The 55,677-nt window shown below is 68.2% G+C and carries 53 protein-coding genes, 2 tRNA genes and 1 riboswitch (1 of these 56 only partly in view); of the genes, 28 read left to right on the top strand and 27 right to left on the bottom strand.

Annotated elements, in window-relative coordinates; genetic code table 11:
- Positions 1-932, top strand: partial view of a cell wall hydrolase gene (locus tag H2037_RS10260; RefSeq protein WP_292121210.1) — the 3' portion only. It extends 223 nt beyond the left edge of the window; the window shows 932 of its 1,155 coding nt (coding positions 224-1,155); its start codon lies beyond the left edge, outside the window; it ends in the stop codon at positions 930-932.
- Between the two features lie 22 nt (positions 933-954).
- Here the strand turns inward: H2037_RS10260 and H2037_RS10255 are convergent, their stop codons facing one another.
- Both H2037_RS10255 and H2037_RS10250 read right to left on the bottom strand, forming a co-directional pair.
- Positions 955-1,866: a WecB/TagA/CpsF family glycosyltransferase gene (locus H2037_RS10255; protein ID WP_292121208.1), complete on the bottom strand. Its 912-nt coding sequence runs from the start codon at positions 1,864-1,866 to the stop codon at positions 955-957.
- A gap of 47 nt (positions 1,867-1,913) precedes the next feature.
- Positions 1,914-2,270: a hypothetical protein gene (locus H2037_RS10250; protein ID WP_292121206.1), complete on the bottom strand. Its 357-nt coding sequence runs from the start codon at positions 2,268-2,270 to the stop codon at positions 1,914-1,916.
- A 207-nt stretch (positions 2,271-2,477) separates the two neighbouring features.
- On the opposite strand from H2037_RS10250, the gene H2037_RS10245 reads away from it, so the two are divergent.
- The 8 genes from H2037_RS10245 (at position 2,478) to ptsN (ending at position 8,238) form a co-directional block, all read left to right on the top strand.
- Positions 2,478-2,564: transfer RNA gene (locus H2037_RS10245), tRNA-Leu, on the top strand.
- Positions 2,565-2,722: 158 nt separating this feature from the next.
- On the top strand, positions 2,723-3,337 hold the full coding sequence (locus H2037_RS10240) for a ribonuclease D (protein WP_292121204.1): 615 nt from the start codon (positions 2,723-2,725) through the stop codon (positions 3,335-3,337).
- A 7-nt stretch (positions 3,338-3,344) separates the two neighbouring features.
- A complete protein-coding gene (lptC, locus tag H2037_RS10235) occupies positions 3,345-4,004 on the top strand; it encodes an LPS export ABC transporter periplasmic protein LptC (RefSeq protein ID WP_292121202.1) in 660 nt (219 codons plus the stop codon).
- 5 nt (positions 4,005-4,009) lie between these two features.
- Entirely contained in the window at positions 4,010-4,534 is a 525-nt protein-coding gene (locus H2037_RS10230) for an LptA/OstA family protein (protein ID WP_292121199.1), read from the top strand.
- A 35-nt stretch (positions 4,535-4,569) separates the two neighbouring features.
- A complete protein-coding gene (lptB, locus tag H2037_RS10225; RefSeq protein ID WP_292121197.1) occupies positions 4,570-5,364 on the top strand; it encodes an LPS export ABC transporter ATP-binding protein in 795 nt (264 codons plus the stop codon).
- Positions 5,365-5,478: 114 nt separating this feature from the next.
- Complete coding sequence (gene rpoN, locus H2037_RS10220) at positions 5,479-6,981, top strand: RNA polymerase factor sigma-54 (protein WP_292121195.1); 1,503 nt, start codon at positions 5,479-5,481, stop codon at positions 6,979-6,981.
- Positions 6,982-7,045: 64 nt separating this feature from the next.
- Positions 7,046-7,684: a ribosome-associated translation inhibitor RaiA gene (raiA, locus tag H2037_RS10215; RefSeq protein WP_292121192.1), complete on the top strand. Its 639-nt coding sequence runs from the start codon at positions 7,046-7,048 to the stop codon at positions 7,682-7,684.
- An 86-nt stretch (positions 7,685-7,770) separates the two neighbouring features.
- Entirely contained in the window at positions 7,771-8,238 is a 468-nt protein-coding gene (ptsN, locus tag H2037_RS10210; RefSeq protein WP_292121189.1) for a PTS IIA-like nitrogen regulatory protein PtsN, read from the top strand.
- 42 nt (positions 8,239-8,280) lie between these two features.
- Here the strand turns inward: ptsN and H2037_RS10205 are convergent, their stop codons facing one another.
- The 5 genes from H2037_RS10205 to H2037_RS10185 form a co-directional block, all read right to left on the bottom strand.
- Positions 8,281-8,532: a DUF1150 domain-containing protein gene (locus H2037_RS10205; RefSeq protein WP_292121186.1), complete on the bottom strand. Its 252-nt coding sequence runs from the start codon at positions 8,530-8,532 to the stop codon at positions 8,281-8,283.
- Between the two features lie 62 nt (positions 8,533-8,594).
- Positions 8,595-9,017 (bottom strand): Hsp20 family protein, encoded by a 423-nt coding sequence (locus tag H2037_RS10200; protein WP_292121183.1) that lies wholly within the window; start codon positions 9,015-9,017, stop codon positions 8,595-8,597.
- A 123-nt stretch (positions 9,018-9,140) separates the two neighbouring features.
- Positions 9,141-10,451: an ammonium transporter gene (locus H2037_RS10195; protein WP_292121180.1), complete on the bottom strand. Its 1,311-nt coding sequence runs from the start codon at positions 10,449-10,451 to the stop codon at positions 9,141-9,143.
- A gap of 47 nt (positions 10,452-10,498) precedes the next feature.
- The gene (gene gltB / locus H2037_RS10190) at positions 10,499-15,010 is read right to left on the bottom strand and encodes a glutamate synthase large subunit (protein WP_292121178.1); all 4,512 of its coding nucleotides are present in this window, start codon (positions 15,008-15,010) and stop codon (positions 10,499-10,501) included.
- Positions 15,007-16,434, bottom strand: coding sequence for an NAD(P)-dependent oxidoreductase (locus H2037_RS10185; RefSeq protein ID WP_292121175.1), 1,428 nt, complete (start codon positions 16,432-16,434; stop codon positions 15,007-15,009). The genes gltB and H2037_RS10185 overlap by 4 nt, the downstream gene beginning before the upstream one ends.
- Positions 16,435-16,660: 226 nt before the next feature.
- Here H2037_RS10185 and H2037_RS10180 point away from each other — a divergent pair, with 226 nt between their 5' ends.
- Positions 16,661-19,093, top strand: coding sequence for a membrane-bound PQQ-dependent dehydrogenase, glucose/quinate/shikimate family (locus H2037_RS10180; RefSeq protein ID WP_292121174.1), 2,433 nt, complete (start codon positions 16,661-16,663; stop codon positions 19,091-19,093).
- Positions 19,094-19,151: 58 nt separating this feature from the next.
- Here H2037_RS10180 and H2037_RS10175 read toward each other — a convergent pair whose 3' ends face one another.
- Genes H2037_RS10175 through proB form a run of 4 tightly spaced genes read right to left on the bottom strand, consistent with a single transcriptional unit; the run spans position 19,152 to position 22,168 of the window.
- On the bottom strand, positions 19,152-19,487 hold the full coding sequence (locus H2037_RS10175) for a type II toxin-antitoxin system PemK/MazF family toxin (protein ID WP_292121171.1): 336 nt from the start codon (positions 19,485-19,487) through the stop codon (positions 19,152-19,154).
- Entirely contained in the window at positions 19,474-19,689 is a 216-nt protein-coding gene (locus tag H2037_RS10170) for a type II toxin-antitoxin system PrlF family antitoxin (RefSeq protein WP_292121168.1), read from the bottom strand. The genes H2037_RS10175 and H2037_RS10170 overlap by 14 nt, the downstream gene beginning before the upstream one ends.
- Positions 19,690-19,736: 47 nt before the next feature.
- Entirely contained in the window at positions 19,737-21,014 is a 1,278-nt protein-coding gene (locus tag H2037_RS10165) for a glutamate-5-semialdehyde dehydrogenase (RefSeq protein ID WP_292121166.1), read from the bottom strand.
- Positions 21,011-22,168 carry a glutamate 5-kinase gene (gene proB, locus H2037_RS10160; RefSeq protein ID WP_292121163.1) on the bottom strand — a complete coding sequence of 386 codons (1,158 nt, stop codon included), beginning with the start codon at positions 22,166-22,168 and terminating at the stop codon, positions 21,011-21,013. Before proB ends, H2037_RS10165 begins: the two co-directional genes overlap by 4 nt.
- Positions 22,169-22,232: 64 nt before the next feature.
- Here proB and H2037_RS10155 point away from each other — a divergent pair, with 64 nt between their 5' ends.
- The 4 genes from H2037_RS10155 (at position 22,233) to H2037_RS10140 (ending at position 27,728) form a co-directional block, all read left to right on the top strand.
- Positions 22,233-23,015, top strand: coding sequence for a ZIP family metal transporter (locus tag H2037_RS10155; protein WP_292121161.1), 783 nt, complete (start codon positions 22,233-22,235; stop codon positions 23,013-23,015).
- Between the two features lie 233 nt (positions 23,016-23,248).
- On the top strand, positions 23,249-25,486 hold the full coding sequence (locus H2037_RS10150; protein WP_292121159.1) for a glycoside hydrolase family 3 N-terminal domain-containing protein: 2,238 nt from the start codon (positions 23,249-23,251) through the stop codon (positions 25,484-25,486).
- A gap of 132 nt (positions 25,487-25,618) precedes the next feature.
- Positions 25,619-26,779, top strand: coding sequence for a glutamine-hydrolyzing carbamoyl-phosphate synthase small subunit (gene carA, locus H2037_RS10145; protein WP_292121156.1), 1,161 nt, complete (start codon positions 25,619-25,621; stop codon positions 26,777-26,779).
- A gap of 4 nt (positions 26,780-26,783) precedes the next feature.
- Positions 26,784-27,728: a hypothetical protein gene (locus H2037_RS10140; RefSeq protein WP_292121153.1), complete on the top strand. Its 945-nt coding sequence runs from the start codon at positions 26,784-26,786 to the stop codon at positions 27,726-27,728.
- Here the strand turns inward: H2037_RS10140 and H2037_RS10135 are convergent.
- The 4 genes from H2037_RS10135 to H2037_RS10120 all read right to left on the bottom strand — a co-directional run bounded on the left by H2037_RS10135 (position 27,725) and on the right by H2037_RS10120 (position 30,585).
- A complete protein-coding gene (locus H2037_RS10135; RefSeq protein WP_292121151.1) occupies positions 27,725-27,991 on the bottom strand; it encodes a hypothetical protein in 267 nt (88 codons plus the stop codon). The genes H2037_RS10140 and H2037_RS10135 overlap by 4 nt on opposite strands.
- Before the next feature lie 194 nt (positions 27,992-28,185).
- Positions 28,186-28,260 (bottom strand) — tRNA-Glu (locus tag H2037_RS10130).
- 64 nt (positions 28,261-28,324) lie between these two features.
- Entirely contained in the window at positions 28,325-29,521 is a 1,197-nt protein-coding gene (gene metB, locus H2037_RS10125; protein WP_292121148.1) for a cystathionine gamma-synthase, read from the bottom strand.
- The gene (locus tag H2037_RS10120; RefSeq protein WP_292121146.1) at positions 29,518-30,585 is read right to left on the bottom strand and encodes a homoserine O-succinyltransferase; all 1,068 of its coding nucleotides are present in this window, start codon (positions 30,583-30,585) and stop codon (positions 29,518-29,520) included. The genes metB and H2037_RS10120 overlap by 4 nt, the downstream gene beginning before the upstream one ends.
- 80 nt (positions 30,586-30,665) lie before the next feature.
- Positions 30,666-30,782: riboswitch (SAM riboswitch) on the bottom strand.
- A gap of 419 nt (positions 30,783-31,201) precedes the next feature.
- On the opposite strand from H2037_RS10120, the gene H2037_RS10115 reads away from it, so the two are divergent.
- The 5 genes from H2037_RS10115 to H2037_RS10095 all read left to right on the top strand — a co-directional run bounded on the left by H2037_RS10115 (position 31,202) and on the right by H2037_RS10095 (position 35,835).
- The gene (locus H2037_RS10115; RefSeq protein WP_292121144.1) at positions 31,202-32,953 is read left to right on the top strand and encodes a homoserine dehydrogenase; all 1,752 of its coding nucleotides are present in this window, start codon (positions 31,202-31,204) and stop codon (positions 32,951-32,953) included.
- Positions 32,954-32,956: 3 nt separating this feature from the next.
- Complete coding sequence (thrB, locus tag H2037_RS10110; RefSeq protein WP_292121141.1) at positions 32,957-33,913, top strand: homoserine kinase; 957 nt, start codon at positions 32,957-32,959, stop codon at positions 33,911-33,913.
- A 430-nt stretch (positions 33,914-34,343) separates the two neighbouring features.
- On the top strand, positions 34,344-34,652 hold the full coding sequence (locus H2037_RS10105) for a hypothetical protein (protein WP_292121137.1): 309 nt from the start codon (positions 34,344-34,346) through the stop codon (positions 34,650-34,652).
- A gap of 156 nt (positions 34,653-34,808) precedes the next feature.
- Entirely contained in the window at positions 34,809-35,123 is a 315-nt protein-coding gene (locus H2037_RS10100; RefSeq protein ID WP_292121135.1) for a CsbD family protein, read from the top strand.
- 73 nt (positions 35,124-35,196) lie between these two features.
- Positions 35,197-35,835, top strand: a complete 639-nt coding sequence (locus H2037_RS10095) for a hypothetical protein (protein WP_292121132.1) — start codon at positions 35,197-35,199, stop codon at positions 35,833-35,835.
- On the opposite strand, the gene thrC is transcribed toward H2037_RS10095, so the two are convergent.
- On the bottom strand, positions 35,832-37,223 hold the full coding sequence (gene thrC / locus H2037_RS10090) for a threonine synthase (protein ID WP_292121129.1): 1,392 nt from the start codon (positions 37,221-37,223) through the stop codon (positions 35,832-35,834). The genes H2037_RS10095 and thrC overlap by 4 nt on opposite strands.
- 269 nt (positions 37,224-37,492) lie before the next feature.
- Between thrC and H2037_RS10085 the strand changes: the two genes are divergently transcribed.
- Complete coding sequence (locus H2037_RS10085; RefSeq protein ID WP_292121126.1) at positions 37,493-38,440, top strand: retropepsin-like aspartic protease; 948 nt, start codon at positions 37,493-37,495, stop codon at positions 38,438-38,440.
- A gap of 174 nt (positions 38,441-38,614) precedes the next feature.
- On the opposite strand, the gene H2037_RS10080 is transcribed toward H2037_RS10085, so the two are convergent.
- On the bottom strand, positions 38,615-39,361 hold the full coding sequence (locus H2037_RS10080) for an SDR family NAD(P)-dependent oxidoreductase (RefSeq protein ID WP_292121123.1): 747 nt from the start codon (positions 39,359-39,361) through the stop codon (positions 38,615-38,617).
- Between the two features lie 111 nt (positions 39,362-39,472).
- On the opposite strand from H2037_RS10080, the gene H2037_RS10075 reads away from it, so the two are divergent.
- The 3 genes from H2037_RS10075 (at position 39,473) to H2037_RS10065 (ending at position 41,017) form a co-directional block, all read left to right on the top strand.
- Positions 39,473-39,877: a helix-turn-helix domain-containing protein gene (locus tag H2037_RS10075; protein WP_292121120.1), complete on the top strand. Its 405-nt coding sequence runs from the start codon at positions 39,473-39,475 to the stop codon at positions 39,875-39,877.
- A 110-nt stretch (positions 39,878-39,987) separates the two neighbouring features.
- Entirely contained in the window at positions 39,988-40,335 is a 348-nt protein-coding gene (locus tag H2037_RS10070; RefSeq protein WP_292121117.1) for a hypothetical protein, read from the top strand.
- 43 nt (positions 40,336-40,378) lie between these two features.
- Positions 40,379-41,017 (top strand): hypothetical protein, encoded by a 639-nt coding sequence (locus H2037_RS10065; protein ID WP_292121114.1) that lies wholly within the window; start codon positions 40,379-40,381, stop codon positions 41,015-41,017.
- A gap of 1,429 nt (positions 41,018-42,446) precedes the next feature.
- Here H2037_RS10065 and H2037_RS10060 read toward each other — a convergent pair.
- The 3 genes from H2037_RS10060 to H2037_RS10050 form a co-directional block, all read right to left on the bottom strand.
- The gene (locus H2037_RS10060) at positions 42,447-42,992 is read right to left on the bottom strand and encodes a hypothetical protein (protein ID WP_292121112.1); all 546 of its coding nucleotides are present in this window, start codon (positions 42,990-42,992) and stop codon (positions 42,447-42,449) included.
- 71 nt (positions 42,993-43,063) lie between these two features.
- Positions 43,064-43,306, bottom strand: a complete 243-nt coding sequence (locus tag H2037_RS10055) for a hypothetical protein (protein ID WP_292121110.1) — start codon at positions 43,304-43,306, stop codon at positions 43,064-43,066.
- Positions 43,307-43,702: 396 nt separating this feature from the next.
- Complete coding sequence (locus H2037_RS10050) at positions 43,703-44,032, bottom strand: DUF1491 family protein (protein ID WP_292121107.1); 330 nt, start codon at positions 44,030-44,032, stop codon at positions 43,703-43,705.
- A gap of 56 nt (positions 44,033-44,088) precedes the next feature.
- On the opposite strand from H2037_RS10050, the gene H2037_RS10045 reads away from it, so the two are divergent.
- Positions 44,089-44,961, top strand: a complete 873-nt coding sequence (locus H2037_RS10045; protein WP_292121103.1) for a hypothetical protein — start codon at positions 44,089-44,091, stop codon at positions 44,959-44,961.
- Here the strand turns inward: H2037_RS10045 and H2037_RS10040 are convergent.
- Complete coding sequence (locus H2037_RS10040) at positions 44,958-46,676, bottom strand: HAMP domain-containing sensor histidine kinase (protein ID WP_292121101.1); 1,719 nt, start codon at positions 46,674-46,676, stop codon at positions 44,958-44,960. The two genes, H2037_RS10045 and H2037_RS10040, sit on opposite strands and share 4 nt — an antisense overlap.
- Positions 46,677-46,837: 161 nt before the next feature.
- Here H2037_RS10040 and H2037_RS10035 point away from each other — a divergent pair, with 161 nt between their 5' ends.
- The gene (locus H2037_RS10035) at positions 46,838-47,290 is read left to right on the top strand and encodes a SufE family protein (RefSeq protein WP_292121098.1); all 453 of its coding nucleotides are present in this window, start codon (positions 46,838-46,840) and stop codon (positions 47,288-47,290) included.
- Here the strand turns inward: H2037_RS10035 and H2037_RS10030 are convergent.
- Positions 47,287-49,362 carry a TonB-dependent siderophore receptor gene (locus H2037_RS10030; protein ID WP_292121095.1) on the bottom strand — a complete coding sequence of 692 codons (2,076 nt, stop codon included), beginning with the start codon at positions 49,360-49,362 and terminating at the stop codon, positions 47,287-47,289. The two genes, H2037_RS10035 and H2037_RS10030, sit on opposite strands and share 4 nt — an antisense overlap.
- Positions 49,363-49,430: 68 nt before the next feature.
- Here H2037_RS10030 and H2037_RS10025 point away from each other — a divergent pair, with 68 nt between their 5' ends.
- Complete coding sequence (locus tag H2037_RS10025; protein ID WP_292121092.1) at positions 49,431-50,615, top strand: DUF1624 domain-containing protein; 1,185 nt, start codon at positions 49,431-49,433, stop codon at positions 50,613-50,615.
- A gap of 4 nt (positions 50,616-50,619) precedes the next feature.
- Here the strand turns inward: H2037_RS10025 and H2037_RS10020 are convergent, their stop codons facing one another.
- Positions 50,620-51,330, bottom strand: coding sequence for a DUF6456 domain-containing protein (locus H2037_RS10020; protein ID WP_292121088.1), 711 nt, complete (start codon positions 51,328-51,330; stop codon positions 50,620-50,622).
- The gene (locus H2037_RS10015) at positions 51,327-51,683 is read right to left on the bottom strand and encodes a helix-turn-helix domain-containing protein (protein ID WP_292121085.1); all 357 of its coding nucleotides are present in this window, start codon (positions 51,681-51,683) and stop codon (positions 51,327-51,329) included. The genes H2037_RS10020 and H2037_RS10015 overlap by 4 nt, the downstream gene beginning before the upstream one ends.
- 358 nt (positions 51,684-52,041) lie before the next feature.
- Between H2037_RS10015 and ctrA the strand changes: the two genes are divergently transcribed.
- The gene (gene ctrA / locus H2037_RS10010; protein ID WP_292121082.1) at positions 52,042-52,743 is read left to right on the top strand and encodes a response regulator transcription factor CtrA; all 702 of its coding nucleotides are present in this window, start codon (positions 52,042-52,044) and stop codon (positions 52,741-52,743) included.
- 109 nt (positions 52,744-52,852) lie between these two features.
- On the top strand, positions 52,853-52,987 hold the full coding sequence (locus tag H2037_RS10005; RefSeq protein WP_292121079.1) for a hypothetical protein: 135 nt from the start codon (positions 52,853-52,855) through the stop codon (positions 52,985-52,987).
- A gap of 6 nt (positions 52,988-52,993) precedes the next feature.
- On the opposite strand, the gene H2037_RS10000 is transcribed toward H2037_RS10005, so the two are convergent.
- The 3 genes from H2037_RS10000 to H2037_RS09990 all read right to left on the bottom strand — a co-directional run.
- The gene (locus H2037_RS10000) at positions 52,994-54,070 is read right to left on the bottom strand and encodes an endo-1,4-beta-xylanase (RefSeq protein WP_292121076.1); all 1,077 of its coding nucleotides are present in this window, start codon (positions 54,068-54,070) and stop codon (positions 52,994-52,996) included.
- Between the two features lie 182 nt (positions 54,071-54,252).
- A complete protein-coding gene (locus tag H2037_RS09995; protein WP_292121074.1) occupies positions 54,253-54,663 on the bottom strand; it encodes a flagellar export protein FliJ in 411 nt (136 codons plus the stop codon).
- A 7-nt stretch (positions 54,664-54,670) separates the two neighbouring features.
- The coding region (locus H2037_RS09990) for a FliI/YscN family ATPase (protein WP_292121071.1) at positions 54,671-55,677 on the bottom strand (1,007 nt) is incomplete at its 5' end.

Below are 55,677 nucleotides of genomic sequence, written 5' to 3'. Positions count from 1 at the left end.
AGGCGACAGGTCTCGTCCAGCCGGCGCAGGCCGGGATGCAGCAGATGCTGGACACCACCCTGGCCCCCGACGAGATCCGCCCGATCACCCCCGACGAGGCGCGGGTCCTCAACGCGGCTATTCCATTCTCCGGCCTGCCGATCCTGCCGGCCAAACCCTTCATCATGCCCGCCGACAGGCTTGAGGATTACGCCCGCGCGCTCGATTGCCTGACGGCGGCGGTCTATTACGAGGCCGCCGGCGAAACGGCCGCGGGTCAGGCGGCGGTCGCTCAGGTGGTGATCAACCGGATGCGGCATCCGGCCTATCCGAAGACCGTCTGCGGCGTCATCTTCCAGGGCTCAGAGCGCAAGACCGGCTGTCAGTTCAGCTTCTCCTGCGACGGGGCCATGGCTCGCAAGCCCTCGGTCGATGGCTGGGCTCGCGCCCGTCTGACCGCGACCGGGGCGCTGAACGGCTTCGTCGCCTCCAGCGTCGGCATGGCCACCCATTATCACACCGACTGGGTCGCCCCCTATTGGGCCGAACGGCTGGTCAAGATGCGCCAGATCGGAACCCATATCTTCTACCGTTGGGGCGGCGCCTGGGGCCTGCCGCCCGCCTTCACCGGTCGTCACGCCGACGTGGAGCCGGTGGTGGAGAAGATGGCGCTGGTCGCCACGCCGCTGGAGCCGCTGGAACTGGACGATCCCGCCCTGCTGCTCCCGCCCGCGCCTCCGCCCGTGCTGGTCACCGTCGCGCCGTTGTCGCCCTTGCCGTCGACGCCGGTGGTTCAGCCTCCGGCCGACCAGCGTTCAGCTGCGACGGCGGCCTCCAGCCCGACCGCCGCGTCGCCCGCCCCAGTCGCGCGTCCGACCGTGGAAAATCCTCTGGTCACCGGACCCGCCGAGGCTCAACCGCGTCGCCGGTCGCGGATCGCCGCCCCGTCCTAGAGGGGGAGCCATCCGGCCCTGATCAAGTCTTTCGGGGGAGGTCGGAGACCGGTGGGGCCCCGAAATCCTCGACCCGTCGGGCCTTCTTGCCGATCATGCGACGACGGGCCGCCCGCAGGTCGCGAATGGCCAGGGGCGCCAGGGTCCAGGGCTCGATGCAATACCGGCGAAACAGTCGACGCGGATCCTGCACCAGGCGATAGGCCCATTCGACCCCGGCGCGGCCCATCCAGCGCGGGGCCGGCGTCTGGGTTCCGGCCTCGTAGTCGAAGGCGGCGCCGACCGAGAAGATCACGCAGTCGGGCAGGGCGTCCAGGACGGCCAAGGTCCACAGCTCCTGGCGCGGCATGCCCATGCCGACGAACAGGATGTGCGGTTGGAAGGCCTGGATTTCGGCGACGATCTCGGCGTTGTCGGCCGACCCCGCGCGGGCGTCGAAGAAGCCGTGGCGGGTGCGGATCTCGGCCCTGGGATAGCGTTCGCCCAGGCGGCGGGCGGCCTCTTCGCCCACGCCGGGCTCGCCGCCGACGGACATGACGCGCCAGCCCTTGCGGTCGGCGACGCTCCAGAAATGATCGCGCCAGTCCAGATAGGTGCAGCGGTGAAAGCCCCGGCTGTGCAGGCCCAGGGCGCGCGAGAACCAGATCATCGGCGTCGAATCGACCTCGATCATCTCGGCCTTTTCATAGAAGGCGAGCATCTCCGGATGTTTCTGGATCAGATAGAGACTGTGCAGATTATGGTTGGCGACAAGGGTTTTCCGCCCCTCGGCCACGGCGTCCTGAACGTGGTGCAACACCTCTTCCGGCTTAACCAGATCGACCAGCTGCCCGAACATGTGGACACGTTCGCGCCGCCGCCGGCGCTTGCGATAGGCCGTCCGCGGCGTCGTGCGACGCTCGGAGCTGTCGGAAGAGAGGGGCTGTTGCGCCATTTCCTCAAAATAGGAGGGCGCTCTCAAAGCGGGGTAAGCGAACAGGCTTAACGGGCGAGAAACAGATCCGGTCTCCACCGCTCGGCGGTCACCCGCGCCAGGGACGCCAGGCCGATCCCGACACAGTCCGCGGCCAGGTCGAACGGATTGGCCGAACGGCCCGTCATTCCCTGGACCAGTTCGACCCCGGTCCCGAGCGCCAGGGCCAGCGCGGCCGCGCGCCACACGCCCAGGCTTGGTGCGATCAGGGCCAGACAGACCGTAATGATGAAGAAGCCGATGGCGTGCGCCGGCTTGTCGCTCAGACCAAAGCCTTCCTCGGCGCCCTGAAAGGGGCCGAGCATGGCGACGAACAGGACCAGCAGCGCCAGCAGGGCGCCGCCGCGAAGGACGATCAGGATCATGGACGCACCGATCAAGGGGAGGAGAAGGCGCGGAAATACGGTCCGACCATACCCGTCGGCCCGTGAAATGGCCACCCGTCCGGGCCCGTTGTCCCGCTTGGGAAATAAAACCGACCGCCGACGAAAAATCTCTGTTGACCCCGCCCGGACGCTCCCTTAGAGGTCCGCGCCTTCCCGATGGAAACGCCGCAAGGCGCTACCGACGGGGCCCAGATGGCGGAATTGGTAGACGCGCTGGCTTCAGGTGCCAGTGGCTTAACGGCCGTGGAGGTTCGAGTCCTCTTCTGGGCACCATATTATGAACGGCGTCGTGTTTTCGGACACGGCGCCGTTTGCTTTTTTAGCCTGCCGCATCGCGCGCGGCGCTCTGCTGCTTGAGGCCGGACAACGCGCGGCGCCTTCCTGCGTGAGGCCGCTTTCGACCTTTGCCCTGCGCGTGTAAGAACCTGCCCATGACTGTTTACCTGCACGAGGGCGACCTGCCCGACGACCTGGACCTGGGGTCGGACGTCGCCATCGATTCCGAGACCATGGGCCTGCGCTTCCGCCGCGACCCCTTGTGCGTCGTCCAACTGTCGTCGGGCGACGGGAACGCCCATGTCGTGCGGCTGAACCGTCCCGCCTACGACTGCCCCAATCTGAAGCGACTTCTGACCGATCCGGCGGTGACAAAGATCTTCCATTTCGGCCGGTTCGACATCGGCATGTTCCTGTTGCACCTCGGGGTCGAGACGCGGCCGGTCTATTGCACCAAGATCGCCTCCAAACTGGCCCGCACCTATACCGACCGCCACGGGCTGAAGGACGTGGTGCGCGAGACGGTCGGGGTCGATCTGTCCAAGGCGCAGCAGTCGTCCGACTGGGGCGCGGCCGAACTGACCCAGGCCCAGCTGGACTACGCCGCCTCGGACGTCCTCTATCTGCACGCCGCCAAGGCCAGGCTGGACCTGATGCTGGCGCGCGAGGGCCGCGCCGAGCTGGCGGCCCGGTGTTTCGACTTCCTGCCGACCCGTTCGGCGCTCGATCTCGCCGGCTGGGACGAGATCGACATCTTCGCCCACAGCTGAGGCGCGCTTGACCGAACCCGGCGAACAGACCCGCATCGAGGCGGACGAGGCTCGGGTGGCCCTGGCCGGCGCCCGCTGGCGCGCGCGGTCTCGTCGCGTGAAACTGTATCGCCGCGTCCTGCCGATCATCATTCTGGTGCTGGCGGGCGGCGTCCTGACCTGGACCGTATTCCGCACCGTGATGTCGGGCGTGGAGCGCAACGCCAGCCAGGGTCAGGAGGTCCGGCTCGACAAGCCGCTGTTCCACGGCCAGGACGCGCAGGGACGCGCCTTCACCGTCGGCGCCCAAGGCGCCGTCCGTGACCCCGCCACCGGCCGTTTCCGCCTGGTTGGCCCGGCGCTGAAGCTGAATCTGGGGGGGCGCAAGGTCACGGAAATGACCGCCGACGGCGGGACCTATGACGAACAGGCCCGCACCGTGACCATCGGTCCGAACGTGCGGATTTCCGACGGCGGATCAGGCTTTGTCCTGACGACGCCCGAGGCGGTGGTCGATACGAACACCGGAATCGTCACCGGTTCAAAGGGCGTTCAGGGAGCCGGCCCTATTGGAACCATCAACGCTTCGTCCTATGCGATCTATGATCAGGGCGAGCGCGTGGTGTTCAAGGGCTCTGGCGACACCAAGATAAGCGGGACGATCAATCCCTCGGGATCAGGCGAATGACGGCGATGACATCGAAACTTCTCGGCGCCAGGGCTTTCGGCTCCAAGGCCGCGGCGGCGCTGGCGGCCCTGACCGTACTGGCTCTACCGGCCGTGGGCGACGCTCAGAGCGCCAATGGAACCTCCCGCCAGCCGATCGCCTTCGGCGCCGACGACGGCGAACAGACATCCGACCGGATCAGTCTTCGGGGGCGGGCGGAAATCACCCAGGGACAGAATCGTCTGCGGGCAGAGGCGATCACCGCCTTCCGCGACGCCCAGGGCGACTTCAGCCGGATCGAGGCTACGGGGACCGTCTATTTCGTCACCCCGACCCAGTCGATGCGGGGCGACCGCGCCGTCTATACGATCTCGACCGGCGAACTGGTCGTGACCGGAAACGTCATTCTCAATCAGGGCAAGAACGTCCTGACCGGCGGGCGACTGACCTATAACGTCAACACCGACGCGGCGACCATGTCCGGCGCCCCGCGCGGCGAGGGCGCCGGCAGCCGCATCCAGGGCGTCTTCTATCCCAACGGGACGAACTGAGGCCGCTCAGGCCTGTCAGAACGGATTTCAAGCATTTGGCGCGTAAGGAACTCTCCGCCCTGAACCTGGACGACCGGTCGGCGGCGACGCCGGAACCGGACGTCTCGGCGTCCGAAAAGGGTCTGCGGGTGCGCAATATCGCCCGGTCCTTCGGTCAGCGGCAGGTGGTGCGCGACGTCTCCCTGACCGTCCAGCGCGGCGAGGTGGCGGGGCTGCTGGGGCCGAACGGCGCCGGCAAGACCACCTGTTTCTACATGATCACCGGCCTGATCCCGCCCGATTCCGGCTCGATCTGGCTGGACGGCGAGGACATCACCGGCCAACCCATGTACCAGCGCAGCCGCATGGGCCTGGGCTATCTGGCCCAGGAGGCCTCGATCTTCCGCGGCATGACGGTCGAGCAGAACATCAGGGCGGTGGTCGAACTCAACTATCCCCGCGCCCAGATAGAGACCGAAACCGTGCGGTTGCTGAACGAACTGCACATCGATCATCTGCGTCACGCCCCCGCCACCGGCCTGTCGGGCGGCGAGCGGCGACGGGTCGAGATCGCGCGCGCCCTGGCGGGCCGACCCTCCTTCATCCTGCTGGACGAACCCTTCGCCGGCATCGACCCCCTGGCCATCGCCGACATCCGTTCGGTCATCCGCTATCTGGCCGACGAGGGCATCGGGGTGCTGATCACGGATCACAATGTCCGCGAGACCCTGGACATCACCGACCGGGTCTCGATCATCTCGGGCGGCGCGGTCCTGTTCGAAGGCACGGCCGACGAAGCGGTGGCCGATCCTGAGGTTCGCCGGGTCTATCTGGGCGAAAACTACGCCTGACGCCCGCCCGGCTCCGCGCTCGCGCGCGGCCGTTCGTCGGGCGTTAACCAATGCAGCGACATTCTGTCCCCAGCAAGTTCCGGGCCACTCGGCGCGGCGACAGGATTTTCGAACGTGATCGGGCAAAGGTTAGAGGTCAGGCAGGGGCAGGGGCTGGTCATCACGCCCCAGCTGCAGCAGGCGATCAAGCTGCTGCAATTGTCGAACCTCGAGCTCGAGGACTTCGTCGAGGCCGAGCTGGAACGCAATCCGCTGCTGCAGCGTGACGAGCCCGAAGGCGAGGGCCCGGATGCGCCCGAGACAGTCGCCCAGGCGGCGCCCGACGGCGAGATGTCCTTCGGCGACGGCGTGGGCCAGGATTCCGTGGCGTCCATGGACGCCGGCTCCGACGACGTCTATGGCGACGCCGCACCCGGAGAACGCACCAGCGACCGCATGACCGACGAGGCCCAGCCCGGCCTTTCCGACTGGTCCAGCGCCGGCAAGGGCGGGTCGGTGTTCGAAGGCGAGGGCGAACGCCCCGACGCCCATGAGCTGACCCTGTGGGAACATCTGCAGGCCCAGGCCTCCTCGGCCGGCTTCTCGCCCGCCGATCATGGCATCGCCCTGACCCTGATCGACGCCACCGACGAGGGCGGCTATCTGCGCGGCGAAATGGCCGAGTTCGCCGACCGGATGGGCGTCACCCTGGAGCGGATCGAAGCCGTCGTCGCCGTCTGTCATGGGTTCGAGCCGACCGGGATCATGGCGCGTTCGGTCCCGGAATGCCTGAAGCTGCAACTGATCGACCGCAACCGGTTCGACCCGGCCATGGCCGCCCTGCTCGACAATCTGGACCTGCTGGCCCGCCGCGATCTTGCGGGCCTGAAGAAAGTCTGCGGCGTCGACGGCGAGGATCTGGCCGAGATGATCGCGGAGCTGAAAGGCCTGACGCCCCGCCCCGGCGCCGGCTTCGGCGGCGAACCGGCCCAGACCGTGGTCCCCGACGTCCATGTCCGGCCCGATCCGGCCGGCGGCTGGCGCGTCGAGCTGAACGCCGACACCCTGCCGCGTCTGCTGGTGGACAAGCGTTATCACGGTCTGGTCCAGGCCGGCGCCCGGTCCGAGACCGAAAAGACCTTCGTCGCCGAATGCGCCGCCCAGGCCAGCTGGCTGGTCAAGTCGCTGGATCAGCGCGCCAAGACCATTCTGAAAGTCTCATCCGAGATCGTGCGCCAGCAGGACGCCTTCCTCGCTTTCGGCGTCGAATTCCTGCGGCCGTTGAATCTGAAGACGGTGGCCGACGCCATCGGCATGCATGAATCGACCGTCAGCCGCGTCACCTCCAACAAATATGTCTCGACTCCGCGCGGAGTGTTCGAGCTGAAATTCTTCTTCACCGCCTCCATCCAGTCGGTCGACGGCGCCTCGACTCATTCCGCCGAGGCGGTCCGTCATCGGATAAAAACCATGATCGACGGCGAGGGCCTGGGGGGGGACGTTTTGTCCGACGACCGGATCGTCGAAATCCTGAAGGAAGCCGGCATAGACATCGCCCGTCGAACCGTGGCCAAGTATCGGGAAGCCTTGAGGATTCCGTCGTCCGTCGAACGTCGCCGGATGATGCGCACCGCCTGAACAGCTTGACCACAAATCGGTGATCCTGATTGACACCAAAAGCGAGTGGGAGCGTTCTATCCGCATGCAAGTCCAAGTCAGCGGCAAGCAAGTGGATGTCGGCGAAGCGTTAGGCTCGCGCATCTCCCAGGAACTCGAAGACGGGGTCGGAAAATACTTCGCCCGCGGCGGTGACGACGCCGAGGTCGTGGTGTCCAAGGACGGCCACAACTTCAAGGTGGACTGTTGGGTCCGCCTCGCGTCGGGTCAGACGCTGGTGACGACCGGGTTCGGCGGCGACGCCCATTCGGCCTTCACCGAAGCGCTGGACCGCCTCGAAACCCGCGTCCGCCGCTACAAGCGTCGGCTCAAGGATCACCACATAGGGCCCAAGGGCCTGTCGCCCGAAAAGACCGAAAACGCCGCCCGCGAAGTCGCTCGCAGCATCGTGCTGCGGGATCCCGACAGCGTTGAGGACGACGTCTTCGGCGATGCGAGCGACAACGACGGCCCCCCGCCCGTGGGCATGGTCATCGCCGAAACCGAGCATGAAATCCGCACCATCACGGTCGGACGGGCGGTCCTGGAACTCGACATGACCGGCTATCCTGTCGTGCTGTTCCGCAACGCCGCGCACGGCGGTCTGGCGGTCGTCTATCGCCGTCCAGACGGCAATGTCGGCTGGATCGACCCGGAGCGGACACGCAAGACGAACGGTCACTAAAGACCACGGCTCAGTTTGACTTTGCCGCGGGAGCCTCTAAACGGGCGCCCGCGGCCGCCAGTCGCTTGTCTGGAGTTGGGTTGCCTATGGATATCGCGGATTTGCTCGCCCCCGACGGCGTGGTTCTGCGCGGCGGCGCGTCGTCCAAGCGTCAGGCGCTTCATGCTGTCGCCGAGGCCGCGTCCCAAGCGCTGGGCATCGACCAGGGCCGGATCTTCGAGGCCCTGCTGGAGCGCGAGGCCCTGGGATCGACAGGCCTGGGGTCCGGGGTCGCCGTTCCCCATGCCCGGTTGAAGGAAATCGACCGGGTCACGGCCGTCTTCGTTCGGCTGGATACGCCTGTGGCCTATGATGCGGTGGACGACCGTCCGGTCGATCTGCTGTTCGCCCTATTCGCCCCGCCCAAGGACGGCGCCGAACATCTGCGGGCGCTGGCTGCGGTGTCGCGGGCTCTGCGATCGCCGGAACTGCGCGACCAGTTGCGTCAGGCCGGGGCGGTGGACGCGATCAAGGCGCTGTTCGTCAAGGACAAGACCCCGGCCCCGGCGGCCTGATCCATACCGGTTGATCCCGGCGGCGAACCAAGCCGCCCTGAATCAGTGAACCGAAACCGGCTCCAGCTCGTGCGCCACGGCGGCGGCGAAGGCGGTGTCGCGATCCAGCATCACGGCCAGACGTTCGCCGTCGGCGCTGTGGACCGCGTACAGCGACTGATCGGGGTCGAAGGCGATATCCTTCATCTCGACCGCCTCTTCCAGCAGATCGGACGCCTTGACCTCGCGCACATAGACGAGGTCGGGCGCGCCCAGGCCGGCGAAATCTTCCTTGGTCATCATCAACGGCGTCATAGGACCGCCTCCTTTGGTTTGACAACGCCCGGATCGCCGGGCGGTTCGAACAGCCGCGCTTTTCAGCCGGCTGTGATGGGAATACGTCGCACCTGGCGCTCGGCCTCGGGACGCAGCAGATCGACGTGCAAGAGGCCGTGCTCCAGCCGCGCGCCCTGAACCTCAAGCCCGTCCGCCAGGACGAAGCTGCGCACGAAGCCGCGCGCCGCGATCCCGCGATGGAGGAAGGCCTGTTCGCCCTTTCCGGCGTCGTCGCGCTTTCCGCCTATGGTCAGCTGGCGGCCTTCCAGGGTGATCGCCAGCTCTTCGGGGGCGAACCCCGCCACCGCCAGACTGATGCGCACCCCGGCGTCGCCGATCTGTTCGACATTGTACGGGGGATAGCTCTCGGCCGCGGCCTTGGCGGCGCGGTCGATCAGGGCGCGGGTGTGGTCGAAGCCCAGCAGAAACGGGCTGTCGAACAGGATGGTGCGGGTCGTCGTCATCTGGGTCCTCGAAAAGCGACCGACCGTGGGCCTCCCGCAATCGGCAAGGCTCCCGGTCACAGATGAAGATGGGGGCGGACGGGGACGGGATCAACCGCCCCGGCCCCCGACGCTGTGGGGCGCTCAGTGGATGGCTTCGCCGTGCTGGGTATAGTCCAGCCCCTCGACCTCTTCGTCCTTGGTGACGCGCAGGCCGGTGGTGAACTTGCAGATCATCAGGACGGCGAAGGTGCCGACCGCGCTCCAGGCGATGGCGCCGCCCAGGCCGATGGCCTGTTTCCACACGGTCGCGCCTTCGGACAGGGCGTTGACGCTGGTGGTGGCGAACAGGCCGGTCAGCAGGGCGCCGACGATCCCGCCGATCCCGTGCACCCCGAAGGCGTCCAGGCTGTCGTCGTATTTCAGCGCGTGCTTCAGCCAGACGGCGCCCGCGTAGCAGGCGGGACCGGCGATCAGGCCGATGAAGAAGGCGCCCTTGGGATCGACGAAGCCGGCGGCCGGGGTGATGGCGACCAGGCCGCCGACGACGCCGGACAACAGGCCCAGCAGGGTCGGACGCTTGCGGTCGAACCACTCGACCGCCATCCAGCCCAGGGCGGCGGCCGCGGCGGCCAGTATGGTGTTGAAGGCGGCGGTGGCGGCCAGGGCGTCGGCCGCGCCGGCCGACCCGGCGTTGAAGCCGATCCAGCCGACCAGCAGCAGGCCGGTGCCGATGGCGCTGTAGACCAGATTGGCGGGGGCCATATTGTCGCGTCCGAAGCCGTGGCGCGGCCCCAGAACCAGGGCGCAGACCAAACCGGCGACGCCTGCGTTGACGTGAACCACCGCCCCGCCCGCGAAGTCGAGCACGCCCAGGCTTCCCAGGTATCCGCCGCCCCAGACCTGGTGGCAGATGGGCGCATAGACGATCAGGTGCCACAGGGCGAAGAACAGCAGGCTGGCCGAGAACTTCATCCGCTCGGCGAAGGCGCCGGCGATCAGGGCCGGGGTGATGATGGCGAAGGTCATCTGGAAACTGACGAACAGCAGTTCCGGCAGGCCCGGCAGCAGACTGTGCGCCGTCTCCATCGTCACCCCGTTCAGGAAGGCCGCCTGGACCCCGCCGACCAGGCCGTTGACCGCATCCGGGCCGGCGCCGAACGACAGGGAATAGCCGACCAGGAACCACAGGACCGAGACGATGGCGAAGGCCGCCGCCGACTGGGCGATGACGCTGATGATGTTCTTCTTACGCACCATGCCGCCGTAGAACAGGGCCAGACCCGGCAGGGTCATCAGCAGCACCAGGGCGGTGGAGGTCAGGATCCAGGCCGTCGCCGCATTGTCGATGACCAGGGGCGCCTGATGCGCCAGCAGGGGCGCGGCGAAGGCCGGGGAGGCGAGCGACGCCGCCCCGGCGACGGCGACTGCGAAAAGGGCGGCGGTTCGGGTCATTTCAGGCGTCTCGGGGAGGAGAGGAAGGAACGGCTCAGGCCTAGGTCTCAGGCAGAAGTCTTAAGCCGTTCCTCCGTCCTGACAATGTCCGTGAGCGGCGTGATGCGAACGAAACGGTCAAGCGTGTTGTCCCAGTCGCCCAACAGCCGGCGCGCCAGGGGCGAACCGGTCGCCGCCAGATGCGCCTCGACCAGGTCGCGCAGCCGTTCGGCGGCCGCCACGTCGAGCGGGGCGATCCCGGCCAGGTCGCCGTTCAGGGCCCGTTGGGCGAAGCCGGGCTGGTCCAGCACGAACAGCTCGCCGCCGCTCATGCCCGCCGCCAGGTTCCAGCCGACCGAGCCCAGCACCACGACCCGGCCGCCGGTCATATATTCGCAGCCGTGGGCGCCCAGGCCCTCGACCACCGCTTCCGCGCCCGAGTTGCGCACCGCGAACCGTTCGCCCGCCGCGCCGGCGACGAACAGCCGGCCCGAGGTGGCGCCGTACAGGGTGGTGTTGCCGCAGATCAGCTGGTCCTCGCGCCATTCGGGCGTGCGGATCGAGATTTCCGCGCCCGACAGACCCTTGCCGACATAGTCGTTGGCCTCGCCGGTCAGGTGCAGCTCCAGCCCCTTGGCGGCGAAGGCGCCGAAGCTCTGGCCCGCGATCCCTTCCAGCCGCAGCTTCAGCCGCCCGGCCGGACCCTGGGCCCCGAAGCGTCGCACGATGGCGGAGGATACGGCGGCGCCGACGGTCCGCTGTGTGTTGTTCAGCGGATAGGACAGTTCCAGCGTCTGGCCGCGATCCAGGAACCGCACCGCGTCCTTCAACACCCGGGCGTCCAGGCTGTCGGCGATGGGCTTGCGGGTCTTGTCGGCCCATTTGCCGGCCGCACCCTCGTCCACCTGAACCAGCAGGGGGTTCAGGTCCAGGTCGTCCAGGTGCGAGCCGCCGCGCCGCACCTGACGCAGCAGGTCGGTGCGGCCGATGATCTCGTCCATCGTCCGGGCGCCGATCGAGGCCAGGATTTCGCGCGTCTCTTCGGCAATGAAGGTGAACAGGTTGACCACCTTGTCCGGGGTGCCGGTGAACTTCTCGCGCAGCCGGTCGTCCTGGGAACAAACGCCGACGGGGCAGGTGTTCGAATGGCACTGGCGCACCATCAGACAGCCCATGGCGATCAGGGCGGCGGTGCCGACGCCGTATTCCTCGGCCCCCAGCATGGCGGCGATGACCACGTCGCGGCCGGTGCGGACCCCGCCGTCAGTGCGCAGGGTCACCGAGCCGCGCAGATTGTTCAGCGTCAGCACCTGGTGGGCCTCGGCCAGGCCGATTTCCCACGGCAGGCCGGCATGCTTGATCGAGGTTTGAGGCGAAGCGCCGGTGCCGCCGTTATGACCGGCGATCAGGATGGCGTCGGCGTTCGCCTTGGCGACACCTGACGCAATGGCGCCGATGCCCGAGGCGGACACCAGTTTCACCGTCACCTTGGCGTCGGGGTTGATGGCCTTCAGATCATAGATCAGCTGGGCCAGGTCCTCGATCGAATAGATGTCGTGGTGCGGCGGCGGGCTGATCAGGGTGGTGCCGGGCACGGCATGGCGCATCCGGGCGATGAACTCGGTCACCTTGAAGCCGGGCAGTTGCCCGCCTTCGCCGGGCTTCGCGCCCTGGGCCACCTTGATCTCGATTTCGCGGCACTGGTTCAGATATTCGGCCGTGACGCCGAACCGACCCGAGGCGACTTGCTTGACCGCCGAGTTGGCGTCGTCGCCGTTGGCGCGCGGGTGATAGCGCTCCGGGTCCTCGCCGCCCTCGCCCGAGACCGAGCGAGCGCCGATGCGGTTCATGGCGATGTTAAGCGTCTCGTGCGCCTCCGGGCCCAGGGCGCCCAGGGACATGGCCTGGGTCAGGAAGCGGCGACGGATGTCCGACACGCTCTCGACCTGATCGACCGGGATGGCGACGCCCTCGCGGAAGTCCAGCAGGTCGCGCAGGGACAGATCGGCCTGGGCGCGGACTGCCTCGGAGAACTGCTTGAACCGGCGATAGTCGCCCCGGTTGCAGGCGTCCTGCAGCAGGTGGATGGTCTTGGCCTCGTGCGCGTGGGCCTCGCCGCCCGAGCGGATCTTGAAAAAGCCGCCGATGGCGGGCGAGGGCAGGGCCTCGCCCCAGGCGACCTTGTGCCGCTTCATCGCCGCCTGCTCCAGACCGGCCAGGCCGATGCCCGAAATGCGCGACGGGGCGCCGGGGAAAAACTCGGCCGTCAGGGCGCGCGACAGGCCCAGCACCTCGAACTCGCAGCCGCCGCGATAGGCGGAGATGACGCTGATCCCCTTGCGGGCCAGGGTCTTGAGCAGGCCCGCCTCGATCCCGTGCTTGTAGTTCAGGCAGGCGTCACGCAGCGTCAGGCCGGGATACAGGCCCCGGTCCAGACGCTCCTGGAACAGGTCCTGGGCCAGCCAGGCGTTGACGGTGGTGGCGCCCACACCGACCAGGACGGCGAACCCGTGCGGGTCGAGAGTCTCGGCCGTGCGCACGACGATCGAGCAATAGGTGCGCAGGCCCGCGCTGGTCAGCCGGCCGTGAACCCCGGCCGTGGCCAGGATCATCGGGGCGGCCAGACGGGTGGCCGAGCCTTCCTGGTCGGTCAGGACGATCAGGGCCGCGCCGTCGCGGGCGGCGGCCTCGGCCTCGTCCATGATCCGATCCAGAGCCGCGCGTAGACCGGCGCCGGGCCGCGACCCCTCGCCGGGCGCGTCGTAGCTGCAGTCGATGATCACGGTCGAACCGGCGCCGACGGTGGCGACCATCCGGTCGTACATGCCGTTGGTCAGGACCGGGCTGTCCAGCACGAAGACGTCTGTCTGGGCCTCTTCCTCGGCCAGGATATTGCCCAGGTTCTTGAACCGGGTCTTCAGGCTCATCGCCCCCGCTTCGCGCAGGGGGTCGATCGGCGGATTGGTCACTTGGCTGAAGTTCTGACGGAAATAGTGCGACAGCGGGCGGGGCAGGGCCGACAGGACGGCGGGCGGGGCGTCGTCGCCCATCGAGCCGACCGCCTCCTTGCCGTCACGCACCAGGGCGTCCAGCAGCAGGTCCAGATCCTCGCGGCTGTAGCCGGCCGCGATCTGGCGGCGGGTCAGGTCCTCGCCCGAGGCCGAGCGGGGCTCCGGGCCGGGGCCGATGATCGGCTCCAGATCGACCATATTGTCCAGCCACTCGGTATAGGGGTGGGCGGCGGCCAGGGCGTCGATGGCCTCGTGCTCGTCGTACAGACGGCCGTGCTTCATATCGACGGCGATCAGCTTGCCGGGGCCGATGTGCAGCCGGCGCTTCACCCGGCTTTCGGGGATAGGCACCAGGCCCGCTTCCGACCCGGCCATCAGCAGGCCGTCGACCGTCTCGACCGCGCGCAGGGGACGCAGGCCGTTGCGGTCCTTGCCCGCCACGATCCAGCGACCGTCGGCGGCGCAGATGGCGGCCGGGCCGTCCCACGGCTCCATGACGGCGTTGCAGTAAGCATAGAAGGCCCGGTGTTCGGCGGGCATGACCACATCGTCCTTGGCCCAGGCCTCGGGGATCAGCAGGGCCTTGGCCATCGGCGCGGGGCGCCCGGCGTGGACCAGCACCTCCATGACATTGTCCAGGGCGGCCGAGTCCGACCCGCCCGGCTGGACGACAGGCTTCACCTCGCGGTCGCGGTCGCCGAAGGCCTGGGCGGCCATGCGGATCTCGTGCGACTTCATCCAGTTCAGATTGCCCTTCAGCGTGTTGATCTCGCCGTTGTGGGCCATCATGCGGAAGGGCTGGGCCAGCTTCCATTCGGGGAAGGTGTTGGTCGAATAGCGCTGGTGGAAGACGGCGTAGGCCGAGACGAAGCGCGGATCCTCCAGGTCGGGGTACAGGTTCCCCAGCAGTTCGGCCCGCACCATGCCCTTGTAGGCGATGGAGCGTGCGGACAGGGTGCAGATATAGACGGCGGCCAGGTTCTCGGTCTTGACCGTCTTCTCGATCCGGCGGCGGCACAGATACAGCTCGCGCTCCAGCGCCTCGCCGTCCAGCGGTTGACCGGCGTCGTCCAGCGGCGGGGCCAGCATGATCTGTTCGATCTCGGGCCGGGTGGCGCCGGCCTTGGTTCCCACGACAGACAGGTCGATGGGGGTCTGGCGCCAGCCGTAGATCCAGAAACCGCCGCGCAGGGCCTCGGTCTCGACGATGGCGCGGGCGCGGTCCTGGGCGCCCAGGTCGGTGCGCGGCAGGAAGACCTGGCCGACGCAGATCGGGCCGGGACGCAGGGACTGACCGATCGAGGCCACCTGGTCGGCGAAGAAGCCCTGGGGCAGTTCGGCCATGATGCCGGCGCCGTCGCCCGACAGGCCGTCGGGATCGACCGCGCCACGGTGGGCCACGGCCTTCAGGCTGCGGATCGCATATTCGACCACGTCGCGGCGCGGGCTGCCGTCGATGGAGCAGACCAGGCCCACGCCGCAGGCGTCGCGCTCGGAGCTGCGATCATAGGCGTGGCCGGCTTCCAGGCGGGCGCGGGTCTCTTCGTACTTGTTCAGCCACTCGGTCATGCCGCGACCTCCTCGGTGCGGGTCTTCAGGTAACGGTCGATCTCGGCGGCGGCGTCCTGGCCTTCGCGGACGGCCCAGACGACCAGCGAGGCGCCGCGCACCGCGTCGCCGGCGGCGAAGACGCCGGGCAGGCTGGTGGCGAAACTGACGGAGCCGACCTTGATCGTGCCGTCGTCGCGCAGACGCAGATCGGGCTCGTGCGCCGCGAAGGGTTCGGGCGAGAAGCCCAGGGCCTCGATGACGATGTCGGCCGGGATGTCGAAGTCGGCGCCGGGAACGGGCACGATGTCGCGCCGCTCGCCAGGGGCCGCCTCGGTCAGTTGCATCCGCGCGGCGCGAACGCCGGTGACGACGTCGCCTTGCGACAGCAGGGCCTTGGGCGCCCCCAGCCATTCGAAGACCACGCCCTCTTCCTCGGCGTTGACCACTTCACGGGCCGAGCCGGGCATGTTCTCGCGGTCGCGGCGATACAGGCAGGTGACGGAGGCCGCCCCCTGGCGCACGGCGGTGCGGACGCAGTCCATGGCCGTGTCGCCGCCGCCGATGACGACGACCCGCTTGCCGCGCGCCTCGTGCCAGCCGTCCTCTTCGGCGTCGCCCAGGTCGCGGCGGTTCTGGTGCGTCAGATAGGACAGGGCCGCGACGGTCGAATCCGGCCCACGGCCGGGCGCCGACAGGATGCGCGGCTGATAGACCCCCATGGCCAGCAGGACCACGTCGTGGCGGTCGCGCAATTCGGTCAGGGTCACATCCTTGCCGACCTCGCAGCCCAGGACGAACTGGACGCCGCCCTCGGCTAAACGATCCACGCGGCGCTGGACGACGTGCTTCTCCAGCTTGAAGCCGGGAATGCCGTAGATCAGCAGGCCGCCGGCCCGGTCGTGCCGGTCATAGACGGTGACCTGATAGCCTTCGGTGCGCAGCCGGTCGGCGGCGGCCAGGCCGGCCGGGCCGGCGCCGACGACGCCCACGCTCTCGCCGCGCTCGGCCTGGGGCCGGATCGGATCGACCCAGCCGTTCGCGAAGGCCTGATCGCCCAGCCAGGCCTCGACCGAGCCGATGGTAACGGCGTCCCAGCCGGACTGGTTCAGGGTGCAGGCCCCTTCGCACAGCCGGTCCTGCGGGCAGATGCGGCCGCAGATTTCGGGCATGGTCGAGGTCAGGGAGGCCACGCGCCACGCCTCGCGCGGCTCGTTCTCAGCCGACAGCCTCAGCCAGTCGGGGATGTTGTTGTGCAGCGGACAGGCGTTCTGACAGAAGGGCACGCCGCAGTCGGTGCAGCGCGACGCCTGTTTCTCGGCCGTCTCGGTCGAGGGTGGAATCGTGATCTCGCCGAAACCGCGGGCGCGCAGTTCGGCGGAGGCCTTCGAGAGGCGGCGTGGTTCGACGACGAAAGTCCCGCCTTGCTTCAGGGTCTTATGCATAACGGGCATATGCCGCAAATGGCATGACTTGCGCAATTACCGTTTGCGTGAGGCTGCAATACCTTGGCAAAAACGCAAAAATAATCCTGATTATGATTGAATGAAATAATTTCATTGCGGATATGACGGCGAACTGCGCATCGCTGATTGGTTCCCTGCTGCGACATTTGGAACCCCTGCCGGGTCGAGGCATTGCCCTTCAATCACACCAGCAAAGGGGGCTTCCATGCCGACATGGACAACGCCAACCGGTCTGGGAGGGTGGCTGACGCTGCTTCTCGGCCTCGTGATCGCCGTCATCGGGTTGATACTCACGGTCGGGGGCGTTCAGCTCGCGGTCCTCGGCGGCTCCTGGTATTATCTGATCGTCGGTCTGGCTCTGATCGCGTCAGGGATTTTGCTGATGTTCCGCGACATCAGAGGCGCCTGGATCTATGGCGCGGCCTTTCTCTTCACCTTGATCTGGGCCCTGTGGGAAAAGGGCCTGGACGGTTGGGCCCTTGTCCCGCGCCTGGTCGGCCCCCTGGTGCTGATGTTCCTGGTCATCGCCACCCTACCGGTGCTGAAGGCGCGAGGCGGCGGCAAGATGGCGGGCGCCGGCGCGGCGGGGCTGGCGGTCCTGACCCTCGTGTTCGGATTTGTCGTGGCCCAGGCCAATCAGGCCCAGGTGGACCGGGTCGTTCCCGGCGTACGCGGCGCCTATAACGACCCCGCCCTGCTGAAGACCGGCGCCGACTGGCCCGCCTGGGGCGGCACCGACAGCGCCCAGCGCTATTCGCCCCTGACCCAGATCAACAAGGACAATGTCGGTCGGCTGGAGCGGGCCTGGACCTTCCGCACCGGCGACCTGCCCGAGGAACGCTGGGGCGCCGAGACCACGCCGCTGAAGATCGGCGACACCGTCTATCTATGCTCGGCCCGCAACAAGCTGTTCGCGCTGGACGCCCGAAACGGCGAGCTGAAATGGGCCTATGACCCGCAGGTCGCCGACGAGAACATCCCCTATACGGCGGCCTGCCGGGGCGTGACCTATCATGCGCGGGCCAATGCCGATCCGGCACAGCCCTGCGCGACGAAGATCATCGAAGGCACGCTGGACGGGCGGATCGTCGCCGTGGACGCCCAGACGGGCCGACCCTGCTCCGGCTTCGGTCAGGACGGCGTCGTCGACATCAAGCGCGGCATGGGCGACCCCTATCCCGGCATGGTGTCCATCACCTCGCCCCCGGTCATCGTGCGCGGCGTGATCGTGACCGGTCACCAGGTGCTGGACGGGCAGAAGCGCTGGAACGCCTCGGGCGTGATCCAGGGCTTCGATGTCGAGACCGGCGAACTGAGCTTCGCCTGGGACATGGTGCGGCCCGACCGCGACGGCCTGCCGCCGGACGGCCAGACCTATACGCTGGGAACCCCCAATATGTGGACGACCGCCACGGGCGACGACGCCCTGGGCCTGGTCTATCTGCCGATGGGCAATTCGTCGGCCGACTACTGGTCCAGCCTGCGCCGGCCCCGGGAAAAGATCTATTCCACGGCCATCGTCGCCCTGGACGTCACCACCGGAAAGCCGCGCTGGCATTTCCAGACGGTCCACAACGACGTCTGGGACTTCGACCTGGGATCCCAGGCGACCCTGATCGACTATCCGACGGCGGGTGGCGTTGTCCCGGCCCTGTTGCTGCCCACCAAACAGGGCGACATGTATGTATTCAACCGCGCCACTGGCCAACTGCTGCACGGCGTGGAGGAACGGCCCGCCCCCACCACCGGCGGCACGGAACAGGGCGAGCGGTCGCCGACCCAGCCCTATTCGCTGTTCGCCACCCTGCGTAAGCCCAACCTGGAAGAACGCGACATGTGGGGCATGTCGCCCATCGACCAGATGATGTGCCGCATCAACTTCAAGAAGGCCGATTACCAGGGCTACTACACCCCGCCGTCGACCAACCACTACATCAACTATCCCGGCTATAACGGCGGTTCGGACTGGGGCGGGGTGGCGGTCGATCCGGTGCGGGGCGTGATCGTCGCCAACTATAACGACATGCCCAACTACAACCGGCTGGTGCCCCGCAAGGAGGCGAACGAGAAGGGCTGGTTCCCACGCGACGACCCCCGCTACCTCACCCAGAAGGAACAGGCGACGGTGCGCGGCGGCAGTCTGTCCAAGGGCGAGGGCGCCGGGGATCCGCAGATCGGCGTGCCCTACGCCATCGACGTCAACGCCGGCTGGCGGGTGAAGTGGACGGGCCTGTTGTGCAAGGAGCCCCCGTACGGCGGCATCACCGCGATCGACATGCGCACCGGCCAGACCCTGTGGGACCGTCCGTTCGGCACGGCGCGCAAGAACGGGCCCTGGGGCATTCCCTCGCACCTGCCGCTGGAGATCGGCACGCCGAACAATGGCGGGTCGGTGGTCACGGCCGGCGGCCTGATCTTCATCGCCGCCGCCACCGACGACCTGATCCGCGCCATCGACATAGAGACCGGCGAGACCATCTGGTCCGACGTCCTGCCGGCCGGCGGACAGGCCAATCCGATGGTCTATGAACAGGACGGCCGCCAGTATCTGGTCATCACCGCCGGGGGCCACCACTTCATGGAAACCCCCAGGGGCGACTATGTGATCGCCTATGCCCTGCCCCAGGGCAGAGCATAGGCATAGTTTTTAGGCCTATCGCGCTTCGCGCTGCTTGAGGCCCGCTCGTCGCCGTCGGTCAGAGTTTGGCGCGCACCGCTTGTATCGTCCGCGCCAGCCGCTCGGCGTCGATGTGGCCCAGCCGCGTGGCCACGGCCGCGTCTATGGTGGCGATCTTGGCGGGTCGAATCAGCGACGGCGCTGGCAGGCCGGCGGCGGCGTAATCGTTGTCCAGCGGCACATCGTCCGCCCATCGGCGATTGTCGGCGCTGGTGATCATCACGACCCACAACAGCCGGTCCGCATCGCCCAGCGGGCCGTTGGAGACGACCAAGGCGGGGCGGTGCTGGCGGGTGTTGCGGTGGGTGTAGGGGAAGGGGACGCGAACGACGTCGCCGCGCTTAAAGCTTGGCATAGGCCTTGCGGTCCGCGTCACTGTCCCACTCGTCGAAGGCGCCGAACGGATCGTCGGCCGGCGCGCGCCACGCCTTGCTCAGGATCACCCGGTCGCCGTCCAGGTCATACTGGATTTCGTCGCCGTCCTGCAGATTCAAGGCGGCGCGCACGGCCTGCGGGATGGTGGTCTGGGCCTTGGATGTCAGGCGGCTCTTGATCATGGCGTTAGAGTAAGGAATTTCCTTACCGCGGGCAAGCTGTCCGGGGCTCAGGGCCGGGTCTGGCCTTTGCCGCGCACCACGTACTTGTAGGTGGTCAGCTGTTCCGCACCGACCGGGCCGCGGGCGTGCAGGCGGGCGGTGGAGATGCCGATCTCGCCGCCGAAGCCGAACTCGCCGCCGTCGGCGAACTGGGTCGAGGCGTTGATCAGGACGATGGCGCTGTCGACCCGCGCCGCGAACCGTTCGGCGGCCTGGGCGTCCGTCGTGATGATCGCCTCAGTGTGGCCCGAGCCGTAGCGGGCGATGTGGGCGGTCGCGCCGTCCAGATCATCGACGATCCGCACCGCCAAGATGGGCGCCAGATATTCGGTCACCCAGTCGGTCTCGTCGGCGGGCTTCATCTGCGGGACCAGGCCTCGCGCCTCGGCGTCGCCGCGCAGTTCGCAGCCGGCGGCGATCAGGTCGGCGGCGACGGCGGGCAGCAGGCGTTCGGCCGCCGCCCGATCGACCAGCAGGGTCTCGGTCGCGCCGCAGACGGAGACGCGCCGCATCTTGGCGTTCAGCACCACGGCGCGGGCGACCTCCAGATCGGCCCCCGCATGCAGATAGGTGTGGTTCAACCCTTCCAGGTGGCTGAGCACCGCCGTCTTCGCCTCGGCCTGGACACGGGCGACTAGGCTCTTGCCGCCGCGCGGGATGATGACGTCGATGGCGCCGTCCAGGCCGGACAGCATCAGGCCCACGGCGGCCCGGTCGGGCGTATCGACCAACTGCACCGCGTCGGCCGGCAGGCCGGCCTCCTCCAGCGCCTCGGCGATCAGGCCGGCGATGGCCAGGGACGACTGCAGACAGTCCGAACCGCAGCGCAGGATCGCCGCATTGCCGGATCGGATGCACAGGGCGGCGGCGTCGGCGGTGACGTTTGGCCGGCTCTCGTAGATCACGCCCAAGACCCCGATGGGGGTGCGGACGCGGGCGATGTCCAGGCCGTTGGCGGGGGTCCAGCGCTCGGTCTCGACGCCCAGGGGGTCGGCCACGGCGGCGATGGTGGCCACGGCGTCCGCCATGCCGGCGACGCGGGCGGGCGTCAGCGACAGCCGGTCGATCAGGGCCTCGGTCATGCCGTTGGCGCGGGCGGCCGCCACGTCGCGGGCGTTGGCGGCCAGTATGGCGGGTTCTGCGGCGGTCAGTTTTTTGGACAGGATTTCCAGCGCGCGGGTGCGGGCGGCGGCCGGGGCGTCGCGCAGATCGGCGGCGGCGGTGCGGGCGCGGCGGCCTCGTTCCAGCATCTGGGTGTCGAGCATTCGGGTCTCAAGATCGGTCATCGGTCGTCCAGAACCATGTCGTCGCGGTGGATCAGGACCGAGGCGCCGCGATAGCCCAGCAGGGCCTCGATCTCGTCGCTGCGGCGGCCCCGGATACGGGCGGCCTCGTCGGCGGCGTAGGCGGCCAGGCCTACCCCGACCGAAGCGCCGTCCGGATCGGTCAGGCGCACGCAGTCGCCCTTTTCGAAGTCGCCGGATACGGCGGTCACCCCGGCCGGCAGCAGCGACTTGCCGGCCTTCAGCGCCGTCACCGCCCCGGCGTCCAGCCGCAGTTCCCCGGCCGGCGACAGACTGCCGGCGATCCATTGCTTGTAGGCGGCCATCGGCCCGTCGGGGGCGGTGATCAGGGTGGCGCGGGCGCCGGCGCGGACGGCCGCCAGCGGCGACAGGGTCTGGCCCGAGGCGATCAGGGTGGCGCATCCGGCCGAACGGGCGATCTGGGCCGCCGCCAGCTTGGTCGCCATCCCGCCCGTGCCGACCCCGGCCTGGGCGTTGGCGCCGCCCCCCATGGCCAGGATGTCCGGCGTCAGGCTCTCGATCAGCGGCAGGTGGGCGGCGGTCGGATCGCGGCGCGGATCGGCGGTGTAGAGGCCGTCCACGTCGGACAGCAGGACCAGCAGATCGGCCCGCGCCAGTTGGGCCGTGCGCGCCGCCAGCCGGTCGTTGTCGCCATAGCGGATCTCTTCGGTCGCGACCGTGTCGTTCTCGTTGACCACCGGAATGACGCCGTGCGCCAGCAGGGCCTCGACCGTGGCGCGGCCGTTCAGCCAGCGTCGGCGCCTTTCGGTGTCGTCGCGGGTCAGCAGCACCTGGCCCACGACCAGGTCGTGCGGCGCCAGGGCGGCGGACCAGGCGGCCATCAGCAGCGACTGGCCCACCGATGCGGCCGCCTGCTTGTCCTCCAGCCGTGATCCCAGCCCCGGCAGACGGCCCCGCCCCAGGGCGATGGAGCCGGACGAGACGACGATGACCTCTCGCCCCTCGCCGCGCAGGCCGGCCAGGTCTCGCGCCATGGCCGCCAGCCAGTCGCGCGTCGGCTGGCGCGTCGCGGCGTCGATCAGCAGCGACGAGCCGATCTTGACGACGATGCGCCGCGCCGAATCCAGGGCGGAGGCGGCGTCCGGGCGCGGGGGAAGGGCGGCGGCCTGGGACATGAAGGTTTCTCTAACGCGGCTGTTCGGGCTTGTCTCTTGCCGTATGGAGCCTCACAGCAGCGGTATGATGGAATCCCTCTCCCCGATCGCGGCCGGCGCCCTGGGCAGTCTGGCGGCGGGCATGATGACGGCGGTCGGCGCCGTGCCGATGCTGTTCCTGAAGAAGCCGAGCCAAAATACCCAGAGCGTGCTGCTGGGTTTCGCCGCCGGGGTCATGCTGGCGGCCTCCTTCTTCTCCCTGATCATTCCCGGCGTGGACGTGCTTCAGGCCGGCGGATCGTCCCAGGCCGGGGCGGCGGGGACCATGGCGGCGGCGGTGCTGATCGGGGCCACGGTGATCGGCCTGCTGAACCGGTTCGCACCCGTCGACATGCTGGCCATAGGCCCGGCCCAGTCGAAACATCTGGCCCGGCGCATCTGGCTGTTCATCATCGCCATCACCCTGCACAACTTCCCCGAGGGCGCGGCCGTCGGCGTCAGTTTCGGCGGCGGCGACATGAATCAGGGGCTGGCGACGGCCTTGGGCATCGGCATCCAGAACATGCCCGAGGGTCTGGCGGTCTCGGCCGCCATGGCGTCGCTGGGCTATGGGCGGGGCGCAGCCTTCCTGGGGGCCCTGGCCTCGGGCCTGGTCGAGCCGGTCGGAGGGCTGATCGGCGCCAGCGTCGTGGGCCTGCTGCCCGGCGCCCTGCCGTGGGGCCTGGGTCTGGCGGCCGGAGCCATGATCTATGTCGTCACCGCTGAGATCATCCCCGAGACCCGCGAACAATCCAAGGGCGACAGTTCGATGATCGGGCTGATGATCGGCCTGGTCGGCATGATGTTCCTGGACATCGCCCTGGGCTGACGCCGATGATCGCGCTGGGTTGAGGCGCATTTACATCATTTACATCCGGCGCGGGTCTGGACGGCGCCCGCCGCCAGAGGTTAGGCCACGATCCTCGCAGACCGGTCCTTGCCGCCTGATCTTCCCCGAAGGAGCGCCCCATTAAGACGCGACCTATAAAGCCTTCGGCTTCCCGTCGAAACTTCTTGTCTGGCCTGGGGCTTCTGGCCCTGATGGGCGCCGGAGTCTTCCCCATGCCTGCTTCCGCCGAAATCTCCCGCACCGTGCAACGCCACCGCCAGCGGATCGAGGATCTGATCGCGGCGATGACGATCGAGGAGAAGGCGGGGCAGTTGAACCTGCTGGCCGATCCGTTCCGCTGGATGCCGACGGCGGTCAATCCGCTGGACGGCACCGGGGATCCCGCGCGCGTCACCGCCATGATCCGCGACGGCAAGGTCGGCTCCCTGTTCAACGGCATCGGCGCCGAGACCGGCCGCCGCATCCAGCAGGTGGCGATGGAGGAGAGCCGGCTGAAGATCCCGCTGCTGTTCGCGGCGGACGTGATCCACGGCCTGTCGACCATCTTCCCCGTGCCCCTGGCCGAGGCCGCGGCCTTCGACACCGAACTGGCGCGCCGCACCGCCCGCGCCGCCGCGATCGAGACGGCCGCCTCGGCCGTGCACCAGACCTACGCCCCCATGGTGGACGTGGCGCGGGATCAGCGCTGGGGCCGCAATGTCGAGGGCGCCGGCGAGGATGTGCTGCTGAACAATCTGCTGGCCGCCGCGCGGGTGCGTGGCTTCCAGGGCGACAAGGGACTGGACGACCGCGACGCCGTCCTGGCCACCGCCAAACACATGGCCGGCTATTCCGCCGCCATCGGCGGGGTCGAATACAACACCACCGACATGAGCGAACAGACGCTGCGCGGCGTCTTCCTGCCGCCGTTCAAGTCCGCGGTGGACGCCGGCGCCCTGTCGATCATGAGCGCCTTCAATGACGTCAACGGCGTGCCCGCCTCGGGCAGCCGCAAGCTGCTGACCGACATCCTGCGCGGCGAATGGGGCTTCGAGGGCTTCGTGGTCTCCGACTACACCTCCGAACAGGAACTGGTCGCCCACGGCTTTGCCGAGGACGGCCGCGACGCCGCCCGCCTGGCCTTCAACGCCGGGGTGGACGTGTCGATGGTGTCGGGCCTCTATCTTGATCACCTGCCGGACTTGGTGCGCAGCGGCGAGGTGTCGATGGCGCGGCTGGACGAGGCCGTGCGCCGCCTGCTGCACACCAAGGCGGCCCTGGGTCTGTTCGACGATCCCTATCGCGGCACGGACGTCGCGCGTGAAAAGGCCGTGGTCGGGTCGCGCGAACATATCGAACTGTCGCGTGAGGCGGGCCGCAGGTCGGTGGTCCTGCTGAAGAACGACAACAACCTTCTGCCGCTGAACAAGGGCCAGAAGATCGCCTTGATCGGCCCGTTCGCCGACGACGTCGAGAACGTCTGGGGGCCCTGGACCATCTGGGGCGCGCCGGAACGCCGGGTCTCGCTGGAGGCCGGCTTCCGCGCCGCCATGACCGATCCGCAACGGCTGACCGTCGCGCGCGGTTCGGGCGTCGAGACGCCGCTGAACGGCGGCATAGCCGAGGCGATCCGCACGGCCCAGGCCGCCGACGTGATCGTGCTGGCCATCGGCGAGAGCCAGAAGATGTCCGGCGAGGCCCAGTCGCGCACCGAGATCGTGGTGCCGGCGCCGCAGATGGCTCTGGTCGACGCCATGGCCGCGCTGAACAAGCCGATGGTCATCCTGCTGCGCAACGGCCGGGCCCTGGCGCTGGAAGGCAATGTGAAGAACGCCCAGGCTATCGTCGTCACCTGGTTCCTGGGCGAGCAGATGGGCAATGCCGTCGCCGACGTGATCTTCGGCGACCACGGCCCCTCGGGCCGTCTGCCGGTCAGCTTCCCGCACAAGTCGGGCCAGCAGCCCTATTCCTATGACCGCAAGACCACCGGCCGTCCGGCGACCCCCGGCCTGGACACCGAGGAATACAAGTCCCGCTATCGCGAGACGACCAATACGGCCCTCTATCCGTTCGGCCATGGTCTGACCTATGGGGCGATCACCTATGGACCAATCCAGATGGAGAGCGATCAACTCCAGTGGACCGGAAGTCTCGACGTCGCCGTGACCGTCAAGAACGACGGGGCGCACGCCGCCGAGGAACTGGTGCAGCTCTATATCCACGACCGGGTCGCCAGCCTGACCCAGCCGGGACGGTTGCTGAAGGACTTCAAGCGGGTCAGCCTGCGTCCGGGCCAGAGCGAGGTCGTGCGTTTCACCCTGACGGCGCGCCAGTTGGGCTTCATCGGCGCCGACGAGACCTATCGGATCGAGCCGGGCCTGTTCGACATCTGGCTGGCGCCCCACGCCCAGGGCGGCGTGACCGCCACCTTCCAGCTGATCGGACCCGCGTCCGTGTCCGACGGGCGCTGACGGGCGCTGACGGGCGCCCAGTCGGCGGCAAGTTGACGGGACAGGCGGCAGGGCTTAACGACCCCGCCGTTTGTTCAGTCTTGCGGTCTCGGGGCCTCGGTTTGGGCAGGATTCGCGTGTAGGAGAGCGCCCATGACGACGAAGATTCTTCCGGGCGCCACTGGCGTCCTCGCGCTCGCCGACGGCACGGTCCTGCAGGGGATCGGCGTCGGCGCTGTTGGTTCGGCCCTGGGCGAGGTGGTCTTCAACACCGCCATGACCGGCTATCAGGAAATCCTGACCGACCCGTCCTACATGAGCCAGATCCTGGCCTTCACCTTCCCGCATGTCGGCAACACCGGCACGAACGTCGAAGACATCGAACAGATCGGCGGCGGTTCGGACACCTCGGCGCGCGGCGCCATCTTCCGCGACGTCCCGACCGATCCGGCCAACTGGCGGTCGGACGCGAGCTTCGACGAATGGATGAAGCGGCGCGGCGTGGTCGGTCTGGCGGGGGTGGACACCCGCGCCCTGACCAAAATCATCCGCGACAAGGGCGCCCCCCACGCGGTCATCGCCCATGATCCCGATGGCAATTTCGACCTCGACGCCCTGGTCGCCCAGGCGCGTGCCTGGACAGGTCTGGTCGGCCTGGACCTGGCCAAGCCCGCCTCGACGCTTCAGGCGTTCGAATGGGATGAGGGCCTGTGGGAATGGCCGGAAGGTCATCCGAAGACTGAAGGCCGCAAGGACGTGGTCGTCATCGACTATGGGGTGAAGCGCAACATCCTGCGGGCCCTGGCCTCGACCGGCGCCAGGATCACCGTGGTCCCGGCGACGACGACGGCGGAAGAGGTTCTGGCCCGCAATCCCGACGGCGTGGTCCTGTCGAACGGTCCGGGCGATCCGGCCGCGACCGGCGAATACGCCGTGCCGGAGATCCAGAAACTGGTCGCCAGCGGCAAGCCGCTGATGGGCATCTGCCTGGGCCACCAGATGCTGGCCCTGGCCCTGGGCGCCAAGACCGTGAAGATGGATCAGGGCCACCACGGCGCCAACCATCCGGTCAAGGACCTGACCACCGGCAAGGTCGAGATCGTGTCGATGAACCACGGCTTCACCGTCGACCGCGACAGCCTGCCGGACGCCGTGACCGAGACCCATGTCAGCCTGTTCGACGGCACCAACTGCGGCATCGCGGTCAAGGACAAGCCGATCTTCAGCGTCCAGCACCACCCGGAGGCCTCGCCCGGCCCGACGGACAGCCTGTATCTGTTCGACCGGTTTGCCGAACTGATGGGCGACCGCTGAGGCCATGAGACAGGGGGCGGTTCGGTCGGACTATCTGGACTGGCTGGCCGAGGCGATCGACGTCCAAAGCCGGATCGAACCGTTGCCCGACGGCGACGCGGTGGTCGGCTATGCCACCGGCTATGACGCCGCCGACATCGCCCCTTTCGTCCTGTCGTTGCGGGCGGTGTTCGACGGGCCGGTCGCCCTGGTCGTCGATGCGGACCCGGACCTGCGCGCCTTCCTGGTCCGGCACGACGTGGCCGCCGTCGACGCTCCGGTCTGGCGCGGCTGGGCGCCCCATCCGGTGATGCAGAGGTTCGTGGCCTTCGCCGGCCTGCTGGGCGAGCGCCCCGGCGCGGCCCTGGCCTGCGACGTGCGCGACATCATCTTCCAGGCCGACCCGTTCTCGCCGGCGCCCGATCGTCTGGAAGCCTTCATCGAGGCCGAGGCGCCGCTGGGCGATCACGCCTTCAACATGAAATATCTGCGCGCCCTATTCGGCGACGGGATCGCGGCGTCTCTGGCCGATCGGGCCTGTCTGTGCGTGGGCACGATCATGGGGCCGCGCGCCGAGGCGACGCGGCTGTCGCGGCTGATCCTGTCGCTGGCGGCGACGCCCCGGTCCGAGATCGGCGGGGCCTTCGGCGCCGACCAGGCGGCCTTCAATCTGGCGATCCATCAGGGGCTGATCGCCGCGCGGATTCAGCCCAACTACGGCCGGGTGGCGACCCTGGGTCTGACGCCGGGCCAGACCCTGGCCTTCGACGACGGCAAGGTGATCAATCCTGACGGCGGCTTCAGCCCCATCGTTCACCAGCACGACCGCCATCCGCATCTCGACACGCCGGTCCACGCCCTGTGGGGCGGGGGGCTGGAGCACCGCAAGCGGGTGCGGCCCAAGTCGACGGCCCAGAGGCTGGACAAGCTGAAGGCGTCGCTGCGGCGCCGGACGCCCGAGCTGCGTTAGGGCAGGCTGAGGAAACTCTTGTCCTCGCGCAGGGCGCTGGCCTTGCGAACGGCGATGGGGGCGGCGTGCAGCCAGTAGTCGGCGTCGTCGGGCCGGTCGGCGCGCCGCCGTTCCAGCCCGCGCAATCGTCTGAGCGCGGCGTTTTCAAGAAGGCGCGCATGAAGCGCGCGGGGCGACAGTTCGGTGATGGCGGGAGAGCCGGGGACGGCGACGGCGTCGGGGCCTTGGGGCTCCACCGCCGGACGGGCGATGGCGATGAACATGAACCACTCGAGAGCAGGAAAGGGAGGGCGCTTCTGCACCGGAGTAACAGTGGGTTAACCACAACCGCTGTGGATAGTTCCTGTATGCGTCCGAAAAAAGTCCGTGAATCGAATGGCTTATCTGCCCCGATCTGGTCCAAATAGTTAGGATTTGGTTAATCCGGGATCGGAGCGATTGCTCGACGATCCGCCGGTGGCAGTCCCTAGGGGAGTCGAACCCCTCTTTTCAGGTTGAAAACCTGACGTCCTAACCGATAGACGAAGGGACCGCGGCCGGGGCGGCGCATTTGCCCCGGATCGGTCCCTCCTGCAAGCGAAAAATCGCGTGGTCGGTCAGGCGGCCACGGCCGTCGCCGGGGCCACGGCGTCCAGCGCCGGGAACAGGTCGGCGATCAGATCCTCGACATGTTCCAGCCCCACCGACAGCCGGACAAGGCCGTCGCCGATGCCGGCGGTGGCGCGCTGTTCTGGCGTCATGGCGGCGTGGGTCATGGTGGCGGGATGGGCGATCAGGCTTTCGACCCCGCCCAGGGATTCCGCCAGGGTGAAGATCTCCAGCGTCTCGACCAGGTCGCGCACGGCGTCTGTGCCGCCTTCCAGTTCGAAGCTCAGCATGGCGCCGGGGCCGGCCTGCTGGCGCTCGACCAGGTCGTGGTTGGGGTGGGACTTCAGGCCCGGATAATGGACGACCTTGACCGCCGGGTGGGCGTTCAGCAGTTCGGCGATCCGGCCGGCCGTGGCCTGCTGGCGCTCGATCCGCGCGAACAGGGTGCGCACGCCGCGCAGGGTCAGATAGGCGTCGAACGGCGAGCCGGTCACGCCGGTGCAGTTGGCCCACCAGGCGAGGGTCTGATGATCCTCCGCGTCGGCCGAGACCACGGCGCCGCCGACCACGTCGGAATGGCCGTTGATGAACTTGGTCGTCGAATGGACCACGAAGTCGGCGCCCAGCTTGATCGGGTTCTGCAGGGCCGGCGACAGGAAGGTGTTGTCGCACACCACCTTGGCCCCGGCCGCATGGGCGCGGGTGCAGATGTCGGCGACGTCGACCAGGCGCAGCAGCGGATTGGACGGGGTCTCGACCAGGACCAGTTTGGGCTTGAGGGCCAGGGCCTGCTCCAGCGCGACGGGATCGCCCTGATCGACCAGCAGCAGCTCGAAATGACCCTTCTTCGCGCGGGCGTTCAGCAGGCGGCAGGTGCCGCCGTAACAGTCGTGCGGGGCGATCAGCAGGTCGCCGGGCTCCAGCAGGGCCAGGGGCAGGTCGACCGCGGCCATGCCGGTGGCGGTGATTACGCAGCCGGCGCCGCCCTCCAGTTCCGCCAGGGTCTCGGCCAGGACGTCGCGGGTCGGATTGCCCGAGCGGCTGTAATCGTATTTCCGCTTCTGCTCGAAACCGGCGAACGAATAGTTCGACGACAGATACAGGGGCGGCATGACTGCGCCGTGGGCCGTGTCCGTGTCCACGCCCGTGCGGGCGGCGATGGTGTGCGGGTCAGCCTGACGCAAAGAGGGGGGGCGGCGGGTCATGGTTTGATGTCCTTGAAAGCGGAGCGGAGGATGTCGCCGACGAAGGCGTCCTCCTTCAGAAAGGCGTCGTGGCCATACAGGGAGGGGGCTTCGACGAAGCGCCACAGGGTCGGCAGGCGCGCGGCCAGTTCGCGCATGTCGTCGATCGGCACCAGCCGGTCCGAGGTGAAACCGATCAGGCTGACCGGCGTGGAGATCGCCTCGGGCGTCACGCTGTGGCGGTCCAGCGAGTCGGACATCGACAGCCAGCGGGCCGGGGTGGTGTGGGTCCGGTAGGCCTGGCCCCGCGCCGTCAGATAGTCGCACACCGGATAGGCGCCGCCGACCGACCGGGGGGCGGTCGTCTCGAAGCGGTCGTTGAATTCCTCGGCCGTGCGATAGGTGGTCATGGCCAGTTCGCGGGCCAGGGCGACGCCTTCTTCCGGGCGGCCGGCGGCGACGGCGAACTGCAGGATGCGGCGCTGGATGCCGCGCCAGGCGGTGGCCTGGGGATGGGCGCGGTGGGCGGCCGAGACCACGATCAGTTGCTCGGCCCAGTCGGGATAGAGCTCGCCGAAGGCCAGGGCGATCATGCCGCCGTAGGAACAGCCGACGAAAGCGGCGACCCGCTCGATCTTCAGATGGTTCAGCACCAGGGCCAGCAGACGGGCCTGGTCGTGGGTGGTGATGGTGACGGGGGCGTCGGAGAAGGCGGCGGCCGCTTCGGCGTTGGGCGCGAAGTCGACGGCCAGGACCTGGAGGCGCGACAGGTCGATCGGGCCGCGCACGGAGACGGCGCCTGACCACCAGCCCAGGCCGTTGGTTTCGGTGCGGTGGACGAAACGGCCGGCCGAGATGCCGCCGGCGACCACGACCACGGGGGCGCCGGCCCGGCCGTGGATGCGGCCGACGATGTTGGGCTGGTTCAGCCGCTCGCCCGAGGCCAGGCGGAAGTCGGCGGGCAGGGGGACGACCACGTCGCGGGCGCCGCCGCGTTCGCGGGTCGGCTCACGCACGATTGGCGCATCGGTCGGCGCGGGCCGACAGAAGGGCTCTTCAAGCAGGGATGTTTCAGCCAGGGTCATCAATCGTCTTCCGCATCGTCTCGCCCTCAACAAGGCTCGATGCGGTGACAGAGTCGTGGAGCGTCGCCTCGTCGATGCTCCACTCATCTCTCGCGACCCCGAAGGACCCCGCAGGAGTTGGCACCGTTTCGGGCGGTAAGACCCGATGGTTGCCCCAGCGTCAAAGGGCCTAATCCCTCGGCTGGTCTTGATGAGTGACTTTACGTTGATCAAACCCACGGCGCCGGTCAAGCGAAAAATTCGACCCTTATGGCGCTGACCCCTGTAAACGCCGGGCGTGAATCGACCTTAAAAGCGACTGTCGTGAAAAAATCATCCAATGCGACTTGACAGTCCGGGGGCGGTCCGATCACCCTAGGCTCAGATTTCAGCCGGACCCGCCCTGTGCAACAGCGCTCGCTCATCGCCGAACTTTCGACCGTCGCAGGCCTCGCCGCGACGGGCTTCGGCATGATTACCACCGGCGGAACCACCACCACCACCATGCCCTCACGGGCGGGACGAGTTTAGCGCGCCGAACCCCGGCAACCGCAGAACCCGAACCCCGCCCGGTCCGCCTGGCGGGGTTTTTCTTTTTCACCCCACGCTCCAATCCACCAGATCCCGAGAAACCCCGATGTCCGCCTCCCTCGCCGTCGTAGAAAAATCCGAGAACCCCGACCCCAGCAGTCGGCCCGCCGCCGCACAGGCCGCCGCCGAGGTGGTGGTGCTGAAGTTCGGCTCGTCCATCCTGCGCAGCCCGGCCGAGGCGCCCCTGGTGGCCTCGGCCGTCTATGGCCATGTGCGGGCGGGGCGAAAGGTGGTGGCGGTGGTCTCGGCCTTCGGCGGGGCGACCGACCGGCTGCTGGGCGAGGCGCGGGGCCTGGGCCTGGCCCATTCCAACGATCTGCTGCCCGGCTATGTGGCCCTGGGCGAGGAGAAGTCGGCGGCCCTGGTGGCCATCGCCTGCGACCGGATCGGCCTGGACGCCTGCGCCCTGTCGGTGCGCGAACTGGGCATCGTCGCCGAGGGCGAGCCCGAGCATTCGCGGCCCTGCGGCCTGCGCCCCGACCACCTGAAGCAGGCGCTGGACCGGCACGAGGTGGTGGTGGTTCCGGGCTTCGGCGCCGTGCGGCCCGACGGCCGGGTGGCCCTGCTGGGCCGGGGCGGATCGGACCTGACGGCGGTCTTCCTGGCGGCCGAACTGGGGCTGAGCCGGGTGCGGCTGGTGAAGGATGTCGACGGCCTGTACGACCATGATCCGAACGACAAGACGGCGCCGGCCCTGCGCTATCGCCGGGCGTCCTGGGACGTGGCGCGCAAGCTGGGCGGAGCCCTGGTCCAGCACGACGCCATCGACCTGGGCGAGAGCCGGGGCGTGGAGATCGAGGTCGCGGCGCTGGACCGGGCCGACGGCACGGTCATCGGCGACAAATCGGCCCCGCCGGGACCGGCGCCCGCCCTGCCGCCGCTGAAGGTGGCGGTCGCCGGCTGCGGCGTCGTCGGCGGCGGGGTGCTTGGCCGGCTGCTCAGCGACCCGCGCTATGACGTCGTCGGGGTGCTGGTGCGCGATCCGAAGAAGGCGCGGGACGTGGCCTGTCCGCGCGAACTGTTCACCGCCGACGCCGCCGACCTCTGGGCCAGGAAGCCCGATATCGTGCTGGAGGCGCTGTCGGAGGGCGAGGCGGGCCATGCGGTGATCCGCGCCGCCCTTGAGGCCGGCTGCGACGTGGCCAGCGCCAACAAACAGGCGGTCAGCCGCGATCCCGGCGGGCTACAGGACCTGGCGAAAGCCAAGGGCCGCCGCCTCTTCTGGTCGGCCTCGGTCGGCGGCGGGGCGCCCATGGTCGAGACGGTGCGCGCGGCCCGCGCCGCCGGCGAGGTGGTCGGGTTCGAGGCGGTTCTGAACGGCACGGTCAACTTCATGCTGGAACGGCTGGGCGACGGCGCGGCCTTCGCCGAGGCCCTGGCCGACGCCCGCGCCGCGGGCTTCGCCGAAGAGGATCCGTCGGCCGACCTGGAGGGGCTGGACGCCGCCGCCAAGGTGCGGCTGCTGTGTCACGAGGCCTTCGGCCGCTCGCCCGACGGCGAGGCGCCGCGCGATCATCTGACGCCCGCTACCCCCGCCGGAGGCGGGGTGCGCCAGATCGGCGCCGCCCATCTGAAGGACGGGGTGCTGACCCCGTCGGTCAAGTTGACGGCCGACCACGGCGACCCGCTGTTCTCCAGCCTGCGCGGCGAGGGCAACGCCCTGAAGGTCTACGGCGCCGACGGCCGGGTGTGGCGCTGCCGGGGCCGAGGCGCCGGCCGCTGGGCGACGACGGAAAGCATCATGGCCGACCTGGCCGAGATCGTCCGCGCCCGTCGCGCCGACGCCGGGCTCAACTAGGCCATGGCCGTCTTCACTCCCGTTTCCCTGGACGAGGCCAGAGGGTTCCTGGCCGGCTACGACCTGGGCGAGGTGGTCGAGCTGACCGCCATCGCCGAGGGGGTGGAGAACACCAACTATCGGCTGGAGACGCAGGCCGGGGAAATCCGGAAGCGGTTCGTCCTGACCCTGTTCGAGGGCCGGACGGACGAGGCCTCCCTGCCGTTCTGCCTGGGGCTGACGGCCCATCTGGCGGGGCGGGGCTTTCCCTGTCCGACCCCGATCGAGGACCGCTCGGGCGGCTGGCTGGGGCGGTTGAACGGCCGGGCGGCGGCGGTGATCGAATGGAAGACCGGCGCCTGGCTGCGGAGCCCGTCGGAGGCGGATCAGGCGGCGGCGGGGGCCGTGCTGGCGCGGCTGCACCAGACGGCCCAGAGCTTCGGCGGGCGGCGTGAGAACCCGGTCGGGCCGGTCCTGTGGCGGCGGCTGGCCGACCGGTGCGCGGCCGGCGCCTCGGGCGAGGACCGGGTGCTGCTGGACCAGGTCGAGGCGGCTCTGGCGCGGCTAGATGATCCGTTTACGGATGATCTTCCGGCCGGGTCGATCCACGCCGACTATTTCCCAGACAACATCCTGTTCGAAGGGGGCGCGGTCTCGGGGGTGATCGACTTCTATTTCGGCTGCACCGGCGCCTTCGCCTACGACCTGGCCGTCGCCCTGTCGGCCTGGGGCTTCGACGCCGAGGGTCGGCCCATGCCCGAGGCCCTGGCCGCCTTCCAGCGTGGCTACGAAGCGGTGCGGCCGCTGAGCGACGCCGAACGCGCGGCCCTGCCGCGCCTCGGCGAGGCGGCGGCCTTGCGGTTCACGGTGACGCGCCTGCACGACCGGATCTTCCACGACCCGTCCAACCTGGTGACGCCCAAGGATCCGGCCGTCTTCCTGCGTCGGATGGACCACTGGCGAGCGGCGGAGACGGTCTGAAGACCGGCTCGGGAAATTGAACTGCACCGTCGAAAATCGGTGCAATATGCAAAAGAGTGCAATTCGCCGGGGTTCGATTGTCAAAGACCGGACGACAGTGTCGCACGGTTTTGACGGGCGCCGGGTTGGTCGTCTTTTCGCGATATCAGGGCGTTGAAAAGGCGCGGGTTTCGCTTGCGGAATTAGGAGGAGAAACGGCTCGTCTCCTCCCCGTTCGCCGCTTGGCGAATGGGGAGGGGGACCGCGAAGCGGTGGAGGGGTTCTTGAAGCTGGCGCCGCGTCTGGGGCGAAGACCCCCTCCGTCACGACGCCGAAGAGGCGCCGCGCCACCTCCCCATCGCTGCGCGACGGGGAGGAGAGGTTCACGAGTTCGTTTGGGTGGGGACCTTCGGTCGCTTAATGTTGCGTTCCCACGTAAGGAACGACAGCGATGGATTTCACCTACTACGTGGCGTTTGTTCTCTCCGTGGTCGTCGGATTCGTAGCCGCGCTAATTTTCATCGCTTTGAAAGGTCGCTCCTACTGGCGATTGGCCTTGTCTAGCCTCCTTATTGCTGTTCTTGCCGACTTCGCTCTTCTGGTCGATTGGAGGCATACGAATGAAATGACTCTCGCCTTCCTGTTGACGGACGTCGCCATTTTCACGGTCTGTGGCATGGTCGGCTGTTTTATCGGCGCACTACCTATCGTAGCGGCGCGCGAGACTTATCGATCAACCCGAAAACGCCCGAAAAAATGAAAACAGACGTCCGAAACTGGTCGACTGCGATTAGGCCCCAGCCCCAACCCTGACGTCGAACCGCCTGCGCTCCCGTGTCGCTGGAACAGAAGCCGGTTCCGGGGATTTTCCATGTCACGCGGCCGTCACGGCCGCACTCCCCGAGGAAGAGAGATCATGACCGACGAACGGATCGACGCCGCCGGCGCACAGGCGACCGGCAAGACGCAAAAGGGTTTCGGCAAGCTGGTCGGCGACCAGAAGATGCAGGTCGAAGGCGCCTTCAACGACGCCAAGGGGCGGTCGCTGGAGACCTTCGGCAAGGCGATGGATGCCGTCGATCGCATGGTCGAAAAGGCCCCCGCCGACTATCGCGACCGCGCTCGCTCGGTCGCCGGCGAGGCGCGCAAACGCCCGCTGGTCACGACCCTGTCGGTGGCGGGCGTCGGCCTGTTGCTGATGGGCATGCTTACGCGCGGCGGTCGTCGTTAGGTTCGCATACCGGCGGTTTGACAACGTCTGATTGTTGACGCAGTCTCCCCGAAATTGGCCTGGGGAGGCGACGATGACGATACAAACAGCCAAGTTGGCGGTGCTGGCCTGCATTCTGCTGACCGGCGGATGCTCGACGCTCCAGATGAAACCCGGCGCGCCTCTGGGCGTCGGGGGCTCCGGACATCCACTCGGGGTTGATGTCGTCACGTCTGAACAGACCAGGACCGCCGAAGTCGCGATGGACGCGAAGTGGACCGGGTGGAAGGAGCCGAGGGCTAAGCAGCTTATGTACGCGCTGGTCGCGGAATCCGATCTTCGCTGTGACCGCTATCTGACCGCCGTGTCCATCGACCGCAACGCGACACGGAGCAGTCTCGACATCGTCGGACTGGGACTTGGCGCTATCGGCGGAGTGGCGTCTCCCAACGGCGCCGCCAACTGGTTCTCGGCCGGATCGACCCTGGCCCAGTCGACGCGGCGTTCGCTGGAAGACAGCATACTGGGCGGTCGTGAGTTCGGCTTGATCTATACGGCGATCTGGCAGGGCCGCGAGGCCGCGTCGAGCGATCTGCTGGCGCGCGCCGACAGGGGCGACTTCAATAGCTGGGACTGGCGTCCCATCCTGTCGCTGGCGCGCCAGTATGATGTGAAATGCGGCATCAACTACGGTCTGTCGCGCTTAACCGTCGCGGTGTCGAACGGGTCCTAACGGATCAGCAGATCGAGCACGGCCGCCAAATCGTTCTCGACCACCGTCATCCGTTCCGGCCGGTCGCCAAGGGCGGCGATGACGGGGGCCGGGTCGGGCTCGAAGCCGAGGACGTCGGAGACGAAGGCGCCGAACTTGGACGGGTGGGCGGTGGACAGGGCGACGACCGGACCGTTCGAGCGGTCCTGGCGGCGGGCGGCGGCCAGCGCAACAGCCGTATGGGGGCAGACGACGCGGCCCCAGGTCTCATGGGCGCGGGCGATCTCGGCCCGGGTCTCGGTCTCGTCGATGGAGACGGCCGAGACCTGGTCGCGCAGGGCGGCCAGAAGCGCGGGGTCGAAGGCCACGGCGCCGTCGCGGGCGAAGGTTTCGAACACCGTCCGGGTCGCGTCGCCGTCGCGGCCGGTCGCCTCGAACACCAGGCGTTCGAAGTTCGACGGCGCCTGGACGTCCATCGAGACGCTGCCGCTCTCGACCGCCGCGCGGCGCGAATAGATACCGTCGTTGATGGCGCGGGCCAGGGCGTCGTTCTGGTTCACCGCCGCGACGAAACCGGTCGCGGGAAGCCCCATCCGCGTCGCGGCGATGCCGGCGAAGGCGTCGCCGAAATTGCCGGTTGGAACGACGAAGGTCGCCGCCTGGCCCAGCTGGGCCACGGCCGAGACATAATAGGGGATCTGCCCCGCCAGCCGCGCCCAGTTGATCGAATTGACCGACGACAGACGGCCGCGTTCGCGCAGGGATTCCTGGGCCAGCAGCCCCTTCACCAGACGCTGGCAGTCGTCGAAATCGCCGCGCACGGCCAGGTTCAGCACATTGTCGGCTTCGACCGTCGTCATCTGGCGGCGCTGCACCGGCGAGACCCGGTCCAGAGGGTGCAGCACGACCAGATCGACCGACCTAGCGCCGGCGAAGGCCCGCACCGCCGCCGCCCCGGTGTCGCCCGAGGTGGCGGTCAGTATGGTCAGCCGCTCGCCCGAGGCGGCCAGGGCCTCGTCCGTCAGGGCGGCGACCAGCTGCATCGCCAGATCCTTGAAGGCGGCGGTCGGGCCGTGGAACAGCTCCAGCACGAACAGGCCGGGCTCCAGCTCGACCAGAGGCGTCACGGCCGGATGGTCGAAGCCGGCGGTCAGCCGGTCCAGCGCCCGGTCCAGGGCGCCGGCGGGCAGGGCGTCGCCGATGAAGGGCGCCATGGCCTGGAGCGCGATGGACTTGTAGTCGGCGCTTCCCAGGGTTTTCGGCGCCCAGGCGTCCGGCGACAGACGGGGCCAGACGGTCGGCATATAGAGGCCGCCGTCAGGGGCGATGCCGCGCAGCAGGGCGTCGGCGAAATCGGTTTCGGGGGCCTGACCCCGGGTCGAGACGTAACGGGCGCTGGGAGTGCTCATGGTGCTCAGGTGGTAGCCAGACGGAGCGGCGGCGTCACCCGGTTTCTGGGGCTTGGCGGGAAGAAATTGTCGGCTAGGCGGCGGGTTGAGCGTCGGTGCGGCGTGCGGCGGGTGAAATGCGCGAGGGAGTGACAATTTTCTGCCTTTTGTCCCCGTTTTCAATCCCGTCATCCCAGGGCTTGTCCGTGGCCGAGGGTGACGAACCCTGGGAAGACCTGCGACCAATCCCCCGCTGGCGCCCGGCGCGGCGACGGTCCATGTCATGGGCCATGAGACGACGCGATCTTCTGATCCGGCTGGGCCTGGTCGCCGGCGGCGTGGGCGGGGCCTGGTGGCTGCGCGACCATGTGCTGTGGAAGGGGCCGGAGGTCGGGTTTTCGGCGGCGGGTTCGTCCGGCTGGCGACCCTATGCCGAGCCCCGCGCCGTGACCCCGACGGTCGAGATCACGGTGGACGGGACGCCGGTGCGGGCCCTGGTCGATTCCGGGGCCCAGTATTCGGTGATCGACCGGTCGCTGGTCGAACGCCTGGCCCTGAGGGACGTCTTCACCATCCCGATGGTCGCCTATGGCGTCGGCGGCGGGGCGCAGGTGGGGCGGGGGACGGCGCTGAACGTCGGGATCGGCGGGCTGAGCCTGACCGGCCTGAGGGCGGCGATCCTGGACCTGGGGCCGCTGGCCGACGACCGGGGGCTGGGCGCGCCGCTGATCCTGGGGCAGGACGTGCTGCGCGAACTGGTGCTGGAGCTGGACACGACCGAGCGTCGGCTGCGGTTCCTGTCCCGCGACGGCTGGACCCCGGCCGCCGATCTGGCGCCGGTCGAGGTGACCCGGGCGGGCAAGGCCCTGCAGGCGACGATCTCGGTCGAGGGGGCCACGGTCCAGGCCGTGATCGACACCGGCGCATCGGCCGTTCTGGCGCTCACGCGCGAGACGGCCCAGGCGGCCGGCCTGCTGGACGGACGCCCCCGGACCCGGGGTCAGAGCCTGGTGCTGGGCGGGGTGGTCCAGGCCGAGACGGTGGTCGTCCGCACCCTGACCATCGGCGACGAACTGTATCGCCAGGCCACGGTGGCCGTTTATGAGGATGTCGCCGTGCCCGGCTTCCCCGCCGCCCTGATCGGCATGGCGGCCTTCGAGGACCGGCGGGTGGTGCTGGACCTAGGCGGCCCCCGGCTGTTCACCGCGCGGCCGATGGAGATCACCGTGGGGCGGTGAATGGACGCTCTCCCTCCCCCTGCGGGGGAGGGGCGTCGCGCAGCGACGGGGTGGGGCCGGCAAGGCGAGGGCGCACCGATCCGTGGAAGTCTGTGGGACGTCGCCTGGCCCTTCCCACCTGGCTTCGGCTCCGCCTTCGCCCCCCTCCCCCGCGGGGGAGGGAGAGGGCTGGCCTCAGCCGTTCAGCATTTCGAACACGGCCTCGTAGCCGTTGACCTCGGCGAAGCGCAGCGGCTTGACCCGTTCGACCAGGATCTCGCCGCGCGGCGTCTCGCCCCGTTCGATCAGGCCGACCACCTCGGCCGTATAGTCGGCCAGGGGCATGGAGTTGGGGTTCTCCGCATGACCCGGCATCAGGTCGGTGGCCACGGCGGGGGGCGCCAGTTCCAGCACCTCGATCGCCGTGTCGCGCAGCTGGTGACGCAGGGACTCGGTCCAGGAGTGCAGCCCGGCCTTGGTCGCGTTATAGGTCGGGGTCGCCGCCAGGGGGATGAAGGCCAGGCCCGAGGTCACGGTCATGATCGTCGCCCGGGGCTGGGCCCGCAGGTGCGGCAGCAGGGCGGCCGTCAGCCGGATCGGCCCCAGCAGATTGGTGGCGATGGTCGCCTCGACCGTCGCCAGGTCGAACGGCTCGGCCTTCAGATCCTCGCTCTTCATGATTCCGGCGTTCAGAATGACCGCGTTCAGGGCGGGATGGTCCCGCGTCACCTGGGCGGCGAAGGCGGGGATGGCGGCGGGATCCTCGACGTCCAGCGTCGCCCAGGCCATGCCCGGATTGGCGGCGGCGGTCTCCCTGAGGACGGACTCGCGGCGGCCGGCGATGACGACCTGATTGCCGCGGGCGTGCAGGGCCTCGGCCAGGGCGCGGCCGATGCCGGTGCCGCCGCCGGTGATCAGAATGGTGTTGCCGGTGATGTTCATGTCGATCTCCTTCGGGGATGCGTTGAGGCTGGAGATCAGGTATGACGGTCACTCTCCATTGGAAAGTAGGCACTTCGAACCGCCATACTTACCCGACAGAAAGAAATGGAAATGACGGCTGTTCCCCCCGCAAGAATTTCACATCCCGAGACCGGCGAGGTCGCCGATCCCCGCGTCGAGGCCCTGGTCAACGAGGTGATCGGCCGGGTCGCGGACAAGTGGACCATGCTGATCCTCGAGGTCCTGGCCGAACACGGCGAGACCCGTTTCACCCGCATCGGCGAACGGGTCGGCGGCATCAGCCAGAAGATGCTGACCCAGACCCTGCGCCAGATGGAGCGCGACGGCCTGGTGATCCGCACCGTCCATCCGGTCATTCCGCCCAAGGTCGAATACCGCCTGACCGACCTGGGCGTCACCCTGGCCGAAGCCTTCTGCGGCGTCTGGACCTGGGCGGAAAAGAACATCGACCGGATCGAGACGGCGCGGGCGGAATTCGACGCGCGGAGGGGGTAAGGGGGAGCTCCGGCGCGGCGTCTGGCGACCGCGCAATGACGAGCTTTGGCGTTTGGAACAATCCGGCCTTGCGGCTCCTTTCGATCAGGTAACCTCGAAAGGAATGCTCCATGTTGAAAGCCGCACTCGCCCTCTCGGCGACCGCCGTCCTTCTCACCGCCTGCGGGAACAACGAAACCAATGAGGCGCCGGTCGAAGGCCCGGCTGTTTCGTCGGCTGAATCCCCGATGAATCCCGCCGTCGACACCCAGGACACGACGGGCGACACCGCCCTGACGCCCGGCGCCAACTCCTTTACCGAAGGCCAGGCGCGCGAGGCCATCGAGAAACAGGGCTATGTCGTCTCGGGTCCGCTGACCCAGAACGAACAGGGCATCTGGATGGGCCAGGCCACCCGCGCGGGCGGTGAGCCGACCACAGTGTCCGTCGACTACAAGGGCGTCGTGACGCCCCAATAACCGCCCCCTTCAGCTTTTCCTACCTCGTTCAAGGAGCCCCATCATGGCGACCGTCACCCGGCTGTTCGACAGCCACACCGAAGCCCTAGACGCCGTTTCGAAACTCGAAGCCGCCGGCGTCTCTCACGACAAGATCAGCCTTGTCTCGAACAACGCCGACAACTGGCATTCCGGAACCAACGGCCACGGGGAAGGCCCTCTGGGCGACCGTAACGGCGACGGCGAAAACGACGTCGCTGACGGCGCGGGCAAGGGCGCGGCGACCGGCGGCCTGCTGGGCGCGGGCGCGGGCGTTCTCGCCGGCCTGGGCATGCTGGCCATCCCCGGCCTGGGTCCCGTGGTCGCCGCCGGCTGGCTGGCCTCCACCGCCGTCGGCGCCGCAGCCGGTGCAGCCGCCGGCGGCGCGACCGGCGGTCTGCTGGGCGCGCTGAAGGAAGCGGGCCACAGCGACGAAGAGGCGAACGTCTATTCCGAAGGCGTCCGTCGCGGCGGAACCTTGGTCAGCGTCAAGGCCGACGACGACGAGGCCGACCGGATTCAGACCCTCCTGAACCAGAGCCGCGGCTACGACGCCACGACCCGCGGCGAGGCCTATCGCCAATCCGGCTGGTCCCGCTTCGACGCGGACGCCCAGCCCTATTCCCGCGAGCAGATCGAGCTGGAACGGGCGCGGTATCGCTAGGGCTTAGGCCTGGTTGAACCATGCTGATGAAGAGCGGCCCGGCGTCAAACGACGCCGGGCCGTTTGTGTGTGGGCATGGGGCATGTCGGCGATGCGCCAGAAGCAGTCATGCGCTGAGCGCCACAAAACAGACGCTCCGTGTAATGGCTGCTGCGGTCTGTATTCGACCCATTGCGGAAATCGAGAAACTTGGAGAACCCGCGAGAATGGAACACATACCGTGCGCACTGCGCTGATATCTGCTGTTAACGTAAGATCATACGAGCTCTTCGCTGTAATCTAGGCACCAATCCGCTCCAAAATATTACTAGTTAGACAAGTCTTTAATTGACTTATTACTTACCAGGAACGCTTCATTCTCAGACTTAGTCATGAGAGCAACGCCACCGCCCGCGAATGTCAGGCGGACACCCGTCCGAAGTCGATCGGGCTGAATGCGGGGCCCAGATGGATCGCCCTAGGCCTGGAGGCCAACGACGGCCATTCCTAAATCACCATCCCGGCGCGGATCGGATCGATCGCTTTGTCGTCGGCGGTCTTAACGGCGTTCAGGTTCATGGTTCAGGAGCTTCATGATCCTATTTAGGATCGGAACGGCGTTCCCGGCGCGAACGGCGTTCGCATCTCCGAAGTTACTTCTGAACCTGGGGGCACACGCGAACCCGGTTCGCCGCGAACTGCGAGCGACGCTCGCATTGGTCGGATACAGCGCAAGCGCACGGCGTGCGCGAACGGCGCAAACCCGGTTTGTCGGCCATACAGCGGAAAGCACACTAGAGACCGACCTTTGCGACCAACGCGCGGAGGGTGTCGATACTCGACATCAAAGCCGAATACGGCGCGAACGCTTTCCCGCGCTTAATGAGGGTATGTCCGAAGTTAGCCGCGCTAGGTCGATACGTCGAAATCCCACGCTAACGAACAAAAGTCAGGATGACGTACATTCCGAAGGTAAACCTGCTTTAGATACGACGTGCGTTCGACGCACAATTTACGAGGTTACACCCACCACGCCGATACGGGAAATGTGTGGTCGGCCATGACCACCTATACAGACGAGACTATAAGCTTGGATCATCCATAAATAGATGGGTATTAACTCCCTCTTTTCTTGAATGAGGCCTTGGCGGCTGGGCGAATCGGGCCTAATGCGAAAAGGCCCCTGGCATGAGCCAAGGGCCTCGATTCGTAACCTCTCAGGCGTTGGCGCGCCTGACCCAGAATGAAAGGCAGCGCGTTGACGACCAATCCGATTGGTCGGGCTCTGCCAGTAGTTCCAGCCTTTGAAGCTGGACGCTGGCAACCCGGCCTTAGAATATCGTAACCGCGACAGGCGGCCTCTGAGGGGGCCGCCTGTTTTTTCATGTAACTGTTCTCTGAGATTCTGACAAATCGTCAGATTTGCGGACAACCCTACCTGATTGAACGATCAGCGCCCCTCACGCATCACGCTCATTGGCGGTTCGCCCGCGTCGAGGAAGCCAATCAGACGGCGGTTCGCCGCGATCGTCTTCGCTGGATCGCGCCGAAAGCCAACCGTTACCGGGGCGCCCTTCCTCTTCCAGATATACCGCTTGTCGTCCGGCACTCGTTCCACCGCCGGATCAGGTCGGAAGGTGAGAAGGGGACGGTCATCGTCTTGGGGAGTGATGCAGATGCGTTCGTCACCACGCTGAACGATCGAGTGGAGGATATACAGGCCATTGAGATCATCGCTGATCCAACCCGTGACCCGCTTCCATCGTTGCTCTGGATCGGCTCCCTCATAGAAATCGCAGTTGGCATGACACGCGCCGCCTTCCATTCCCTGCCGGAGCAACTGCCGATTGTCGACCCTCTCAACCCGAACCGGCGAAATGGCCTCAATTTCTCGAACAGCGTCTACCTCAGCTTGAGTTGGCTCGAATGACCACTTTTCGAGGATCGTCCTCACGCGATCAGACATTTCCTTTTCCCGGCGTTTCGCCTCACCCATTGCGGCCTCCTATTCCGCGCCGACCATACACCGCGAGATTTAGGTTAATCGACGGAATCCGGCCTAATGTTTCAGATTTCCAATCCGCCGCCGGTCGCCATGCGGACGTAAATGATGTCTGTCGCATCACCCTCGACCTCAACCGTCCACGCCTCTCCATCAGGCGTCCATTCCCTATCGATCACCTGACACCTGATCGGCCCTTTGGTCGCGCCCCTGACGGCGGGGTAGCACTGAGTGACAAGTTCAAAGGTCTGGTCGGCGGGGTATTGGTCGCCGTGGTGATGCTCGATTTCCCAGGGGGCGATGCTCAAGGTCAAGCTCGCGGTCTGGGGAGGGATAGGCGGCGGCACTCTGTCAGCCTCCCTGGCCTAATTTTCCAACAATCGACGGACTTGGCGTTTTCTGATCAAGGCCGATGGGCCCAGCAGCAGAAATTCCAAACTGCTGCTTTGAGCCACAAGCTGCCTTGCCCCATTCCTCCATAAATCGTCCGAAAGCCGCAGCCAGTGTCCCGTCCCTCGACGACGACGTCAGGAGACGCCGCAGGATGGGCAGAGGGCCGTGGCCGTAGAGAGGGGGTGAGCTGGGTTCGAAGCGGATGGCTCTGGCCCGCCATGGCGGCGAGGTAGAGCGCCGAGGCGAGGCCGCTGCGGTCGGCGCCGCCGTTGCAGCGGATCAGGAGCGGCCAGGACGCGACCCCTCGCCCCCTACTCCTGCACCTTCTCGGTGATGAAATGCCGGCCCTGGCGGTCTTCGATTTCGACGACCCAGAGGTCGGGGTCGTAGCCGCGTTGGCGGGCGATGTAGGCGTCCAGTTCGGCTTCGCTGTCGCTGGTCACAGGCTGGATCCACAGCCGTTCGCCGTCGGTCCCGAAGGCTTCGGTGTAGAGTTTGGCCGTGCGGTTCGACGTGTCATAGGCCTTGACGATGACCGAGCCGGCGCGGTCGTCGCCCTTCTTGACCACGGTGGCGTAGGCGCCGGCGATCTCGGCGCGGCGGATCAGGGCGCTGACCCACAGGTCGCTGGAAAGAAGCAATTCGCTAACCCTGTCCGGAAACGAGACCCAAAGGCGGCGTGTGCCAGGGTCGGGGCATGAGGATAGGCGTTTCCCCCCGGCGAACCCAAGCCCTGATCGCGGCCGTGCTGATCGCCGCCCCGGTCCTGGCGGCGCCGGTCGCGGCCGCCGCCTCGCCGGCCGAGCGCTATTACGAACGCAGTTTCGTCCTGGCCGCGAACAGCCGTTGCGGCCTGTTCGAGCCGCAACTGACCGCCGCCCTGACCGCCGCGACCTGGCAGGCGCGGGGCGCCGCCCTGCGTGCGGGCGGCAATGACCGGGACCTGGCCGAGACGGCGAGCCGCGCCCGGTCGCGGGCGGCGGGGGCGGCCTGCGATTCCCAGGATCTGAGGACGGTCGGCGGCCGGGTCCGCGACGCCTTCGCCGGCTGGTCGCGGACGGCGCGGATGGAGTTTCCCGGCGAGCGGGCGGGCTGGAGCGCCGATCGCGCCGTCTATGCGCGCCCGACCTGGCGGCTGATGCAGGCGACCGTGACAGGCGCCTCGCCGGTGCGGTTCGGCGTGGTCGGCGGCATGGGGCGGCCGGATCAGCTGACGGCGGTGGTGTCCTGGCATGGCCGGTCGCGGCCGACCGGGGTGCGGATCGTCCTGCGCGACGCCACGGTGGCGACGCGGCCGTGGCTGGCGCGCGAACTGCCGCCCCCGGCGCAGCGCCGCTCGATCTGGGCCTCGGGCGTGACGGCGGCGGACGAGGGGTTGCTGGTCAAGGGGCGCGCGGCCGGTCAGGCCTGGGTCTTCCCGGCGACGGCGGCGGACGCCCTGTCGGCCCTGGACCCGCGCGAGATCTTCGTCGTCGAATACCTGTTCCGCGACGGCAGCGTGGCGCGCTCGACCTTCGAGACCGGAGACTTCGCCGCCGGCCGCGCCTTCCTGTCGATGGGCCAGATTTAGGCCTCGACGGGCTGCGGCTCCACGGCGTCCGCGGGCGCTTCTGACGGAGCCTCGGGCGTGACGACCGGGATGACGGGCAGGCGCACCATGACGGCGGCGCCTTCGCCCAGGGTGCTGTCGATGCTCATCCGGCCGCCGTGCAGTTCGGTCAGGGAGCGGACCAGCGACAGGCCCAGGCCCGTGCCCTGGGCCTTCTGGTCGGCGTCGCCGGCCTGTTCGAACGGACGGCCGATCCGCTGCAGGTCCTCGGGCGCGATGCCGATCCCGGTGTCGGACACGACCAGCTCCAGATAGGGGCCGACCCCGTCCAGGGTCAGGGTGACGGAGCCGCCGGGCGGGGTGAACTTGACCGCATTGGACAGCAGGTTCAGCGCCATCTGCTTCAGGGCGCGCGGGTCCGCCTGGACCGTCAGGGGAGAGGACGGCAGCACCGGGGCCAGATCGACCCCCTTGTCGTCGGCCTGGACCCGGATCAGGGCCACGGCGGCCGAGACCGGGTCGCGGGCGTCCACGGTCTCGATGGCCAGTTCGTAGCGTTCGGCCTCGATCTTGGACAGGTCCAGCACGTCGTTGATCAGGTCCAGCAGATGGCCGCCGGCCTGGTGGATGGCGTCGGCGTAGCCGGCGTAGCGGTCGGGAATGGGCCCGAACAGCCGCTCGCGCATGATGTCGGCGAAGCCGATGACGGCGTTCAGCGGGGTGCGCAGCTCGTGGCTCATATTGGCCAGGAAACGGGTCTTGCCCGCGCTCTGGGCCTCGGCCTCGACCCGGGCGGTTTCCAGCCCCAGCTCGCGGGCGAACTGGGCGGTGCCGTCGAAGGCCTGGGCGATCAGCCGGGGCCGGTCGCCCAGATGGTCGAAGCGGCGCAGGATCATGACGACGCGACGGTCCAGGGCGACGCGGGGGCTGAACAGGATTTCGGCGGTCTGACCGGCCGCGGCCCGTTGCAGGGCGGCGCCGACGGCGGGGCGGTCGGGGGCGTGGACGGCGGCGATCAGTCCCTGGTCGAACAGGGGACCGACCGCCAGGGACGGCGGCGGGCTGCCCCAGGCGGCGACGGCGCGGCCGGTCGGGTCGAGCAGCAGGGTCAGGCCCGGCTGGGCGTTCAGCACCGCGTCGACCCGGCGGCTGTCGGCCTCGGCGGAGGCCAGCCGGCGCTGGCGCTCGCCCCAGGTCAGCCGGATGGCGGCGGCGGTCGCCGCCAGGGCCAGCAAGCCCGAGACCGCGGCCAGAACCGGCGGCTGGGCCTCGGCGCCGTTCAGCATCGACGAGATCAGGCCCGAGATCAGCGGCAGGACCAGGGCGGCGATCCCCACCTGGGTCAGGCGGCCGTCGCCGAGGCGCGGATGATCCAGCGCGATCCCCGCCGCCAGGGGCATGATCAGCAGGCCGGGAACCGCGCCGGTCGCGCCGCCTGTCAGGCCCGCCGCCGCCACCGAGGCCAGCAGCCAGGACGCCATCAGGGTGAAGCGCAGGCCGACGGAATCCCGCGCCATCAGGGCCACCCCGCCGATGCCGGGCAGGGCCATGATCAGCAGGGCCGCCAGGACGTCGCCGCCCAGGTCGCCAAAGGTCTGGGCCGCGAAGGCGGTCACGGTGGCCGCCACCGCCCAGCAGGCGTGCCACAGGGCCAGCAGCGACGGCGCCGCCGTCGACGAACGCGGGGCGTCCGTGGCGGGGAGGGTCGGCCGGAGGTGTGGCGGTTGGACGTACAAGCGATTGCGCCGTTGTTTGCTTGCCTCGAGCCTAAACCGGGCAATGAGTCGGCGCGAGGGCGCTCCCGTTCCAGGCGATATCCAAACTCGCCGTTCACCATGAATAGCCGGGGACAAATCGGCCGGTTGTCGTTAACGGCGGGGCGGCCTATCTGGCGGCCATGACCGATCGCGCCCCTCCGACCGACAGCCTGGACCAGACCCTGGCCGAACTGGCCGAGGACTTCGACCTGTTGGGCGACTGGGAGCAGCGGATCGAATATGTGATCGAACTGGGCAAGGGTCTGGCCCCGCTGGACGAGACCGACCGGATCGAGGCCAACAAGGTGCCCGGCTGCGCCGCCCAGGTCTGGCTGGCGACCCAGGCCGCCGATGGCCGGCTGTGGTTCGCCGCCGACAGCGACAGCGCCCTGTCCAAGGGCAATATCGCCCTGCTGCTGAAACTCTACTCCGGCCGCGTCCCCGCCGAGATCCTGGCCTTCGACGCCCGGGCGGCGCTGGACCGCCTGGGCCTGCCCTCGGCCCTGACCCGCCAGCGCGCCAATGGTCTGAACAGCATGGTGGGACGGATCAGGGAGGCGGCGCTGGGAGCGAGCTCGGCGGCGGCCGGCTAGAGCGCCACTCTCAGCGAGGCGCGGACGCTGCGCGGGGCGCCGGGGAAGATCCACAGGGCGCTGTAGGAGCTGGCGGCGTAGCGTTCGTCGAACAGGTTGTCGACCTCGACCCGCGCCGTGACCTGGGACGTCAGACCGTATTCGACCGCCGCCTTGGCCTTCCAGTAGGCCGGCAGGCGCACGCCGTCGGCGGCCAGCGTGCCCGCCCGGTCCCCGACATAGGCCGCCCCGGCCGTCATCGACCAGTCCGTGCCGTGGGCGGTCGGGAAGCGGCCGATGACGAACAGCGAGCCCGAATGTTCGGGCACGTTCAGCACGTCCTCGCTGGCGAAGGCGGCGTCGTCGGCCTTGGCGTCGGTCCAGGCGTAATTGGCGACCACCTGCCAGGCCTCGTCGACCCGCAGAGATCCGTCCAGCTCGATCCCGCGCGTGGTCAGTTTGCCGACCGGCGCCAGATAGTTGGGATCGACGGGGTCGCTGGTCAGGATATTGGTCTTCTCGATGTCGAAGACGGTGGCGGCCAGGTCGAGGCCGTCCCAGGCGCCGGACAGGCCGACCTCATAGCCCTTGCCCTCTTCCGGCGCGAAGCCGGCGCCGGTCCGGCCCGTGCCCGAGTTCAGCACGAAGGACTGGCCATAGCTGGCGTGGGCGGTCAGGGCGTCGGTCAGGCGATAGCGGGCGGCGAGGCGGTAATCGACCGGACTGTCCTCGTTCTCGCCGACGGCGCCGGTGCGGTTGTTGCGGATGGTCTGGCTGTAGTCGTCGTAGCGCAGGCCGGCGACCAGGCTGAGCCGGTCGTTCACCTCCCACAGGTCCTGGGCGTAGACGGTGACGACCTCGCGGGTCTCCAGATTGTCGGTGAAGGGCAGGGGTGTCGGTGAAGGAACCGCGCCATAGACCGGGTCGAACAGGTCGATCGGATAGGGATTGGCGGCGTTCGGATTGATCCGCAGCCACTTCTCGCCATAGGTCAGCTCATAGGCCTTCACCCCGAAGCCCAGATTGTGGACGCCCAGACCGGTGGCGACCACGCCGTTCAGCTCCAGACGGGCCGACAGATCCTCGACAGTGAAGTCGCGGCCCCGGCGCTGGCGCCACAGGGTCTCGCCGACCAGACGCGAATGGTCGCTGGACAGGCCCTTCAGCGAGCCGCCGCGCCAGGCGATCCCGCCGTTCAGGCTCCAGTCGCCGTTGATCCGGTATTCGCCGGTGATCTGGTGTCGCTCGTTGCGGAACCGGGTCGTGCCGTCGCTCGGCTCGCCGTAGTAGTTGGATTCCGGCAGGGCCAGGGCGTCGCCGTTCACCGCCGGCATGCCCCGGTCGAACAGGGTCGAGAAGACGGTGAACTCGCCCACATAGGTCAGGCGCAGGGCGTCGTTGGGCCGCCAGGTCAGCGACGGGGCGACCGAGGTGCGGTCCATGCCGACATTGTCGCGCCAGCCTTCGCTGGTCTCGCCCGCCAGCACCAGCCGTCCGGCCAGACTGTCCGAGATCGGGCCGGTCACGTCCAGCTCGCCGCGCCTCAGGCCGAACGAGCCCACCGTGCCGGTGAAGACGGCGTCGGGGGCGAAGCGCGGGGTCTTGGACACGATGTTGATCCGACCCGCCGGGTCGATGTCGCCGAACAGGGCGCCGGCCGGTCCCTTCAGCACCTCGATCCGCTCGGCCGTGGCCGGATCGCGCGGCGGGGCCATGCCCCGGTTGGCCAGGAAGCCGTCGACATAATATTCGGCGCCGCCATCGGGCGTTCCCAGGAAGCCGCGAACGGCGAAATTGTCCATCACGCCGCCGCGATTGTTCTGCTGGCTGACATTGCTGACCAATTCGAGGGCGTCGGACAGGCGGGTGGCGCCCACGGCCTGCAGCAGGTCGCTTTCGATCGAGCGGCTGGACGGCGACATCCGGTCCGTCACCGGCCCGGCGCCCAGGGTCAGGTCGCGCGGCGTAGCCCGGCGGCCCAGGACGACGATCTCGCCCACCGTCTGGGCGTCGGCCGTCTCGACGGGGAGGGGGGCTTCGCCGTTGGCGGCGGCCAGCAGGCACAGGCTCGCGCAGCTCGAGAGGAGGGACAAGTCAGACTCCGTTGAAACGTTATAATATATCGGCTATCCGCTTCGGCCTGATGATGTCAACTACTGCAATGCCCGCTTCCGCCGCCATTCCATCCGCCCAGGTCAGGGGCGGGGCCCGAGTCGGAGAACGCATCCGTTCGATCGACGCCCTGCGCGGTCTGGTCATCCTGCTGATGCTGGTCGATCATGCGCGGGAGTTCTTCTTTATCCACGCCCAGGTCTCGGACCCGATGAATGTGGAGACGACGTCGCCGGCCCTGTTCTTCACCCGGCTGTCGGCCCATCTGTGCGCCCCGGTCTTCGTGGCCCTGACCGGCCTGGGGGCCTGGCTGTACGGGAACAAACAGGGCCAGGGCGGAGCGGCCGCCGCGTCCGGCTTCCTGCTGAAACGGGGCCTGTTCCTGGTGGCGCTGGAGCTGACCCTGGTCAATTTCGCCTGGACCTTCTCGTTCACGCCCGAGATCATCTATCTGCAGGTCATCTGGGCCATCGGCCTGTCGATGATCGCCCTGGCGGCCCTGGTGCATCTGCCCCGTCCGGCCCTGATCGCCGTGGGTCTGGTCATTGTCCTGGGTCACAATCTGCTGGACCCGGTGACGGTGGCCGAGGGCCAGGCCGGACATGCGCTATGGGCCGTGCTGCACGACCGGGGCTTCATCGACCTGCCGTTCGGCGGACAGGCGCGGACCTCCTATCCGCTGTTGCCGTGGATCGGGGTGGCGGCTTTGGGCTATGCTGTCGGGCCGTGGTTCGTCGGCGAACAGACGGCGCGGCTGCGGCGACTGGTCGCCACCGGCCTGGGCGCTCTGATCCTGTTCGCCGTGCTGCGGACGATCAACCTGTATGGCGATCCCACCCCCTGGACGGTTCAGGCCGAGCCGGTGCGGACGGTGATGAGCGTGCTGAACCTGACCAAATACCCGCCCTCGGCCGACTTCCTGCTGCTGACCCTGGGCGTCGGCGCCCTGACGCTGGCGGGGCTGGAAAAGGCGCCGTCGCGGCTGGTGGGCCTGCTGGCCGTGTTCGGCGGCGCGCCCCTGTTCTTCTATCTGATCCATCTGTACGGCCTGCACCTGCTGAACCTGGCCGGGCTGGCGCTGTTCGGGGCCAACCAGGGCGACGGCTTCGGCGCGCCGAACGTCGCCTGGCTGTGGGGGCTGGCGGCGGTCGTGGCCGTCCCCTGCTGGTTCGCCTGCCGCTGGTTCGCCGGGGTCAAGCGGCGCAGCCCCCACGCCTGGATGAAATACCTCTGACCGTTCATCCGATCCGGTAATGCTCCGCCAGGGCCTGGAGCGCCTGTTTCAGCATGGTCTTGCCCTGGCGACGGCGCAGACCCAGGCCGGTCTCCGCCAGTTTCAGACTGTCGCCGTGGATGCAGATCCGGATCAGCATCGGGCGCAGGCGCGGGCCAACGGCGGTCAGGGCCTCCTCGACGCGACGGCCGGCCGACAAGGCGCGGTCGCCGGGCTCGACCCGGACGCCCGATCCGCCCCCGGCGCGCGGCAGGGCGTCCCAGCGCATGGTCAGGGACGGTCCGGCGCCGGCCTGTTCGACCTCGGCCCGCAACCGTTCGCCGGCGGCGGCCTCGGCCGGGGTCAGCCAGGGCCGGCCCGCCGCATCCTTGCGCCGCGCCAGCCAGGCAATCGGGCTTTCGCCCAGATTGGCGGCGTGGCGGACCATGCGGCCGTCGGGGCCGATCAGCTCTCGCGACCCGTCGATGACGCCGGGGCGGCCGGGCGGAGGGGACGGGCGGTCCTCGCCCGCCGGGCGCGCGATCCAGCCGCCCTGGGGGCGACGGCGCAGGCCCGGGCGGTCGATCAGGGCGCGGAACTCGGGCTCGGCCAGGGTCAGGCTGATGCGGCCGCGCCGATCTGCGCCCAGACGCAGGGCGTAGACCCCGTGCTCGGCCGCCAGCCAGGCGCCGGACCGGACCATCAGGTCGCGGGCGCGTTCTACGGCGCGGCTCATCGCGGCATCTCCCAGGTCGGGGCGCCGTAGAGACCCGATATACAGGCCTCCAACTGGTCCAGCAGTTCGTCGACGGCGCGGCCGTCACGCTCGTCCTCGACCCAGCGGCAGGCCGCGCTGACCGTGGTGCGGTTCATGCCGAACACGTGGCCGACCCGCTCCAGGGTCCAGCCGAAGGCGATGTGCGACAGATACATGGCCAGCCAGCGCGCCCGCGCGCTCAGCGGGTCCAGCCGGCCCCGCGAGGTGATCCGCTCGGGCCGGGCGCCGGTCCGCGCCGCCACCAGATGCACCGCCAGCCCCGCCTTGGTCCGGTCCTCTTCGGCGACCGGCGCTCTGTAGTCCTCCAACATCCTCGTCTCCCGTCACGACTTTTCGATGCGCCCAGCCTAGATCGGCGCGGCGCCTGTGATAGGAATATCGTCCTAATCAACGTCAGAAGCGGACGTGAGCCCAGTGTGGACTTGAGGTTGTGATCAGGCCGGTCGGCGGGCTGGAGCGACGGGGTCGGAGAGTCCGAGAGGCATCATGGTTAATAAATTTCGAATCATTGACTCCAGACTCTCGACGCCGATTCGCAAATCAGCTTAGGAACGACTCATTCGCCGGGCATTAACCCTTCTTAAGGTTTTCCGGTCTTAACCTGCGAACAAGGTTACCTTGCCGTGTGGCTGGGTGGTTACCGCAAAGCTTTTGCCTGGAGGGGCATCAATGCGCGTCCTGCTGATTGAAGACGATCACGCAACTGCCCAGAGCATCGAACTGATGCTCAAGTCGGAAGGCTTCAACGTCTATACGACCGATCTGGGTGAAGAAGGCATCGATCTGGGCAAGATCTATGACTACGACCTCATTCTGCTTGATCTGAACCTGCCCGACATGAGCGGTCTCGAGGTCCTGCGTCAGCTGCGTGTCGGCAAGATCAACACGCCGGTCATGATCCTGTCGGGCACCCACGAAATCGAGACGAAGGTGAAGACCTTCGGCGGCGGCGCCGACGACTATCTGACCAAGCCCTTCCACAAGGACGAGCTGATCGCGCGCACCCACGCCGTGGTCCGTCGCTCCAAGGGTCACGCCCAGGCGATCATCCACACCGGCGAGATCGCCGTGAACCTGGACGCCAAGACGGTCGAGGTGAACAGCCACCGCGTCCACCTGACGGGCAAGGAATACCAGATGCTGGAGCTGCTCTCGCTTCGCAAGGGCACCACCCTGACCAAGGAAATGTTCCTGAACCACCTGTACGGCGGCATGGACGAGCCCGAGCTGAAGATCATCGACGTCTTCATCTGCAAGCTGCGCAAGAAGCTGGCCACCGCCGCCGACGGCAAACACTATATCGAAACCGTCTGGGGCCGCGGCTATGTGCTGCGCGACCCGGCCGAGGCGTCGAACAGCGTCGCCGCCTGAAGGGTTTCCGAGACCTGAACCTGAAACGCCCGCCGGAAACGGCGGGCGTTTTGCTTTGGTCGCAGATCGTCTCGTTCGGGTGTAATATCCGCAGCGAGAGGAGACGACGATGACGACCGATCCTTCGAAGCCCGACCCCGACCCTGAACATGTCGAGGAACTGCTCGACGAGGCCCTGGACGAAAGTTTCCCGGCCAGCGACCCGGCGTCGCTGACGCAGCCGCACGATCTGGACGCCGACTAAGACCGACTAGGTCCTGAACCCCGCCGCCAGGGCCTGAGCCATCGGGTTCGGGCGGCCGAAACTGTCGAAGGCCAGGGGTTTGTCGCGGCCGTCGTCCTTGTCGCCCTGGCGATACCAGCTGTCGGTGTCGCGCAGGCCCCAGACGGTGAAGGCGAAACGCTGGCGCTCGGGCAGGGCGGCGAAGGCCGAGGCCAGTTCCGTCACCCGGTCGCTCTGACGCGCCAGCCGGTCGGCCTGCGAACGCAGGTCCAGCCGGTTCTCGGTCCGCAGGGTGCAGTCCAGTTCGGAGACGTGGATGGGCAGGCCGAACTGGGCGACCTCGTGCATATAGGCGGCGATGACGCCTTCGGGGATGTCGATCCACAGGTGCGACTGAAGCCCCAGCCCCTGGAGCGGACAGCCGGCCTTCAGCAGCCGTTCGACCAGTTTCAGGAACTGGACGCCCTTGGCCGGTATGCTTTCCTGATTGTATTCGTTCAGGAAAAGAACGGCGTCTGGGTCGGCGATCCGGGCCTTCTCGAAGGCGCGGAGGATGTAGCCGTCCTGGCCGTAGCGGGCGCTCCAGTGGCAGTCGCGCAGGGCCGAACCGTCGTCCAGGATCGGTTCGTTGACCACGTCCCAGCTGCGGACCTTGCCGCGATACCGGCCCGCGACCGCGGCGATATAGCCGTCGAAGGCGCGGTCGAAGGCGACGCCTGACAAGCCCTCGAACACCTCTTTACCCTGGGCGTACCAGATCAGGGTGTGGCCGTGCATCGCCATGCCCTGGGCCTTGGCGAAGGCGGCGATCCGGTCGGAGCGGTCGAAGCGGGGACGATCCAGGCCGTCGGCCAGGATGTATTCCATCTTCATTTCCCACTCGGGCGTCAGTTGATCGACGTTGGCGCGGGCCAGGGCGACCCAGTCGGGATCGTCGATCTGAAGGGCCTTGATCGCCGTGCCGAACGGGCTGGGCGCGACGGACTTTAAAGGGGGGACGTTCGGCGGGATCGGTTCGGCTGAGGTGCGGTCGCAGGCCGCCAGGGGCGCGGTCAGCGGAAGCGCGATGCCCGAGGCGAGGACGGTGCGGCGAGAGATGGACATTCTATTCTCCCTCCCCCTGCGGGGGAGGGGGGCTGAGCCGAAGGCGAGGCCGGGTGGGGCGGGCAGGGCGACGTCCCACAGACCTGTCTCGTCTCAAATCGTCGCGACGGCGCCTGGCCGCCCCCACCCCGTCGCTGCGCGACGCCCCTCCCCCGCAGGGGGAGGGAGAGGTGAGGGCGTGCTCAGACCGCACGTTTCCGCAGGCCCAGCTCGTCGAAGGCGGCGGTTTCGCGCTTGGCGACGGCGATCAGCTTGTTCAGGCGGGTGGTTTCAGCGACGTGTTCGAACTTCTTCAGCTCTTCGAAGGCGCCGGTCAGGGCGTCGCGGGCGCCGGCTTCCTCGGCGTCGACCGTGGTCAGGTCGCCCTCGGCGGCGGCCTTCCTGGCCTTCCAGCCGTTCAGATAGGCGGCCAGCATCATGCCGGCGTCGGCGTCCATGCGGGCGCGTTCACGTTCGATCTCGACCTCGGCGTCCAGGACGGCGAGACGCATCTCGGCGGTGGCGCGACGCGCGCTGATCTCGGCCAGGCGCTTCTGCAGCGTCTCGACTTCATAATTGGAGATGCGGATCAGGGATTGGGCCCAAGCGGTCATTTTTTCATCACTCCCTGATCATGCCTTGGTTCAGAATCTGCTCTAGCCGGGTAAAGGAATCGGTAAGACGCGTGGCGTCGTCCTTGTCCTGGCCCAGGAAATCTTCCAGCGCGGGATTCAGCGCGATGGCGCGGTCCACGATGGGGTCGGCCCCGGTGCGATAGGCGCCGATCTTGATCAGCTCCTCCATATTCGCATAGGCCGACAGGCACTGGCGGGCGCGCTTGTTCAGTTCGCGCTCGGGCGGGGTCTGGCAGCCGGGCATGGTGCGGCTGACGGATTTCAGCACGTCGATGGCGGGGAAGCGTCCGCGCTCGGCGATCTTGCGGTCCATGACGATATGGCCGTCCAGAATACCGCGCACGGCGTCGGCGATCGGCTCGTCATGGTCGCCGCCGTCCACCAGGACGGTGAACAGGGCGGTGATGGGGGCCGCCGTGGTGCCGTCGGGCCGCACCGGACCCGGACCGGCCCGCTCCAGCAGCTTGGGCAGTTCGGTGAAGACGGTGGGGGTGTAGCCCTTGGTCGTCGGCGGTTCGCCCGCCGCCAGGCCGATCTCGCGCTGGGCCATGGCGAAGCGGGTGACGCTGTCCATCAGGCACAGGACCTCCAGGTCCTGGTCGCGCAGGAACTCGGCGATGGCCATGGTCATATAGGCGGACTGGCGGCGTTTCAGGGCCGGCTCGTCCGAGGTGGCGACCACGACGACGGCGCGTTTCAGCCCCTCTTCGCCCAGGGTCTCCTCGACGAACTCGCGCACTTCCCGGCCCCGTTCGCCGATCAGTCCGACCACCACCGCGTCGCAGGTCGCCTGGCGCGCCAGCATCGACAGCAGCACCGACTTGCCGACGCCCGAACCGGCGAAGATGCCCAGCCGCTGGCCCCGGCAGGTGGTGGTGAAGACGTCCATGGCCCGTACGCCCAGATCCAGCCGCTCGCCTACCCGGCCGCGTGAATGGGCCGGGTAGGCGAGCGGCTGGATCTGGGCGTACGGGCCATGGACGTCTTCACCAC

The organism is Brevundimonas sp. (assembly GCF_013912065.1).
Taxonomy (GTDB): Bacteria; Pseudomonadota; Alphaproteobacteria; order Caulobacterales; family Caulobacteraceae; genus Brevundimonas.
This window is presented reverse-complemented; position numbering and strand designations above follow the sequence as displayed.

Coding starts and splice junctions, on each gene's coding strand:
- metB (WP_292121148.1), bottom strand. CDS start 29,521: ATGACCCGCCGCCCCCCCTCTTTGCGTCAGGCTGACCCGCACACCATC.
- H2037_RS10205 (WP_292121186.1), bottom strand. CDS start 8,532: ATGACGCCGTTGATGATGACCAAGGAAGATTTCGCCGGCCTGGGCGCG.
- H2037_RS10150 (WP_292121159.1), top strand. CDS start 23,249: ATGCCTGCTTCCGCCGAAATCTCCCGCACCGTGCAACGCCACCGCCAG.
- H2037_RS10200 (WP_292121183.1), bottom strand. CDS start 9,017: ATGACGACGACCCGCACCATCCTGTTCGACAGCCCGTTTCTGCTGGGC.
- H2037_RS10025 (WP_292121092.1), top strand. CDS start 49,431: ATGCCCGCTTCCGCCGCCATTCCATCCGCCCAGGTCAGGGGCGGGGCC.
- thrC (WP_292121129.1), bottom strand. CDS start 37,223: ATGAGCACTCCCAGCGCCCGTTACGTCTCGACCCGGGGTCAGGCCCCC.
- H2037_RS10165 (WP_292121166.1), bottom strand. CDS start 21,014: ATGACCGATCTTGAGACCCGAATGCTCGACACCCAGATGCTGGAACGA.
- H2037_RS10185 (WP_292121175.1), bottom strand. CDS start 16,434: ATGCATAAGACCCTGAAGCAAGGCGGGACTTTCGTCGTCGAACCACGC.
- H2037_RS10080 (WP_292121123.1), bottom strand. CDS start 39,361: ATGAACATCACCGGCAACACCATTCTGATCACCGGCGGCGGCACCGGC.
- thrB (WP_292121141.1), top strand. CDS start 32,957: ATGGCCGTCTTCACTCCCGTTTCCCTGGACGAGGCCAGAGGGTTCCTG.
- H2037_RS10085 (WP_292121126.1), top strand. CDS start 37,493: ATGAGACGACGCGATCTTCTGATCCGGCTGGGCCTGGTCGCCGGCGGC.
- H2037_RS10120 (WP_292121146.1), bottom strand. CDS start 30,585: ATGACCCTGGCTGAAACATCCCTGCTTGAAGAGCCCTTCTGTCGGCCC.
- H2037_RS10065 (WP_292121114.1), top strand. CDS start 40,379: ATGGCGACCGTCACCCGGCTGTTCGACAGCCACACCGAAGCCCTAGAC.
- H2037_RS10180 (WP_292121174.1), top strand. CDS start 16,661: ATGCCGACATGGACAACGCCAACCGGTCTGGGAGGGTGGCTGACGCTG.
- H2037_RS09995 (WP_292121074.1), bottom strand. CDS start 54,663: ATGACCGCTTGGGCCCAATCCCTGATCCGCATCTCCAATTATGAAGTC.
- H2037_RS10060 (WP_292121112.1), bottom strand. CDS start 42,992: ATGGGTGAGGCGAAACGCCGGGAAAAGGAAATGTCTGATCGCGTGAGG.
- ptsN (WP_292121189.1), top strand. CDS start 7,771: ATGGATATCGCGGATTTGCTCGCCCCCGACGGCGTGGTTCTGCGCGGC.
- H2037_RS10115 (WP_292121144.1), top strand. CDS start 31,202: ATGTCCGCCTCCCTCGCCGTCGTAGAAAAATCCGAGAACCCCGACCCC.
- H2037_RS10045 (WP_292121103.1), top strand. CDS start 44,089: ATGAGGATAGGCGTTTCCCCCCGGCGAACCCAAGCCCTGATCGCGGCC.
- H2037_RS10155 (WP_292121161.1), top strand. CDS start 22,233: ATGATGGAATCCCTCTCCCCGATCGCGGCCGGCGCCCTGGGCAGTCTG.
- H2037_RS10070 (WP_292121117.1), top strand. CDS start 39,988: ATGTTGAAAGCCGCACTCGCCCTCTCGGCGACCGCCGTCCTTCTCACC.
- H2037_RS10255 (WP_292121208.1), bottom strand. CDS start 1,866: ATGGCGCAACAGCCCCTCTCTTCCGACAGCTCCGAGCGTCGCACGACG.
- H2037_RS10095 (WP_292121132.1), top strand. CDS start 35,197: ATGACGATACAAACAGCCAAGTTGGCGGTGCTGGCCTGCATTCTGCTG.
- H2037_RS10250 (WP_292121206.1), bottom strand. CDS start 2,270: ATGATCCTGATCGTCCTTCGCGGCGGCGCCCTGCTGGCGCTGCTGGTC.
- ctrA (WP_292121082.1), top strand. CDS start 52,042: ATGCGCGTCCTGCTGATTGAAGACGATCACGCAACTGCCCAGAGCATC.
- raiA (WP_292121192.1), top strand. CDS start 7,046: ATGCAAGTCCAAGTCAGCGGCAAGCAAGTGGATGTCGGCGAAGCGTTA.
- H2037_RS10170 (WP_292121168.1), bottom strand. CDS start 19,689: ATGATCAAGAGCCGCCTGACATCCAAGGCCCAGACCACCATCCCGCAG.
- H2037_RS10140 (WP_292121153.1), top strand. CDS start 26,784: ATGAGACAGGGGGCGGTTCGGTCGGACTATCTGGACTGGCTGGCCGAG.
- proB (WP_292121163.1), bottom strand. CDS start 22,168: ATGTCCCAGGCCGCCGCCCTTCCCCCGCGCCCGGACGCCGCCTCCGCC.
- H2037_RS10100 (WP_292121135.1), top strand. CDS start 34,809: ATGACCGACGAACGGATCGACGCCGCCGGCGCACAGGCGACCGGCAAG.
- H2037_RS10195 (WP_292121180.1), bottom strand. CDS start 10,451: ATGACCCGAACCGCCGCCCTTTTCGCAGTCGCCGTCGCCGGGGCGGCG.
- H2037_RS10005 (WP_292121079.1), top strand. CDS start 52,853: ATGACGACCGATCCTTCGAAGCCCGACCCCGACCCTGAACATGTCGAG.
- H2037_RS10075 (WP_292121120.1), top strand. CDS start 39,473: ATGACGGCTGTTCCCCCCGCAAGAATTTCACATCCCGAGACCGGCGAG.
- carA (WP_292121156.1), top strand. CDS start 25,619: ATGACGACGAAGATTCTTCCGGGCGCCACTGGCGTCCTCGCGCTCGCC.
- H2037_RS10000 (WP_292121076.1), bottom strand. CDS start 54,070: ATGTCCATCTCTCGCCGCACCGTCCTCGCCTCGGGCATCGCGCTTCCG.
- H2037_RS10035 (WP_292121098.1), top strand. CDS start 46,838: ATGACCGATCGCGCCCCTCCGACCGACAGCCTGGACCAGACCCTGGCC.
- H2037_RS10240 (WP_292121204.1), top strand. CDS start 2,723: ATGACTGTTTACCTGCACGAGGGCGACCTGCCCGACGACCTGGACCTG.
- H2037_RS10015 (WP_292121085.1), bottom strand. CDS start 51,683: ATGTTGGAGGACTACAGAGCGCCGGTCGCCGAAGAGGACCGGACCAAG.
- H2037_RS10135 (WP_292121151.1), bottom strand. CDS start 27,991: ATGTTCATCGCCATCGCCCGTCCGGCGGTGGAGCCCCAAGGCCCCGAC.
- gltB (WP_292121178.1), bottom strand. CDS start 15,010: ATGACCGAGTGGCTGAACAAGTACGAAGAGACCCGCGCCCGCCTGGAA.
- H2037_RS10175 (WP_292121171.1), bottom strand. CDS start 19,487: ATGCCAAGCTTTAAGCGCGGCGACGTCGTTCGCGTCCCCTTCCCCTAC.
- H2037_RS10105 (WP_292121137.1), top strand. CDS start 34,344: ATGGATTTCACCTACTACGTGGCGTTTGTTCTCTCCGTGGTCGTCGGA.
- H2037_RS10020 (WP_292121088.1), bottom strand. CDS start 51,330: ATGAGCCGCGCCGTAGAACGCGCCCGCGACCTGATGGTCCGGTCCGGC.
- H2037_RS10230 (WP_292121199.1), top strand. CDS start 4,010: ATGACATCGAAACTTCTCGGCGCCAGGGCTTTCGGCTCCAAGGCCGCG.